The organism is Gryllotalpicola kribbensis, from assembly GCF_039538245.1.
GTDB classification, from domain to species: domain Bacteria; phylum Actinomycetota; class Actinomycetes; order Actinomycetales; family Microbacteriaceae; genus Gryllotalpicola; species Gryllotalpicola kribbensis.
Window position 1 is genome coordinate 1 of the sequence record NZ_BAABBX010000006.1, and the last position, 53,906, is coordinate 53,906.

The 53,906-nt window shown below is 72.4% G+C and carries 57 protein-coding genes and 1 tRNA gene (1 of these 58 running past the window's edge); 31 read left to right on the plus strand and 27 right to left on the minus strand.

Translation table 11 applies throughout. The features are described from left to right. Positions 1-190: 190 nt before the first annotated feature. Both ABD716_RS04665 and argS read right to left on the minus strand, forming a co-directional pair. Positions 191-946: an LmeA family phospholipid-binding protein gene (locus ABD716_RS04665; RefSeq protein WP_344774317.1), complete on the minus strand. Its 756-nt coding sequence runs from the start codon at positions 944-946 to the stop codon at positions 191-193. 16 nt (positions 947-962) lie between these two features. Then, on the minus strand, positions 963-2,633 hold the full coding sequence (gene argS / locus ABD716_RS04670; RefSeq protein ID WP_344774319.1) for an arginine--tRNA ligase: 1,671 nt from the start codon (positions 2,631-2,633) through the stop codon (positions 963-965). 124 nt (positions 2,634-2,757) lie between these two features. Between argS and ABD716_RS04675 the strand changes: the two genes are divergently transcribed. Beyond that, the gene (locus tag ABD716_RS04675) at positions 2,758-3,387 is read left to right on the plus strand and encodes a hypothetical protein (RefSeq protein WP_344774321.1); all 630 of its coding nucleotides are present in this window, start codon (positions 2,758-2,760) and stop codon (positions 3,385-3,387) included. A 1-nt stretch (position 3,388) separates the two neighbouring features. Here ABD716_RS04675 and ABD716_RS04680 read toward each other — a convergent pair whose 3' ends face one another. Beyond that, positions 3,389-4,213: an SDR family NAD(P)-dependent oxidoreductase gene (locus ABD716_RS04680; RefSeq protein ID WP_344774323.1), complete on the minus strand. Its 825-nt coding sequence runs from the start codon at positions 4,211-4,213 to the stop codon at positions 3,389-3,391. Positions 4,214-4,307: 94 nt separating this feature from the next. Here ABD716_RS04680 and ABD716_RS04685 point away from each other — a divergent pair, with 94 nt between their 5' ends. Then, positions 4,308-4,988 carry a PadR family transcriptional regulator gene (locus ABD716_RS04685; protein ID WP_344774325.1) on the plus strand — a complete coding sequence of 227 codons (681 nt, stop codon included), beginning with the start codon at positions 4,308-4,310 and terminating at the stop codon, positions 4,986-4,988. A gap of 21 nt (positions 4,989-5,009) precedes the next feature. On the opposite strand, the gene ABD716_RS04690 is transcribed toward ABD716_RS04685, so the two are convergent. The 3 genes from ABD716_RS04690 to ABD716_RS04700 all read right to left on the minus strand — a co-directional run bounded on the left by ABD716_RS04690 (position 5,010) and on the right by ABD716_RS04700 (position 9,498). Continuing rightward, on the minus strand, positions 5,010-6,191 hold the full coding sequence (locus ABD716_RS04690; protein ID WP_344774327.1) for an acyl-CoA dehydrogenase family protein: 1,182 nt from the start codon (positions 6,189-6,191) through the stop codon (positions 5,010-5,012). Between the two features lie 24 nt (positions 6,192-6,215). Beyond that, the gene (locus tag ABD716_RS04695; protein WP_344774329.1) at positions 6,216-6,482 is read right to left on the minus strand and encodes a hypothetical protein; all 267 of its coding nucleotides are present in this window, start codon (positions 6,480-6,482) and stop codon (positions 6,216-6,218) included. Between the two features lie 91 nt (positions 6,483-6,573). Beyond that, positions 6,574-9,498, minus strand: a complete 2,925-nt coding sequence (locus tag ABD716_RS04700) for a helix-turn-helix transcriptional regulator (protein WP_344774331.1) — start codon at positions 9,496-9,498, stop codon at positions 6,574-6,576. Between the two features lie 140 nt (positions 9,499-9,638). Here ABD716_RS04700 and ABD716_RS04705 point away from each other — a divergent pair, with 140 nt between their 5' ends. Together ABD716_RS04705 and ABD716_RS04710 are read left to right on the plus strand one after the other, a co-directional pair. Further along, on the plus strand, positions 9,639-10,721 hold the full coding sequence (locus ABD716_RS04705) for a phosphotransferase family protein (protein WP_344774333.1): 1,083 nt from the start codon (positions 9,639-9,641) through the stop codon (positions 10,719-10,721). Further along, entirely contained in the window at positions 10,721-11,575 is an 855-nt protein-coding gene (locus ABD716_RS04710; RefSeq protein ID WP_344774335.1) for a T3SS effector HopA1 family protein, read from the plus strand. The genes ABD716_RS04705 and ABD716_RS04710 overlap by 1 nt, the downstream gene beginning before the upstream one ends. 148 nt (positions 11,576-11,723) lie before the next feature. On the opposite strand, the gene ABD716_RS04715 is transcribed toward ABD716_RS04710, so the two are convergent. Then, on the minus strand, positions 11,724-12,350 hold the full coding sequence (locus ABD716_RS04715; protein ID WP_344774337.1) for a DedA family protein: 627 nt from the start codon (positions 12,348-12,350) through the stop codon (positions 11,724-11,726). 139 nt (positions 12,351-12,489) lie between these two features. On the opposite strand from ABD716_RS04715, the gene ABD716_RS04720 reads away from it, so the two are divergent. From ABD716_RS04720 to ABD716_RS04740, 5 genes are all read left to right on the plus strand, one after another. Continuing rightward, entirely contained in the window at positions 12,490-13,986 is a 1,497-nt protein-coding gene (locus ABD716_RS04720; RefSeq protein ID WP_344774339.1) for a sensor histidine kinase, read from the plus strand. Beyond that, on the plus strand, positions 13,983-14,696 hold the full coding sequence (locus ABD716_RS04725) for a response regulator (protein WP_344774341.1): 714 nt from the start codon (positions 13,983-13,985) through the stop codon (positions 14,694-14,696). The genes ABD716_RS04720 and ABD716_RS04725 overlap by 4 nt, the downstream gene beginning before the upstream one ends. A 95-nt stretch (positions 14,697-14,791) precedes the next feature. Continuing rightward, positions 14,792-16,516, plus strand: coding sequence for an HNH endonuclease signature motif containing protein (locus tag ABD716_RS04730; protein WP_344774343.1), 1,725 nt, complete (start codon positions 14,792-14,794; stop codon positions 16,514-16,516). A 153-nt stretch (positions 16,517-16,669) separates the two neighbouring features. Further along, a complete protein-coding gene (locus ABD716_RS04735) occupies positions 16,670-16,981 on the plus strand; it encodes a hypothetical protein (protein WP_344774344.1) in 312 nt (103 codons plus the stop codon). 418 nt (positions 16,982-17,399) lie between these two features. Further along, positions 17,400-18,146, plus strand: a complete 747-nt coding sequence (locus tag ABD716_RS04740) for a TMEM175 family protein (RefSeq protein WP_344774346.1) — start codon at positions 17,400-17,402, stop codon at positions 18,144-18,146. Between the two features lie 16 nt (positions 18,147-18,162). Here ABD716_RS04740 and ABD716_RS04745 read toward each other — a convergent pair whose 3' ends face one another. Genes ABD716_RS04745 through ABD716_RS04785 form a run of 9 tightly spaced genes read right to left on the minus strand, consistent with a single transcriptional unit; the run spans position 18,163 to position 25,521 of the window. Next, positions 18,163-19,308, minus strand: coding sequence for a baeRF2 domain-containing protein (locus ABD716_RS04745; RefSeq protein ID WP_344774348.1), 1,146 nt, complete (start codon positions 19,306-19,308; stop codon positions 18,163-18,165). Between the two features lie 45 nt (positions 19,309-19,353). Then, on the minus strand, positions 19,354-19,728 hold the full coding sequence (locus tag ABD716_RS04750) for a hypothetical protein (protein ID WP_344774350.1): 375 nt from the start codon (positions 19,726-19,728) through the stop codon (positions 19,354-19,356). 56 nt (positions 19,729-19,784) lie between these two features. Further along, positions 19,785-21,623: a thiamine pyrophosphate-requiring protein gene (locus tag ABD716_RS04755; protein ID WP_344774352.1), complete on the minus strand. Its 1,839-nt coding sequence runs from the start codon at positions 21,621-21,623 to the stop codon at positions 19,785-19,787. Positions 21,624-21,647: 24 nt separating this feature from the next. Further along, on the minus strand, positions 21,648-22,547 hold the full coding sequence (locus ABD716_RS04760; RefSeq protein ID WP_344774354.1) for a Rieske (2Fe-2S) protein: 900 nt from the start codon (positions 22,545-22,547) through the stop codon (positions 21,648-21,650). 58 nt (positions 22,548-22,605) lie between these two features. Then, positions 22,606-23,043, minus strand: coding sequence for a hypothetical protein (locus ABD716_RS04765; RefSeq protein WP_344774356.1), 438 nt, complete (start codon positions 23,041-23,043; stop codon positions 22,606-22,608). A 50-nt stretch (positions 23,044-23,093) separates the two neighbouring features. Further along, positions 23,094-23,441 (minus strand): PRC-barrel domain containing protein, encoded by a 348-nt coding sequence (locus ABD716_RS04770; RefSeq protein WP_344774358.1) that lies wholly within the window; start codon positions 23,439-23,441, stop codon positions 23,094-23,096. After that, the gene (locus ABD716_RS04775) at positions 23,428-23,817 is read right to left on the minus strand and encodes a hypothetical protein (RefSeq protein WP_344774360.1); all 390 of its coding nucleotides are present in this window, start codon (positions 23,815-23,817) and stop codon (positions 23,428-23,430) included. The genes ABD716_RS04770 and ABD716_RS04775 overlap by 14 nt, the downstream gene beginning before the upstream one ends. A gap of 1 nt (position 23,818) precedes the next feature. Further along, positions 23,819-25,045, minus strand: coding sequence for an Nramp family divalent metal transporter (locus tag ABD716_RS04780; RefSeq protein ID WP_344774362.1), 1,227 nt, complete (start codon positions 25,043-25,045; stop codon positions 23,819-23,821). Beyond that, entirely contained in the window at positions 25,042-25,521 is a 480-nt protein-coding gene (locus ABD716_RS04785; protein WP_344774364.1) for a hypothetical protein, read from the minus strand. The genes ABD716_RS04780 and ABD716_RS04785 overlap by 4 nt, the downstream gene beginning before the upstream one ends. Before the next feature lie 31 nt (positions 25,522-25,552). On the opposite strand from ABD716_RS04785, the gene ABD716_RS04790 reads away from it, so the two are divergent. From ABD716_RS04790 to ABD716_RS04805, 4 genes are all read left to right on the plus strand, one after another. After that, positions 25,553-26,506 carry a DNA topoisomerase IB gene (locus tag ABD716_RS04790; RefSeq protein WP_344774366.1) on the plus strand — a complete coding sequence of 318 codons (954 nt, stop codon included), beginning with the start codon at positions 25,553-25,555 and terminating at the stop codon, positions 26,504-26,506. A gap of 109 nt (positions 26,507-26,615) precedes the next feature. Then, the gene (locus ABD716_RS04795; RefSeq protein ID WP_344774368.1) at positions 26,616-27,002 is read left to right on the plus strand and encodes a ChaB family protein; all 387 of its coding nucleotides are present in this window, start codon (positions 26,616-26,618) and stop codon (positions 27,000-27,002) included. Between the two features lie 502 nt (positions 27,003-27,504). Continuing rightward, positions 27,505-27,969: a phage tail protein gene (locus ABD716_RS04800; RefSeq protein ID WP_344774370.1), complete on the plus strand. Its 465-nt coding sequence runs from the start codon at positions 27,505-27,507 to the stop codon at positions 27,967-27,969. Positions 27,970-28,167: 198 nt separating this feature from the next. Beyond that, positions 28,168-28,980: a sigma-70 family RNA polymerase sigma factor gene (locus ABD716_RS04805; RefSeq protein ID WP_344774372.1), complete on the plus strand. Its 813-nt coding sequence runs from the start codon at positions 28,168-28,170 to the stop codon at positions 28,978-28,980. Here ABD716_RS04805 and ABD716_RS04810 read toward each other — a convergent pair. Then, complete coding sequence (locus tag ABD716_RS04810; protein ID WP_344774374.1) at positions 28,880-29,920, minus strand: glycosyltransferase family 9 protein; 1,041 nt, start codon at positions 29,918-29,920, stop codon at positions 28,880-28,882. The genes ABD716_RS04805 and ABD716_RS04810 overlap by 101 nt on opposite strands. 60 nt (positions 29,921-29,980) lie before the next feature. On the opposite strand from ABD716_RS04810, the gene ABD716_RS04815 reads away from it, so the two are divergent. The 7 genes from ABD716_RS04815 to ABD716_RS04845 are packed head-to-tail and all read left to right on the plus strand — an operon-like array spanning position 29,981 to position 36,181. After that, positions 29,981-30,559 carry an HAD-IIIA family hydrolase gene (locus ABD716_RS04815; RefSeq protein ID WP_344774376.1) on the plus strand — a complete coding sequence of 193 codons (579 nt, stop codon included), beginning with the start codon at positions 29,981-29,983 and terminating at the stop codon, positions 30,557-30,559. Next, on the plus strand, positions 30,556-31,602 hold the full coding sequence (locus ABD716_RS04820; protein WP_344774378.1) for a glycosyltransferase family 9 protein: 1,047 nt from the start codon (positions 30,556-30,558) through the stop codon (positions 31,600-31,602). The genes ABD716_RS04815 and ABD716_RS04820 overlap by 4 nt, the downstream gene beginning before the upstream one ends. Beyond that, positions 31,602-32,699 carry a glycosyltransferase gene (locus ABD716_RS04825; RefSeq protein ID WP_344774380.1) on the plus strand — a complete coding sequence of 366 codons (1,098 nt, stop codon included), beginning with the start codon at positions 31,602-31,604 and terminating at the stop codon, positions 32,697-32,699. The genes ABD716_RS04820 and ABD716_RS04825 overlap by 1 nt, the downstream gene beginning before the upstream one ends. Beyond that, complete coding sequence (locus ABD716_RS04830; RefSeq protein WP_344774382.1) at positions 32,696-33,958, plus strand: glycosyltransferase; 1,263 nt, start codon at positions 32,696-32,698, stop codon at positions 33,956-33,958. Before ABD716_RS04825 ends, ABD716_RS04830 begins: the two co-directional genes overlap by 4 nt. 11 nt (positions 33,959-33,969) lie before the next feature. After that, positions 33,970-34,578 (plus strand): D-sedoheptulose-7-phosphate isomerase, encoded by a 609-nt coding sequence (locus ABD716_RS04835; RefSeq protein ID WP_425553385.1) that lies wholly within the window; start codon positions 33,970-33,972, stop codon positions 34,576-34,578. Continuing rightward, positions 34,575-35,486 carry a bifunctional heptose 7-phosphate kinase/heptose 1-phosphate adenyltransferase gene (locus tag ABD716_RS04840; protein ID WP_344774386.1) on the plus strand — a complete coding sequence of 304 codons (912 nt, stop codon included), beginning with the start codon at positions 34,575-34,577 and terminating at the stop codon, positions 35,484-35,486. Before ABD716_RS04835 ends, ABD716_RS04840 begins: the two co-directional genes overlap by 4 nt. Beyond that, positions 35,483-36,181, plus strand: coding sequence for an SDR family oxidoreductase (locus ABD716_RS04845; protein ID WP_344774388.1), 699 nt, complete (start codon positions 35,483-35,485; stop codon positions 36,179-36,181). Before ABD716_RS04840 ends, ABD716_RS04845 begins: the two co-directional genes overlap by 4 nt. 11 nt (positions 36,182-36,192) lie before the next feature. Here the strand turns inward: ABD716_RS04845 and ABD716_RS04850 are convergent, their stop codons facing one another. Further along, on the minus strand, positions 36,193-37,284 hold the full coding sequence (locus ABD716_RS04850) for a glycosyltransferase family 9 protein (RefSeq protein ID WP_344774390.1): 1,092 nt from the start codon (positions 37,282-37,284) through the stop codon (positions 36,193-36,195). Between the two features lie 35 nt (positions 37,285-37,319). Here ABD716_RS04850 and ABD716_RS04855 point away from each other — a divergent pair, with 35 nt between their 5' ends. Together ABD716_RS04855 and rfaE2 are read left to right on the plus strand one after the other, a co-directional pair. After that, the gene (locus ABD716_RS04855) at positions 37,320-38,735 is read left to right on the plus strand and encodes an aldehyde dehydrogenase family protein (RefSeq protein ID WP_344774391.1); all 1,416 of its coding nucleotides are present in this window, start codon (positions 37,320-37,322) and stop codon (positions 38,733-38,735) included. Further along, positions 38,728-41,358 carry a D-glycero-beta-D-manno-heptose 1-phosphate adenylyltransferase gene (rfaE2, locus tag ABD716_RS04860; protein ID WP_344774394.1) on the plus strand — a complete coding sequence of 877 codons (2,631 nt, stop codon included), beginning with the start codon at positions 38,728-38,730 and terminating at the stop codon, positions 41,356-41,358. The genes ABD716_RS04855 and rfaE2 overlap by 8 nt, the downstream gene beginning before the upstream one ends. 3 nt (positions 41,359-41,361) lie before the next feature. On the opposite strand, the gene ABD716_RS04865 is transcribed toward rfaE2, so the two are convergent. Both ABD716_RS04865 and ABD716_RS04870 read right to left on the minus strand, forming a co-directional pair. Further along, entirely contained in the window at positions 41,362-42,063 is a 702-nt protein-coding gene (locus ABD716_RS04865; RefSeq protein WP_344774397.1) for a GAF and ANTAR domain-containing protein, read from the minus strand. Between the two features lie 45 nt (positions 42,064-42,108). Next, positions 42,109-42,447 (minus strand): DUF7882 family protein, encoded by a 339-nt coding sequence (locus ABD716_RS04870; protein ID WP_344774399.1) that lies wholly within the window; start codon positions 42,445-42,447, stop codon positions 42,109-42,111. Positions 42,448-42,599: 152 nt separating this feature from the next. Here ABD716_RS04870 and ABD716_RS04875 point away from each other — a divergent pair, with 152 nt between their 5' ends. After that, complete coding sequence (locus ABD716_RS04875) at positions 42,600-44,177, plus strand: alpha-amylase family glycosyl hydrolase (protein ID WP_344774401.1); 1,578 nt, start codon at positions 42,600-42,602, stop codon at positions 44,175-44,177. Between the two features lie 26 nt (positions 44,178-44,203). On the opposite strand, the gene ABD716_RS04880 is transcribed toward ABD716_RS04875, so the two are convergent. Further along, the gene (locus ABD716_RS04880) at positions 44,204-45,250 is read right to left on the minus strand and encodes an SDR family oxidoreductase (protein WP_344774403.1); all 1,047 of its coding nucleotides are present in this window, start codon (positions 45,248-45,250) and stop codon (positions 44,204-44,206) included. Further along, positions 45,247-45,687 carry an SRPBCC family protein gene (locus tag ABD716_RS04885; RefSeq protein WP_344774405.1) on the minus strand — a complete coding sequence of 147 codons (441 nt, stop codon included), beginning with the start codon at positions 45,685-45,687 and terminating at the stop codon, positions 45,247-45,249. The genes ABD716_RS04880 and ABD716_RS04885 overlap by 4 nt, the downstream gene beginning before the upstream one ends. A 59-nt stretch (positions 45,688-45,746) precedes the next feature. Between ABD716_RS04885 and ABD716_RS04890 the strand changes: the two genes are divergently transcribed. The 4 genes from ABD716_RS04890 (at position 45,747) to ABD716_RS04905 (ending at position 48,904) form a co-directional block, all read left to right on the plus strand. Then, complete coding sequence (locus tag ABD716_RS04890) at positions 45,747-46,241, plus strand: YciE/YciF ferroxidase family protein (protein WP_344774407.1); 495 nt, start codon at positions 45,747-45,749, stop codon at positions 46,239-46,241. A 142-nt stretch (positions 46,242-46,383) separates the two neighbouring features. Beyond that, positions 46,384-46,818 (plus strand): MarR family winged helix-turn-helix transcriptional regulator, encoded by a 435-nt coding sequence (locus ABD716_RS04895; protein WP_344774409.1) that lies wholly within the window; start codon positions 46,384-46,386, stop codon positions 46,816-46,818. Between the two features lie 77 nt (positions 46,819-46,895). Continuing rightward, complete coding sequence (locus ABD716_RS04900; protein WP_344774411.1) at positions 46,896-48,296, plus strand: MFS transporter; 1,401 nt, start codon at positions 46,896-46,898, stop codon at positions 48,294-48,296. 50 nt (positions 48,297-48,346) lie between these two features. Continuing rightward, positions 48,347-48,904 carry an isochorismatase family protein gene (locus tag ABD716_RS04905; protein WP_344774413.1) on the plus strand — a complete coding sequence of 186 codons (558 nt, stop codon included), beginning with the start codon at positions 48,347-48,349 and terminating at the stop codon, positions 48,902-48,904. 56 nt (positions 48,905-48,960) lie between these two features. Here ABD716_RS04905 and ABD716_RS04910 read toward each other — a convergent pair whose 3' ends face one another. Together ABD716_RS04910 and ABD716_RS04915 are read right to left on the minus strand one after the other, a co-directional pair. Then, positions 48,961-49,185 carry a hypothetical protein gene (locus ABD716_RS04910; protein ID WP_344774415.1) on the minus strand — a complete coding sequence of 75 codons (225 nt, stop codon included), beginning with the start codon at positions 49,183-49,185 and terminating at the stop codon, positions 48,961-48,963. 13 nt (positions 49,186-49,198) lie between these two features. Next, positions 49,199-49,474 (minus strand): hypothetical protein, encoded by a 276-nt coding sequence (locus ABD716_RS04915; RefSeq protein ID WP_344774416.1) that lies wholly within the window; start codon positions 49,472-49,474, stop codon positions 49,199-49,201. Positions 49,475-49,600: 126 nt separating this feature from the next. On the opposite strand from ABD716_RS04915, the gene ABD716_RS04920 reads away from it, so the two are divergent. Next, complete coding sequence (locus tag ABD716_RS04920) at positions 49,601-49,792, plus strand: hypothetical protein (protein ID WP_344774418.1); 192 nt, start codon at positions 49,601-49,603, stop codon at positions 49,790-49,792. 45 nt (positions 49,793-49,837) lie between these two features. Here the strand turns inward: ABD716_RS04920 and ABD716_RS04925 are convergent. Both ABD716_RS04925 and ABD716_RS04930 read right to left on the minus strand, forming a co-directional pair. After that, a tRNA-Arg gene (locus tag ABD716_RS04925) sits at positions 49,838-49,910 on the minus strand. 72 nt (positions 49,911-49,982) lie between these two features. Continuing rightward, positions 49,983-50,642 carry an NAD(P)H-dependent oxidoreductase gene (locus ABD716_RS04930; protein ID WP_344774420.1) on the minus strand — a complete coding sequence of 220 codons (660 nt, stop codon included), beginning with the start codon at positions 50,640-50,642 and terminating at the stop codon, positions 49,983-49,985. Between the two features lie 161 nt (positions 50,643-50,803). On the opposite strand from ABD716_RS04930, the gene ABD716_RS04935 reads away from it, so the two are divergent. Next, positions 50,804-51,292: a MarR family winged helix-turn-helix transcriptional regulator gene (locus ABD716_RS04935; protein WP_344774422.1), complete on the plus strand. Its 489-nt coding sequence runs from the start codon at positions 50,804-50,806 to the stop codon at positions 51,290-51,292. On the opposite strand, the gene ABD716_RS04940 is transcribed toward ABD716_RS04935, so the two are convergent. Further along, positions 51,289-52,146: a DUF3097 domain-containing protein gene (locus ABD716_RS04940; protein ID WP_344774424.1), complete on the minus strand. Its 858-nt coding sequence runs from the start codon at positions 52,144-52,146 to the stop codon at positions 51,289-51,291. The genes ABD716_RS04935 and ABD716_RS04940 overlap by 4 nt on opposite strands. Positions 52,147-52,210: 64 nt before the next feature. Here ABD716_RS04940 and ABD716_RS04945 point away from each other — a divergent pair, with 64 nt between their 5' ends. Together ABD716_RS04945 and ABD716_RS04950 are read left to right on the plus strand one after the other, a co-directional pair. After that, the gene (locus ABD716_RS04945) at positions 52,211-53,206 is read left to right on the plus strand and encodes an SDR family oxidoreductase (protein WP_344774426.1); all 996 of its coding nucleotides are present in this window, start codon (positions 52,211-52,213) and stop codon (positions 53,204-53,206) included. Between the two features lie 265 nt (positions 53,207-53,471). Further along, on the plus strand, positions 53,472-53,906 hold the 5' portion of the coding sequence (locus ABD716_RS04950) for an arginase family protein (RefSeq protein ID WP_344774428.1). It continues 426 nt past the right edge of the window; the window shows 435 of its 861 coding nt (coding positions 1-435); the start codon lies at positions 53,472-53,474; its stop codon lies beyond the right edge, outside the window.

Here is a 53,906-nt window from a genome sequence, read left to right on the forward strand (position 1 = left end):
CATGCGACAACGCAACACTCCCCACGAATCAAGGTGTTGCACTCACCACCTGAAACCGCCCGCGGGATTCCCCCATCGGCGCACGTCTCGGCGGGCATGAGGAACGGCGGGGCGGGCGGGCGGAACGGAACCGCGGGCGCCGGGGACATTGGGCGCCGGGGACGACGGGCGCCTCGAACCGCGGGGGCGGCTAAGAAGCCGGGCAGGCGCTGTGGGTCTGGAACGTCTTCGGGTCGAGCGAGAAGTCCGTGGCGTGGAAGTCGATCGCCGCCTTGCTGCGCGCGATCTCGATGTCGCCGACGTTGAGCCCCGCCGGCAGGTAGGGCGCGATGCACACGTTGATCGGCTTGCCGTCGAAGACCCCGCCGAGCAGCGACTTCACGTCGAAGTGCACAGGCCCCGAGGTGACGTTGACCGACTTCGGGTAGAGCCGCACCGTCGCGCCGTCGGCCACCGGGCGCACGGCGGCCGAATAGCTCAGCGGCAAGCCGAGCACCTGCGTCGTCGCGCTGTAGGTGACGGTCTTCTCGCTCAGCGCGATCGCCGCCGTCGGGTCGGGCAGCGAGACCAGGCTGTTGACCGCCTGCTCGGAGACATGCAGGGTGCCGCTCGCCGAGCCGAGCACGGGCGCGGTGCGGAACGAGCGATCGATGCGCACGTCGGTGGCGAGAACGGATGCCGAGACCGAGCCGCGCGCGGTCGTGATGCTCGGGGCATCCACCTCGACCTCGTCGAAGCGCCCCGCGAGGTACTGGACGATGAACGAGAAGCCGCGCACGTCGACCGAGAGGCCCGGCGCGGTCACCCCCGCGGGCAGCGCCTCGGCGATCTCGGTCTGCATGCGCCGCTCGGCATATGACCGCAGCGCCGCGTCGGCGCCGAACGCCACTGCCGCCACCGCGAGTACGGCGACGATGATCCAGGTGAGTCGGCGGGCTCCGGTCATCGAACGTCCCCGATGGCTACATCTTCTCCGGAGCGGAGACCCCGAGCAGGTCGAGGCCGTTGCGGATCGTCTGGCCGACCGCGAGGTTCAGCGTGAGGCGCGTGCGGTGCACGTCCTCGACGGGTTCCTCGCCCTGCGGGATGACGCGGCAGTTGTCGTACCAGCGGTGGTAGAGCCCCGCGACCTCTTCGAGGTAGCGCGCGACGCGATGCGGCTCGCGCAGCTCGGCGGCGTGGGCGACGATGCGCGGGAACTCCTGCAGGGCGCCGAGCAGCGCCGACTCGGTCTCGTGCGTCAGCAGGCCCGGCTCGAACACGCTGGTGTCGACGCCGGCCGCCTGCGCGTTGCGGGTCACCGAGCTCGTGCGGGCATGCGCGTACTGCACGTAGAAGACGGGGTTGTCGTTCGAGCGGCTGCGCAGCTGGTCGGGGTCGAGCGCGAGCGGTGAGTCTGCGGGGTACCGCGCGAGCGAGTAGCGCAGCGCGTCGGTGCCGAGCCACTCGATCAGGTCATCCATCTCGATGATGTTGCCCGCGCGCTTCGACAGGCGCGCGCCGTTGACCGAGACGAGCTGCCCGATGAGCACCTCGATGTCCTTCTCGGGGTCGTCGCCCGCGGCACCCGCGAGCGCCTTGAGGCGGTGCACGTAGCCGTGGTGATCGGCGCCGAGCAGATAGATCTTGTGCGCGAAGCCGCGCTCGGACTTGCTCAGGTAGTACGCGGCGTCGGCGGCGAAGTACGTGTAGACGTCGTTGGAGCGGCGGATGACCCGGTCTTTGTCGTCGCCGAAGTCGGTCGTGCGCACCCACACCGCGTCGTCGGCGTCGAAGACGTGGCCGAGCTTGCGCAGGTCCTCCACGGCGTCGTCGATGCGGCTCGTGCCGGTCGCGGGGTCGACGGCGTGCAGCGTGCGCTCGGAGAAGTAGACGTCGAAGTGCACGTTGAAGTTCGCGAGCGACTGCTTGATCTCGGCGAGCTGGCGCGCATAGGCCGCCTCGCGCGCGGTCGCGAGCGCCTCATCGGCCGGCAGCTCGAGAAGGTTCGGCACCTGCTCGAGCACATGCTGCGCGAGGTCTGCGATGTACTGGCCGGGGTAGCCGCCTTCCGGCGTCGGCTCGCCCTTGGCAGCGGCGAGCACGCTGGCCCCGAACTTGTCCATCTGCGAGCCGGCGTCGTTGATGTAGTACTCGCGGGCGAGCTCGGCGCCGGAGGCCTTCAGCACGCGCGCGATCGAGTCGCCGAGGGCCGCCCAGCGGGTGTGGCCGATGTGCAGCGGGCCCGTCGGGTTCGCGCTGACAAACTCGAGGTTGATGGTGCGACCCGCCTGCGTGGAGTTGCTTCCCCAGGCATCCCCCGCGTCGACGATCGTCTTCGCGAGCAGACCCGCGGCCGCAGCGTCGAGGCGCAGGTTGATGAAGCCGGGGCCGGCGACCTCGGCGGATGCCACGCCGGGCAGCGTCGCGGCCGCGTCGGCGATCTCGGCCGCGAGCTCGCGCGGGCTCACCCCGATCGGCTTGGCGAGCTTCAGGGCGATGTTCGTCGCCCAGTCGCCGTGCTCGCGGTTCTTCGGCCGCTCGAGCGTGACATCGGCCGGCGTGATCTCGACGCCCTGGTTCTCGCCGCGGCGTCGCGCCACGATGGGCTCGACGAGGGCGAACAGGGCGGAGGAAAGCTCGGCAGGAGTCACAAATAACGATTCTATGGGAGCGGCCTTTCGCTCGGCCTGAGAGGGCTGGGCGGCTTGATAGGCTCGCCGCGATCGCGTGCCATCACCCAGTCCGGCACGGATGCTCGATACGAAAGTGCCTGCCATGCCGCTTGCCAGACGTTCCCTTCGCATCACGACCGCCCTGCTCGCGGGTGTCACCGCCACAGCCCTGTTCACGGGGTGCGCGAGCCAGGGCTCGAGCACCGCGAAGGACACGCCGAAGGCCGGCAGCTCGACGACGGCGCCCACCGACGGCTCTGCGACCGAGTCGGCCACCCCGACGCCGACGCCCACGCCGACCCCGACGCCGGTCACGCTGCAGCAGGGCCAGGTGTGGACCGCGCAGCAGGTCTACGACTTCAACCCGAACTTCTCCCCCGACCCCGACTACAAGGTGCAGGCCGGCAGCGCGGCCGAGCAGCTCGTGAAGCTCCAGGGCGCGAGCTTCGGCTGGGTCAACCAGACGAGCGGCCAGACGATCGAGATCGCGGTCGCGCACCCCTCGGCCGACAACGTCGACCAATTCAGCGGCCAGGTCGCGGGCAAGTCGCAGCAGGTGCCGATCGACGGCGCGCCGGCCGGGACCGTCAGCTACTTCAACGTCGCCGGCGGTGTCGGCACGCTGCAGGTGTTCACGAACAACGGCTACTGGATCGTCATCGACTCGAAGATGTTCCTCGAGCCCGGCGACAGCTACGAGGTCGCCAGCGACGTGATGGGCAACCTGCAGTAGCTCAGCGGCCCATGCGGGCGACGCGCTCGGCGATCGCGTCGGGCGTCAGCTTCGCCGCCGCGACGATGAGCTTGTAGCGCAGGCTCGGGATCGACACCGCGCGCCCCCGCGCCGTGTCGATGAGCGCTGCCCGCACGACGTCTGGCGCAGAGAGCCACAGGAAGTCGGGAACGGCCTTCTCGAGCCGCGCGGGCTCGAGCGACGCGCCCGCGGGCGCCGCGGCGTGGGCATCCGTGCTCAGCCTCGAGTGGAACTCGGTGCGCACGAAGCCGGGGGCGACCGCCGTGACGCGCACGCCGCGCCTCTTGTAGGCGAGGTTCGCCCAGCGGCTGAACGACAGCAACCACGCCTTCGCCGCGCTGTAGGTGCCGCGCGGGGTGAAGCCCGCGACCGACGCGATGTTGATGATCGTGCCGCCGCCCGCGGGCAGCATGTGCGCGAGAGCGGCGTGCGTGAGCCGCAGCGGCACCTCGACGAGCATCGAGAGCAGGTCGAGCTCGTCGTCGACGCTGTTCTGGTCGAAGTCCTTCGCGAGGCCGAAGCCCGCGTTGTTGACGAGCACGTCGATGCGATCGACGGATGCCCCGACCCGCGCCTCCGCCGCCTTGACGCCGGCCTTCGTCAGCAGATCGGCCGGCAGCACCTCGACCTCGACGTCGTGCGCGGAACGCAGCTCGTCGGCGAAGGCCTCAAGGCGCTGCGCGCTGCGGGCGACGAGCACCAGGTCGAGGCCGGCCGCGGCCAGCTGGCGGGCGAATTCGGCGCCGATGCCGCTCGAGGCGCCGGTGATCAGGGCTCGCGTTCCGATCGCTCGAAGTCGGGGCATGCCCTCACGATAATCCGCACTTGACATGCGCGATAAACGATATATCGTTAACGTGTCTTTGAAGGTCAAAGACCTGTTACAGAAAGGTCGACCGATGCGATACGACAACACTTCACATCACGACTTCCACGAGGGCCACGACGGTCACGGGCGCGGAGCGCGCCGCGGGCCGCGCGGCTTCCGCGGCCACGCCGACTTCGACGGCGCCCGCTTCCACCATGACGACCAGCCCTTCGGCGGCCCCTTCGGCGGGCGCGGCATGCGCGGGGGCTTCGGCGGTTTCGGCCCGAGCTTCGACCCCGCCGATTTCGCGCGAGGCGGCCGCGGCCGCCGCCGGGCGTCGCGCGGCGACATCCGCGCCGCCCTGCTCTCGCTGCTCGCCGAGGCGCCCGCCAGCGGCTACGCCCTCATCAAGGCGATCGGCGAGAAGACCGACGGCCTGTGGGTGCCGAGCCCCGGCTCGGTGTACCCCACGCTGCAGCAGCTCGTCGACGAGGACTTGATCGCCCCGTCGGGCGAGGGCCGCAAGACCGACTACACGTTGACCGACACCGGGCGCGCCTATGTCGACGAGCATGCCGAGGAGCTGGCCGCCGCGTGGCAGGCGGCGCCCTCGCGCTCGGGTGCCGACGCCGAGCTGTTCACCTCGGTGGGCAAGCTCATGGGCGCGCTGCACCAGCTGCGCTTCGTCGCCTCCGACGAGCAGCGCAAGCAGGCCGCGGGGAAGATCGACGAGCTGCGCAAGGCGCTCTACGAGATCCTCGCCGAGAGCTGAGCACAGCCTCGCGCGCGGGGCTCAGAAGGCCCCGAACCCGGTGATGGCCCGGCCGATCAGCAGCTCCTGAATCGACTCGGTGCCCTCGAAGGTGTGCAGCGCCTCGACGTCGGCGAAGTGGCGGGCCACCGCGTTCTCGAGCAGGATCCCGTTGCCCCCGAGCAGATCGCGCGCGTCCGCCGCGATCGCTCGGGCGGTGCGGGTTCCGGTGAGCTTCGCGATGGATGCCGCCTGCTCATCGAGCCGGCCCGCGTCGGCCTCGCGCGCGAGCTGCACCAGCAGCGTCTGCAGCTCGGTGAGCGCCGCGAGCTGGCGCGCGAGCCGGGCCTGCACCAACTGGGTGGCGGCGAGCAGCCGGCCGAACTGCAGGCGCTCGCGCGCGTAGCGAACGGATGCCTCATAGCAGGCGGCCGCGTGGCCGAGCGCCGCCCACCCGACGTGCAGCCGCGTCGCCCGCAGCACCTGCGCGACGTCGCGGAATGCGTGGGCGCCCGGCAGCACGGCTTCGGCCGGCACCCGCACGCCCTCGAGCCGGACGTGCGCCTGGTGGATCGCCCGCAGCGCGAGCTTGCCGGTGATCGGCCGGGCGTCGTATCCGGCGGCGGACTGCGGCACGAGGAATCCCCGCACCCGTCCGTCGCCCTCGCCGCCCGTGACGCGCGCCCACACGATGGTCACGTCGCCCGAGGCGCCGCCGCCTATCCACTTCTTCTCGCCGTCGAGCAGCCAGTCGTCGCCGTCGCGCCGGGCGCTCGTCTCCAGCCGGGCGGAATCCGAGCCGTGGGCGGGCTCGGTGAGCGCGAAGGCGCCGAGCCGCTCGCCGCGCGCAAGCGGGCCGAGCCACTCGGCCCGCTGCTCGGGCGAGCCGAACAGCGCGATCGAGCGCAGCACGAGCCCGCCCTGGATGCCGGCCAGGGCGGCGACCGAGCCGTCGCCGCGGTTCAGCTCGGCGGCCAGAAGGCCCGCGGCGAGCGCGGACTGCGCAGAGAGCCCCGGGACGTCGACGCCGTCGCGCAGGAGGTCGCGGGCGCCCAGGCGGGCGAGCAGGTGCGCCGGGTACTCCGCGCGTTCCCACCAGCCGTCGATGTGCGGCAGCACCTCATCGTGCAGGAGCACGCGGGCCGCATCGCGCCAGACGAACTCGTCGGGCGGGATGCCCCGCAGAACGCCCGCGGCGTCGGGGTCGAGCGCGTCGTCGTGCACGACCCCAGTCTGAACGCCCTGGCGTCAGACGGCGACTGGGCGATTGACGAACGCGGCCCAGCAGTCAGTGCAGATCACGAAGTTCGGCACGATCGAGGCGCCGAAGATGACCGAGGCGTCGCCGCAGAGGGACGTGGTGGGCGTGTTCGGCGCAGTGGAGCCTGTCAGCGCCGTGCTGATGTGAATCTTGCCGTCGCGCGTCGGCGTCGGGACGCACGGCTTGAACTTGGTCGGCAGTGCGCCGTTGAGCGCCGCGCTCAGTTGGGCGATCGACGTGGGTGTAGCTGTCATGAGGATTGCTCTACTCGCCGTCGCACTCGCCGTCTACCTCCACAATGAGGGCAGACAGAACGACAAGGTCGAGTCGACCGCGGCATGGACCCTATTCCGCGGCGGCGACTGCGCGAGCCGCTTCCGTGCGATTGCGCACACCGAGCTTGCCGAGGATGCGGCTCACATGCACGCCCACGGTGCGCTCGCTGATGAACAATCGGTGCGCGATGTCCCTGTTCGACATCCCCTCGGCGATCAGCTCGAGCACTTGCGCTTCACGATCGCTGAGTCCGCCGATGGGGGTGCGCCGCTCCACCGGCTCGGGTACCGCACTGAGTTTCACGCCGCCCGCCTGCACCGTGCCGAGAACTCGCTCTGAGAGAGGTCGGGCGCGCAGCTGCGCAGCGAGTTCGTGCGCCCGCGACAGCAGACCGGATGCCTCTCCCGACGAACGACGCGCCAGGGCGCACACACCCGCGCGGTAGCGTGCGTACGCCTCCTCGAAGGGGTGGGCCGACTCGCGAGACGCCTCTGCAATGGCTTTCCACTGCTCAGCGGTGTCGGCCCCGCGCAAGCGCGCATACTCGGCCTCGCATGTGCGCACCAGATTCGATCCGATCGACGAGAGCGACTCCTCGGAGGCGGTCGCGCGGACGAGGCCGATGAGCGCGTCGGCGATCGCGTCGGCTGCGGCATTGCGCACGCGCGGCAGTCGCGACTCGAACGCGTCTGCGTGAGCCTGGAGCGCCACGACCGCCGCCTGGAGCACCATGTCGGCATCGTCCTGACGCCGAAGCTCATCGAGGATGCCGGCGATCACTGCGAGCGCGGCGTCAGTGCGCCCACGCCACAACTCGAACGCGGCCTCATCGACCACGAACTGCAGTGCGTAGACGCCGTCGCCGAACTGGGTCCGCGCAAGCCTGATGTGCGCCTCGGCATCGTCCCACTCGCCGCGGAGAGTCTGGATCTCGATGATCTCGTCGTGAAGATAGATGCCCATGCTGGGCGAGACATGCTCTGACAGTGCCGCCCGCGCGACGGACAACGCTTCGTCCCACTCCCCCACAGCGACGAGGGACGATACGTAATTCGACACAACGCTGGATGCGATCGAAAGAATGGGGCCGTACCGCCCGCACTTCTCGAACGCCTCGCGGGACGCAGCGATGACATCGGCGTCACGCTCGGCGACCCCCAGCACGTAGGTCAGATTCCCGTAGGCGCGGATCGCCACCTCGAGGTCGTCGACCTCGAGGGCGAGCTCGGCGCACTCGCGCAGCTCGGCCTCGGCGTAGCCCGCAGCATCCGGTGCAGGCGCCGGCACCAGGGTGCCCGCGACCGCGCGGGTCACGCGCGCGTCGATCAGCGCGTGCTGCTCCCCCGCGGCGGCCGCTTCCGCCATCGCCTGCCCGGCCGTGCGCACGCTGGCCGTCATGTCGCCCTGGTTCATCAGGTCCCGGGCGAGCGCGGCGAGGGTGCGCGCCCGCAGGCCCGGCTGCGGCGCGCCCTGCGTGTCGCCGGCTTCGATGAGCTCGAGCACGGCGCGGAAGCTCGCCGCCGAGTCGCCGACGCGCCCCTCGGCCGAAAGCAGGCGGCCACGCTCGTAGGCGACCCGGGCGGCATCGGCGCCCGGCGACTCGGCGGCCTCGTCGAGCAGCTCGAGAGCGGTCGCGACGTCGCCCGACCAATGATAGGCGGGCACGGCCTCGAGCAGCAGGGCGGTGCGATCGGGCGCGGTGCCTGCGGCCGGGGCATCCCTCGTCTCGCCTGCGTCGCCGGGCAGCGCGAGCAGCTCGGCATACGCGTCGCGAGCGAGCGCGAACGACCGTGCCTCGAGCGCGTGCCGCGCGCCGTGCAGCAGCTGCACGCGGGCCTCAGCGAGCCGGCCGGCGCGGTGCAGGTGCCGACCGAGCTCGAGGGCGTGCTCGCCGTCGACCGGACCGTGCGCCATGAGCATGTCGGCCGCGGCCGCGTGCACGGCGCGACGCTGCTGGGGCGTGGCCGAGCCGCCGAGCACCTCGCCGTAGAGCGCGTGCCGCAGGCGCAGCTCGTCGCCGTCGCCGCCGTCGCTCAGGATGTCGCGCTCCAGCAGCTCGTCGACCGCGGCGGCCGCTTCCGCCAACGAGAGCACGTCGTCGAACGCCACCCGCCCTCCGACGGCCGAGACGACGGTCGCCACGTGCCGCGCCTCGGGCGAGATGCCGCGCAGCTCGAGGCGCAGCAGCTGCTCGAGATCGCTCGGCAGACCCGGCTTCGCACCGTGCCGGGCGAGACGCGCGGCGAAGAACGGGCTGCCGGCGGCGCGGGCCGTGAGTGCCGCGACCACGGGGCCCTCGAGCTCGGGCGACGTCTCGGCGATGATCTCGCCGATCGACGCGTCCGACAGCGGCTCGAGCTCGATCGTCTGGGCGACCTCGAGGCGCGTGAACTCGAAGACGAAGTCGGCGAGGGCGTCGTCGGGGCGGGGCGGGCGGCTCGTCGTGAGCAGCAGGATGTTCTGGTCGACGAGCTTGCGGGCGACGAAGCCGAGCAGGTCGAGGCTCGCGGCGTCGGCCCAGTGCAGGTCTTCGATGACGACGACGAGGGGGCGGGCGGCGGCCGCTGCGGCAAGCGTGGCGATGACGGCGGCGAAGAGGCGCGCGTGCGAGAGCGCCGGGTCGGCCGGCCCCACGGCGCCGGGGTCCGGCGCGCCGCTCCAGCCCGCCGCGATCGGCGCGAGGCCCGCCCACACCTCGTCGGTGACGGCGTCGCGCAGCTCGGGGTGCTGCTCGCGCAGGTCGCGCATCAGGTCGGCGATCGGGCCGAACGGCAGCCGCGTCGCGCTCGACGGCGTGCAGTTGCCGCGCACCACCGTGTGGTCGCGCGTGGCCGCGGTGCGGGCGACCTCGTCGACGAGGCGGGTCTTCCCGGTGCCCGCGTCGGCGGTGATGAGCACAGCCGTCGGAACACCCACCTCGCTCGCGTCGAGGTAGGCCAGGAGCCGCGCGTACTCGGGTTCGCGGCCGATCATCCGGGGGGTGGGTCGGGCCATGCTGCGATCAGGCTAACCCGTCGTCTAGGGGTAGAGACAGCGCTCACCGAGACCCGCGCGGACACAATACGTAGTCGGGCGGCCCCGGAATACGTATTTCGCCGGATTCGCCGCGCCCGCACCGCGAGCAGAGTCGACCCATGCTCCTCTCCGACCCGTTCGCGATCGACACGATGGCCCGCCTCGAAGCCCGCGGCTTCTTCGCCGGCACCGCGGTCAGCGCGGTCGAGCCGCTGCACCGGCGCAGCCTCTGCTACCGCGTGCGCCTCGCCGACGGCCGCTCGCTGTTCGTCAAACGCCGCTCGCGCTCCATGGCCGAGAGTCTCGCCGCCAGCTTCGCGTTCGAGCGCCGGCTGACCGAGGCGCTCGCCGAGCGGCGCGTGCGCATTCCCGCCGAGTTCCTCACCATCGCCGCCGACGATGACGACGAGATCCTCGTCACCGAGGACCTCGTCGGCTACGCCTCGCTCGCCGAGCGGCGCGCCGAGGCCGGTGGAACGAGCGAAGCGTGGGCGCACGAGGTCGGGCGCCGGCTGGCGATGCTGCACGAGGCGACCGCGGGCGAGGCATCCGCCGACCTCATCGACGGCGACGCCCGCGTCGTGACCCGCGCGCGCCTGCCCGAGCGCCTGCTCGCCGCGCTCAGCGTCGTGGCGCCGGGGCCCGCGACATCGTGCTCCGACGGCTGGGTCGAGCTGCTGGCGCTCGTGCGCCACGCCGGCCTGCTGCGCGGGCTCGAGACGGCGGTGGCGTGCTGGGAGCCGCGCTGCGTCATCCACGGCGACGTCGCCGAAGACAACGTGCAGTGCACAGAGAGCACCGAGGCGCGCGAGCCGGTCGTGCTCGTCGACTGGGAGTCCGCGGGCTACGGCGACCCCCGCTGGGACGTGGGATGCCTGGTCGGCGAGTTCCTCGGCACGTGGCTGCTCGGCCTCGACTTCCGCGACGGAACCGCGCTGACCGAGTGGATCGAGAACTCCGCGATTCCGTTCACCGACGTCCTCGGTGAGATCCGCGCGGGCCTCGCCGGCTACGAGTCCGTCATTCCCCAGACCCCCGAAGACCGCAGGCAGTCGGCGCGGTTCGCCGCGTTCAGCCTGCTGTCGAAGATCGCCGGCGTCGCAGCCGACGCCTCCGCCCTGCCCCCGCACGCCCTGGCCTACCTTCAGGCCGCCGAACAACTCGCGCTGCGACCCGACGCCGCGCTGGAACTGCTCTCATGATGACCCTCGATTTCTCCCCCTTCTCCCCCGCCTCCGTCAGTGCGACGCCACGCGTCAGCATGCGCTGGTACCCGCTGCTGCGGCGCATCGCCCGCGAGGTCGAGCCCGCCGCGGTGCCGAGCCACTCGGCCTACGAGCTCGATCTGCTCACGCGCCGCCTGTACGCCGCGTATTTCCACGGCCACGCGGATGCCGCGGCGTGGCCGCCTCGCGACGACCGCGGCACCCTGCACCCGATCGGCGACCCCGATGACGCCTTCGTCGAGCGGCTGCACGCCGAGTTCGGCGGCCGGCACCGCCTGCGCTCGCGCCTGCTCGGCTACCTCACCGTGCACGGGTCGCGACACGTGGGAGAGCCGGCGCCGCCGACCCTGCGCTGCTACCTGAACGTCAGGCCGGATGCCGCGCCCCGCGTGTTCCGCACGGTGGTCGGCGGGCTCGAGTCGGCCGGCGTCGTGTTCGCGGCGAAGCTGCTCGACAACCCGGCGAACTTCGGCCGCCCCGACGCCGCCGTCTTCTACACGACCCGGGCCGACGCCGCCGCGCTGGTGCGCTGCGCGACGGCCGCATGGAGCGCCGAGGCGTTCGGCGCAGAGGTGCCCGCGTTCACCCGCGAGGTGGCGCCGGGCATCGCGGTCGCGGACGACCCCGGCGACGGCGCGAGCTTCGGCTTCCACCGCTGCGGGCTGATCGCCCGCGGGCTCTCGGCCGCCTCGGCGCCCGACCCGCGCGTGCGGCTCGGCGCGATCATCGACGCCTTCCTGCAGGCGGGCATCGACCCTGCGCGCCCGCACCTCGGGCCGGGGCAGGCCGAGCTCGTGCTCGCGCCGGCGGGGGCGACCCGTTCGCCGTGACCGACAGACTCGGGAGCGCCGACAACCCCACCCCTTCTCCTTGTTCATGTCGGCGCCACCCGGCGGCCGCTCGCGGCCGGCACCGCGCAAGCCCCCGGCGATCCCAGTCCGCCGGGGGTTTGTGCGTGAGGTGCGCCTAGTCCACGTGTCAGGCGGCGGCGACCACGGGGCGGCGAAATCGGGCACGCACCACCCGCATCGCGAGGTCGATGAGCACGCCGGCCGCGAAGCCGACCGCGATCGAGACCGCGAGCGCGATCAGCGGGTTGCCGAGCAGCGCGAAGGCCGCCGACCCGACCACCGCGCCGAGCGCGACATGGAAGCCCGTGTAGAGCGTCACCGAGGCGACCGCGAGGGGGAAGTACCGGCGCATGGGCATCCGCCCCGCCCCCGCCGTCATCGACACGGCGACGCGCACGAAGGGCAGGAACTTCGCCGTCAGCAGGATCGACGCGGGGTTCAGCTCGAGCCGCCGCTGCGCGGAGCCGAAGGCGCGGGCGAGGCGCGGGCGCTTCGGGGTGACCCAGCGCTCGATGCCGAGGCGGCGGCCCAGGTGGTAGGCGATCAGGTCGCCGGCGAGCGCCGCGGGAGCGGCCACGGCGAGCACGAGCCACGGGCTTCCGCCCCCTGCAGCGGCTGCGGCGGCGGTCGCGACCACCAGCGTCTCGCCCGGCACGAAGGGGAAGAATCCGTCGATCACGAGAGCCAGCGCGACCAGGGCGAGTGCCCAGGGTGAGGCTGCGGCGAGGGTGACGAGGTGCCCGACGGTGTCCATGCCATCGAAATTACGGATGCCTCGGGCCGCCGTCGTCACCCTGGGGTTGGCGCGCACCCCCTACTGCGGTATCGCTTTTCGTGCCGCAACCGCGGTGCGCCCAGGCGGTGTGGCACCGTAGCGGTGAAAGGGGACGACCATGCCCGCCACGCCCGCCGAGCCGCGCCAGCGATGGCGCCTGCGCATGCGCCTGCTGCCGAGCGCGCGAAGCGCGCAGAGTGCGCCGAGCACGCCGAGCGGCTCGCGCACACCCCGCGCCCCGCGCCGGCCGCATCTGCCGCGCACGACGCGCGGGCGGCGCGTGCTCTTCTGGGTCGTGCTCGGGGCGATCGCCGCGGGGCTGTACGCCGTGCAGGTGCCGCTCGCCGTCGCGCTCTACGGGGTGCCGATCGAGGTCGTCTTCGTCATCGTCGCCGCGCACGTGGGGGCGCTGCCGCTCGCGGTGTGGCGGCCTCGCGAGGCATCCGGTCTGGCGGTCGCGGCGTTCTTCATCCTGGCGCTCATCTCGACGGGCGGATCGTCGACCGCGCCGTGGCCGTGGGCGGTCGTTCCGCTCATCGCACAGTCGCTCACGCTGGCGATCGTGGCGTGGAAGGACACGTGGTGGTGGGCGCTCACGGCGTGGGCGGGCAGCGTCGCGGCATCCGTCGTCGTCGCGCTCGTGCTGTGGGTGCGCATGCCGTTCGCCGACAGCCTCACCAACATCGTGGTGTTCGCGAACATCGCCCTGTTCACGCTCGCCGTCGCGATCGTGGTGCGCCAGCTGCAGCGCACGCGCGTGCAGCTCGCCGAGGAGCGCGAGACGAGCGAGAGCGAGCGCACCCGTCGGCAGGTCGCCGACGAGCGCACCCGGATCGCCCGCGAACTGCACGATGTCGTCGCGCACGGCATGTCGATTCTGAACGTGCAGGCGACGAGCGCGCCCTATCGCCACCCCGGGCTTCCCGATGACGTCGTCGCCGAGTTCGAGCAAATCGCCGCGCAGACGCGCACGACGCTCGCCGAGATGCGGCGGCTGCTCGGCGTGCTGCGTGCCGATGAGCCCGGGGATGCCGCGAGCGGCGGCGCGGCGGACGGGGGCGGCGGCGCGGGCGGGGTCGCGGGCGGGAGTGGCGGCGCGGGCGGCGGCGGCCAGGCATCCGCCGGCTCTACTGCGGAACTCGCCCCGCAACCCGGCCTCGCGCAGCTGCCGGCGCTCATCGAGCAGGCGCGGCAGGCGGGGGCCGAGATCCTCTTTCAGCCGGGCGGCGCGCTCGCACAGCGGGTCGACGACGTCGTCGGGCTCGCGGCGTATCGCATCGTGCAGGAGGCGCTCAGCAACGCGCTGCGGCACGCGCCCGGGGCGACGGTGACCGTGACCGCGACTCGCGACCCGCAGGTGCTCGAGCTCGTCGTGGTGAACGGGGCGGGGCGGGCCGCGGGCGGCGAGCGGCACGGTCTCTCGGGGCGGGCGCGGTCGGCTGGGCGCCCGGGCGCGGTGACCGCTCAGCTGGCGGGCGCCGGCTTCGGGCTGCGCGGCATGGGCGAGCGCGCGGGTGCGGTGGGCGGTACCGTCGAACACGGGCCGACGCCCGAGGGCGGCTGGCGCGTCTCGGCCGTTCTGCCCGTGCATTCCGAAGGAGGGTCGGCCACGTGACGCGGGTTGTGATCGCCGACGACCAGGCGATGGTGCGCGCCGGCTTCGCGGCACTGCTCGCGGCGCAGCCCGAGCTCGAGGTGGTGGGCCAGGCAGCCGACGGCGTCGAGGCCGTGCGCCTCGCTCTCGAGCTCGTGCCCGACGTCGTGCTGATGGACGTTCGCATGCCGGAGATGAACGGCATCGACGCGACGGCCGCGATCGCCGCGGCGGGCATCCCGACGCGCGTTCTGATGCTGACCACCTTCGACATCGACGATTACGTGTTCCAGGCGCTGCAGGCGGGTGCGAGCGGATTCCTGCTGAAGGACGCCCTGCCGCGCGACCTCGTCGAGGCGGTGCGGGTGGTCGCCGCTGGTGAAGGGCTGCTCTCGCCGCGGCTGACGCGGCTCGTGATCGAGCGGTTCGCTCGCGGGGGTGCGGGGGCTGGTGCGGGTGGTGCGGGCGGTGCTGGTGCTGGTGGCTTTGGCGGGGCTGGTGGCGGAGTGCCGGGCCGGGGAGAGCTCAGCGAGCTGACGCAGCGTGAGAACGAGATCCTCGTGCTGGTCGCGCAGGGCATGTCGAACGGCGAGATCGCCCGCGCGCTGTTCCTCGCCGAGCAGACGGTGAAGACCCATGTCTCGAGAATCTTCACCAAGCTCGGCCTGCGCGACCGGGCTCAGGCCGTGATCCTCGCGTATGAGACAGGGCTCGTGACGCCGGGCGCCTGACGAGTCTTTCCGCTCACAGGCGGCGCCCGGGCGAGTTGTACACAGATTCGAGGCTGATATGGCCGAATGTCGGTCGATCATCGTATCTTTATCGCATGAGTTCCGTGATCGACGCCTTGCGCTCCCTGGCACCTGTGGTGGCCGGGGCGCTGCCGTGCGCCGAGACCGTGGGGGTGCTCTCGCCTACAGAAGAGGTCGAGGCGGCGCGCCTGCTCGGGTCGATCCAGTCGAAGGTCGCCGAGTCGCTCGCGCTGCTGGCGGCTGACATCGAGCGCAGATCCGCGCGCGAGCTCGGCACCAGCGGGCTTGCCGCCAAGAACGGGTTCAAAGACGCGACGGGGTTCGTGCAAGACCTCGTGGGCGTGCGGCGCGACGAGGCCGCCCGCCTGATCAGGGTCGGCGGCCTGCTCGAGACCGCCGAGGCCGTTCCCCCGCTCGCGCCCCCGGCCGATGCCGGGCGTGGCGACGAGCCGCCGGTGCGCTCTCTCGGCGCCCTGCGCGGCGTCGCCGGCTCGTGGGACGCGCCACTTGGCGTGGCGCTGAAGCACAGGTGGTTGACAGCGGCGCAATCCGACGCGCTGCGCACAGGTCTGGGGAATCCGCGCGCCCTCGAGCTGCACGACGCGTGGCGGGCCGCCGTGCTCGAGCTCATCGACGACTGCTGGGCCGGGCACTGGAGCCCGGAAGACCTCGCGCGCGCCGCCAAGCGCATGCGCGCGAGCCTCGATTCGGCGCAGGCCGCGGCCGAGGCACGACGGCGATACGAGCTGCGCTCGTTCACGCGAACCGTCCGCTCGAGCGGCATGGCGCACTACGACATCGATCTCGACCCTGAGTCCGACGCGAGGTTCTACGGGCCGATCAGGCGCCTGCTGTCGCCCCGCTTCGGCGGCCCGCGGTTCACGAGTGAGGCCGACAAGGCGGCCGCCGAGCAGGTCGAGTCCGATCCGCGGTCGAACGCGCAGTTGCAGGTCGACACCCTGCTCGACCTCATCGACCGCGCGGTTTCGAACGATTCCGGGCAGCTGTTCAAGACCCGCGAGCCTCAGGTGACCGTCGCCGTCACTGCTGACGACCTCAGGAAGGCGCGCGGCGCAGAAGACGTGCTGCGACGACACCATGCCGGCGACCACACCGCCTGCCCTGCCGCAGGGCCGGGCGATCTCGGCAGCGCGAAGGCGGTCGCGGATGGCGCCGGCACGGCGGGCAGCAACGAGAACGTCGGCGACGCCGAGATGGCGGGCAGCGCCGACAATGCCGGCGGCACCGGGAACGCCGCCGACGCGCGCTCCGCCGGCAGCGCTGGTCGCGCGCGGAACTCACAGGGAGCTGCTGGCGCCGTGTTCGGCACCACTGCGTGCCCGGGGCCAGACACCGGCGTCGCGTTCGTCGAGGGTCGCGACGAGCCCATCGCGGCCACCGACGCACTGCGCATGATCTGCACTACCGGATTCACGCCTCTTCTCTTCGACCCGAGCGGCCAGACGATCGACCTGGGCAAAGACCAGCGCTTCTTCACGGCTCGCCAGAGGCGAGCGATCTCCGTGAGAGACGGCGGTTGCATGTACCCGGGCTGTGACCGGCCGCCGGGCGATTGCGAATATCACCACATCAACCCCTGGGCGCAGCACCCCAGTCATCGCACGTCGGAAGTCCGCGACGGAATCCTGCTCTGCCGCCGACATCACAAGATGGTTCACGACCACGGGGCGAAGATCGCCCGCAGCGAAGGCACCTACACCCTCATCTGGCCCGGCAAGGAAGCCGTCGTGCTGCACTCCAAGTCAGGCGCCCGGCTGCAGCTCCGACTGCGCGCGTGACGGCGGCTGCGTTAGCGGTGGCGGCGACGGCGACGCCGGCGAGGGTGACGGCAGCTTTTCGCATCTTGTGCCGCATGCTGTCAAGGCCTGTTTTCGCCGCGACCCGCTCAGTCACCCTCGTCCTGGGAGAGTTCATAGCCAAGGGGGAACATCATGAGCCTGGTCAGCACGACGCTTCACCGCCTTTCCAGAGCAGTCCACGTCGCACCCGCGGTCACGCTCGCCGACGTCGAGGTCGTTGCTGTCGGCGACGGCGACTGGCGCATCAGCCTTCCGGGCGGCAGCCCGTTCGCCCTGCTGGGCTTCGTCACCCTGAGCGACGGCCGCTACCGCGTGCAGTCGCTCACCCGTCCGTTCGCCGAGTTCGAGGCCGACTCCCTCGAGCACGCGATCGATGCTCTGCGCCCGCCCGCTGCGGATGCCTCGGCGATCCTCGCAGGCATTCGCCCGGCACGCGCCGCGTAGGGCTCGGGCCGGCACCCAGCGTCCGACCCGAGCAGGCGGGCGGATGCCTGAGCGTCGGTCGCAACGCGGAAGGGTCGCTCCATCACGCGAGCACCCTTCCGCGTTCGCGTGTCGCGGCGGCCGCAGGTTCGGGGCGAGATGGCCGCGGCGTTGCAGGCCGAGGGCTCATGGGCCACGGGCGCGCGGCCCAACGGCGCGTGGGGTAGCGCGTCGACAGCAGGTGCGTCGGCCACGAGGGTGCGAGCCGCGGGGCAGCGGGCGACCGAGCGCCGCGCAGCGTGCGGACTGGCCATCTTGCCGCGTCGAGAAAGCCGCCTGAACGCCGGGCAGCGTGCGGACTGGCCATCTTGCCGCGCCGAAAAAACAGCCTGGGCCCGCGGTGCTGGCGGCCGACGGCACGCACGCGCATTCTGACCCCATGAGCGACGACGACGACAGCGAACGGGACGCCGGCAGCACTAGCACCGGCACCGGCACCGGCACCGGCACCGACACCGGCACCGACCCTCAGCACGGGGTTCCCGAACACCCCGGCATGGGGCCGACGCGACGACTCGAGGCGCTGATAGACGGGGTGTTCGCCATCGTGATGACGATCATCGTGATCGAGATCGAGCTGCCCAAGCACGCCGCCGAGAGCCTGCTTGCCGAGCTGGGCGGCAACGTTCCCACCCTGCTCGGCTATGCCCTCGTCTTCGTGACGCTCGGCACCGTCTGGTTCGGCAACCGCACGCAGAGCGACTTCGCACGCTATGCCGACCACCCCTTCGTCTGGCTCAACCTGCTCATGCTGATGCTGGTGGCATTCGTGCCCTACACCGCGAACCTGCTCGCGCACTACCCCACCGAGCGCGTCGCCGTCGTGACCTACGGGGTGCATCTGACCGCGATCACCGTCGTGCACGGGTCCCTGTGGTGGTACCTCACGGCCCACCCCTGGCTGCTGCACGCAGGGCTCACGAAGCCGTACCGCTCGCGCTCCCGGTTCCCGGCCTTCACGCTCGCCGTCGGCTTCGCCGCGGCGACCCTGCTCGGGCTCGCCTGGCCGATCGCCGGACTCATCGGCTACCTGCTCGTGCCCGTTCCCTATGTCTCGGGCCTGTACTACCGATGGCTGACCTCGCTCGCGAAGTCAGAGACCGACCGGGAAGAGGCCGCCGAGTGACGAGCGGCCGACCGGCTCACGGCGCGTACGCCTGCGCGGGCCAGCGCAGCAGCGCCGCGACCGGTGCGTGCGCCGGCAACTCATCGGCCGGCACGACCATCACGGTGGCATCCGTCAGCACGGCGGCACGCACCAGCCCCACCGACGCGCGCACGCGCCCCACGATCTCGGCCTCGCCCGCGTCCTCAGGGGCGCTCGCGACCCAGGGCGCGCGATCCAGCACGTAGACGCGGCGGCCGTCGAGCTCGTCGTTCGCGTGCGCGTCCCCGGCGCCGTCGACGAGCAGCAGCAGCTCCACCTGCGACTGCTGCAGCGCATGCACCACCTCGCCGACGCCGAGCGCCTCGACCGGGCTCTCGCCCGCGGCGCGCGGCCGGATCAGCTCGTGCGCCCGCTCGCGCAGCGACGACAGCTCGTCATCGATCGCGGCCCCGATCTCGGTGTCGAGACGCTTGCTCGAGGCATCCGACGGCCGCGCATCGACGGGCACGCCGCGCGTGATCTCCCGCGTGCCGGCACTCAGCTTGCCGAGGAAGAGCGCGAGCCCCGCCTCTTCGCCCGCGGCGACGACGAACCTGGGGTGGCGCTCCGAGACCAGCGCGTCGACACGGGCGGCGACCTCGCCCTCGTTGTGCGTCCACACGTCGACGACGTGGCGCTGATAGTTCGCCTCGGACCAGCCGCCCGCGCGCACCTTCTGCAGCGTGTCGGCACGCCCCTGCACGTGCTCGCGGGCCTGCGGCTCCTCCGACCCGGTCGTGCACAGCAGCACATCGCCCGCATCGTGGCCGACCAGCACGACGAGGTACTCGAACGCGACCGGTCGGTGTCTCACGAGCGGCACGAGGTCGGGAAGGGGGCCGAACTCCGCGAACTCGCCGACGCGGACGGCGCCCGGAAGCCCGCGGTCGAAGCGCACCTCGCCACCCCGGGCGAGCACCAGGCGGGATGCCGGTGCCGACACACCCGTCGGCGCAGCCAGCGCCTCGACGATCGCGTCGATGTCGGCGCGCGGTGCGCCGGCCTGCTCAAGGGCGTGCGCGATGCTGTTGCGCTTCGACGCCGCCTGGCCACGCGGGTCGGCCGTGTCCCCGGATGCGTCGACGTACACCGACGCCCACGGGCCGGATTCCTCGTAGAGCTCGCGCATGCGGTCTGCCATTCGATCTGCCTCCTCGGTGAGTGAGCTGCGCGTTGAACAGCCGAGCTACGCGTCCTCGCGCTCGGGGTTCTCCAGCTGGAAGAAGTTGGACTGCGAGCCGTCTGACTTCGTCTCCTGATAGATGAAGTTGAGCTTCCGCTCGTCGAAGGTGCGGAACCAGTCGTCCCAATCGAGGTGCTCGAGTAGCTCGGAGTCGCCGCCGAAGTCGAAGCGCAGCACTCCGGCGCGGTCGCCGTGCTCGGTTCCGCTCACGGTCGCGGGCACGGCATTGCGCGCCTGCGCCCACTGCCTGATCACCTCGTGGTCGGTGGTGACGAGGCTGCGGCCGTCGCGCTCCGGCTTGTCGCCCGGCGACGTGATCTCCTGCGAGTACTTCAGCGAGTCCGACGAGTTGTCGCCGGTGTTGATCGTGGAGGCCATGAGGTCATCTCCTTCGCTTGTCGATTCCCCCGGGCCGTACCCGCCGTCTCGAGCCGCTATTCGCGCTGCCCGGCGTCGTCGCCGCCGAGGTGCAGAACGTTCTTGGCACGCTGCAGCGCTTCGGCTCCCAACGCCTCGGCCGAGTCGACCACCGCGCCGACGCGCAGCGGGTCGCCCTTGGCCAGAGCCGCGAGGGTGTTGTTGCGGTACTCCTTCGAGATCTTCGGGGGAAGCGGCGGTGCGTTGCGCGTGACGTAGGCGTCGATCAGCGTGACGCCGTCGTAGCGCAGCGCGTCGTCCCACGCGGCCGCCGCCTCGTCGTCGGAGCGCACCCGGATGCCGCGGAAGCCGAGCAGCTCGGCATAGCCCGCATAGTCGACCGACTCCACGTCCTGCGAGCCCGCCCAGACCGGATTCGCGTCCTCCGTGCGCATCTCCCACGAGACCTGCGCGAGGTCGTCGTTGTGCATCACCGCGACGATGAGCTGCTTGTTCGGCCAGCGCGAGAGGTACTTCTTCACCGTGATCAGCTCGTTCATGCCGAGCATCTGGAAGGCGCCGTCGCCGATCGTGCAGATCACGGGCCGGTCGGGGTACGCGAACTTCGCCGCGACGGCATACGGCATCGCGGCGAGCATGCTCGCGAGGCGGCCCGACAGGTCACCGCGCATGCCGCGCCGCAGGCGGATGTGGTGCGCGTACCAGTCCGCCGTCGTCCCGGCATCCGCCGTCACGATCGCGTTCTCGGGCAGGCGCTCGTTCAGCTCGAAGAAGACGCGTCGCGGGTTCACGCCGTCGGGGAAGTCGACCATCGCCTCTGCGCGCATCTCCTTCTCCCAGTTCTGGAAGCCCTCGGCGACGCCCTGCTGCCAGCTGAGGTCGCTCTTCTGCTCGATGAGCGGCAGCAGCGCGTCGAGCGTCGCCCCGACGTCGCCCCAGAGGTTCGCCTCGGTGGGGTAGCGCACGCCGAGCTGCTCGGGCTTGAGGTCGATCTGCACGGCACGGCACTGGCCGCTCGCGGGCAGGAACTCGCCGTAGGGGTAGTTCGTGCCGAGCAGCACGAGCGTGTCGCACTCCTTCATCTGCGCAAGGCTCGGCCGCGTGCCGAGCAGCCCCAGCTGCTGGGTGTGGAACGGGATGTCGGAGGGCACGACGTCCTTCCCGCGCAGCGCCGTGACGATGCCGGCGCCTGCCTTGTGCGCGAGCTCGATCACCTGGCTGGTCGCGCCGCGCGCGCCCGCGCCGACGAGCAGCGTCACCTTGCTGCCCGCATTGATGACGGATGCCGCAGCCGAGAGCGCCTCGGGGGCGGGGACGATCCGCGTCGTGGCGGGCGCCGAGCTCGAGCGCGACACCCAGTGAGCGGCGCCGGGCTCTGCGGCATCCATCGCCTGCACGTCGTGCGGCAGCACGATGACCGCCGGCTGCAGGCGGGCCTGGGCCGTGCGGAATGCGGTGTCGACGACGGCCTCCGCCTGCTGCGGCGACACGATCGTCTTCACGTAGCACGCGACATCGGCGAAGACCCGCTCGAGATTGCTCTCCTGCTGGGTGAACGTGCCGAGGGCGTCGAGGCCCTGCTGGCCGACGATCGCGACGACGGGGACGTTGTCCATCTGGGCGTCGTAGAGCCCGTTGATCAGGTGGAACGCTCCGGGGCTCGACGTCGCGACGCACACCCCCACCTCACCCGTGAACTTGGCGTGCGCCGTCGCCATGAAAGCGGCGATCTCCTCGTGGGTGGGGCGGATGTACTCGAGCCCGTCGCCCTTCATATCGAGCGTGCCGAGCGTGCCGTCGAAGGCGCCGATGCCGTCGCCCGGGTAGCCGAAGACGCGGGTGACGCCCCATTCCTTGACGCGGTCGATGATGAATTCGCTGACGGTCTTGGCCATGACGGGTCCGTACCCAGCTGCGAGTCAGGCCAACGCCACCTCGACGCGGCCGCCGGAGACGCGGGCACGGAACTGCGGCTGGGGCGCGGTGGCGGGGCCATGCACCACGGCCCCGTCTTCGAGGGCGAAGGTGCTGCCGTGCCACGGGCAGGTCACGCACGGCCCGAGGCCCGGCTCATCGTTCAGCTCGCCCTCGTGCAGCGGGCCGGAGAGATGCGAGCAGGCATCCGCCAGCGCGAGCACGCGCTCGCCGTCCCGATAGAGCAGCACCGGCACGTTGCCGACGAGCCGCTGCCGCAGCTGACGCTCGGGCAGCTCGCTGAGCAGCCCGAGATCGTGCCAACCCTCTGGTGCGAGATGGGGCACGGATTCGGTGTGATTGGCGCCCATCGCCTGGCGGTAGGCGAGATGGCCGCCCAGATAGCCGCCGACGGATGCCACGACCAGACCGGCGAGAGCGAGGCGCTTGCCCGCCGTGCGCTTGCCGCCGAGGCGCGCGAGGAAGGAGGCGCCGTAGAGGGCGACTGCGACGGTGTTCGACGCCCAGTGCACGACGCCGACGCGCTGCTGCTCGGGGTGCGCCGCGGCGAAGTCCACGGCCCCCGCGGCCGCGGCCGGGGCTGCGGCCGCCGTGCCCGCGCCGATGAGCGCGGTGGCGGGAACCCAACCGCCCGGCAGCAGATCGAGCACGTTCGCCGACATCCACGCGCCGAGCGGGAACTGCACGAGGAAGGGGTGGGCGGGGTGCCCGATCGGCACGCCGTGCAGCAGGTCGCGCACGGGGCCCGCGGGGATCAGCTTCTGCACGAGGCCCGAGAGCGGCTGGGCGACCGCGTCGAGGCGCTCCTGCCCCTCGATGGACTTGATCAGTCGGCCGACCGCGCGGCCGGCATCCGTCAGCGTCTTCGTCGTGAACTGCACCATGCGCACGACGGTAGGCACTGGCGGGGGCCTGCGCCAGCGGTTGACACGGCGCTCGCCGTTATGCGCCCGCCGCCTTCTTCACGAGCTCGACGATGCGCTTCTCGTCCTCCGCAGAGATCTCGGTGATCGCGAACGCGGTGGGCCACATGGTGCCGTCGTCGAGCTGCGCGGCGTCGAAGAACGCGAAGTTGCCGTAGCGCACCTTGAACTTCGCGCGCTCCTGATAGAAGCAGACCACCTTGCCGTCGGCCGTGGCGTAGGCGGGGCTGCCGTAGAAGGTGCGCGGCTTCAGCTGCGGGGCCACCTCGGTGATGATGGCGTGGATGCGCTCGGCGTTCGTCTTGTCGGGCTCGTCGAGGCTCGCGATCTTGTCGAGCACGGCCTGCAGCGCCAGCGCGTCCGATTCCTGCGCTTTCAGCTCCTTCGCGCGCTGGCGCATCGCCGCGCGCTCCTCGGCAGTGAACCCGGTCTTCTTCGTGCTCGTCGTCTCTGTCATGCGCATCATTGTGGTCGGCGAGCTGGCCCGCGCGCTTCTCGAGAACTGCTCTATCCGCCCGGCAGCGCCGGAGAGTACAGCGTCGCCCCCGGCCGCAGCGCCAGCTCGTCGCCCACACTCGCCACGTCGCGCCACAGCACGAGCACCGCGCGGCGCTGCCGCCAGGCGAGGAAGTGGGCGATGAGCCACGGCCGGTTCACCCCGGTGCGCTCGTAGCCGAGGAACGAGCTGCTGCGATGCGGGCTCACGATCAGCCCGTGCAGGCGCGCCTCGGCGAGCGCGCCGGTGCCGCTTCCCGACGGCGGCCCGTCGAGCACGAAGCGCACGTCGACGACGGCGCCGAGGTCGCCGCCCGCGCCGTCGCGCACGCGCAGCCCGAGCAGATCAGTCAGGAGCATGGCGTCCCCCTGGGATCCGGCCGATGACCTCTGACCGCGCCCACCGCTCGGGCCAGCTCGCCTCATACTCGTCGGCGGGCTTCGCGACGCGGATCACGACGTCGACGTCGGTCACGTCGCTCCACGGCTCCTCCTCGAGGTGGTGCCGGCGCGGCCGGCCGCCGAAGATCCGGGTCCACAGCGGCGCGCCCGAGAGCAGCGCGACGATGCGCGGCGATGCCCCGGGCTCGACGCCGTCGAGCTGCACGTCGTCGACGGTCGTGATCGGCACGTCGGAGGGGTCGACCACCTGCCGGTCGAGCAGGTGCAGGTGCGCGTCGATGACCTGCCCGCGCGGCGACTCGTCGACGGGCAGCTCGGGCCGTGCATCCGTCATCTCATGCCCCCATTCCCGAGACGATCATGAGCGGTATCGCCGCGATCGACGCGGCCAGGATGAGCACGAGATAGACGAGCCCGAGCGCATTCGTCCCCTTGCCGTTCACCGCGTCGCCCATGTACTGCGGGTCGTTCGCGACGATGAGGATCGGCAAGTAGGTCAGCGGCAGCGCGAGCGCAGAGAACACCACCGACGCCTCGGTGACCTGCACAGGGTCGACGCCCGTCGCGAGGATCCCGAGCCCGATGAGCAGCGACACGATCATCACGAGGTGGAATCGGGATGCCTGGGAAGGGCGGCGGAACTTGCCCCACGGCCAGCCGAAGTACTGCGCGAGCGTGTAGCCGCTCGACAGTGCCGTCTCGAGCGCCGCACCGAACGTCGCCGCCACCATGCCGAGGATCACGATGATGAGCAGCAGCGTGCCGCCCGCCTGCGCGACAGGCATGGCGACCTGCGAGAGCGACTCGACCTGGATGCCGCGCGGCAGCAGCACGAGCGTTGCGCACACGGCGATCGACAGCGACAGCAGGCCGCCGAGCGGGAATCCGATCAGCACGTTGGCGCGCGACTCGGCGAGGTCGCTCTTCGTCCACCCCTCCTCGCGGGCGCCCGATGAGAAGAAGAACACCTCGTACGGCGTCATCGCCGCGCCGAACAGCGCGACGGCGTAGTACCAGTAGGTCGACGGGTGCTCGCTGGACGGCATGAGGGGCACCGCCTTCTGGGCGAGCGCGCTCCAGTCCGGGTGCAGCAGGAACACCGCGACCGCGAAGGCGACGAGGCACAGCCCGAGCAGCCCCACGACGTTCTCCATGATCGAGAACTTCACCCGCCACAGCACGATCCACACCGCGACGGCCGCGACGGGCATCCACAGCAGGGGCTGGATGCCGCTCGCCAGCTGCAGGGCGAGCGCGATGCCGCCGACCTCTGCGGTGAGGGTGAGCAGATTGATGAGGAACGAGGCGCCCAGATTCGCGAGCCCCAGCCGCGGCCCGAGCCGCTCGCGGATGATCTCGAACGTGGCCCGGCCGCTGACCGCTGCGACGCGCCCCGACATCTGCGCGAACACGATGATGCCCACCACGCCGACCGGCAGGACCCAGGCCAGCGCGAGGCCGAAGCGCGAGCCGACCACGGCGTTCGTGACGAGGTCGCCGATGTCGACGAAGCCGCCGATCGCCGTGAGGATGCCGAGGAAGATGCCGAGCAGCTTGCTCACTCGGCCTCCCCCGCCTGGGCGATGATCTCGCGCTTCGTGTGCGTGATCGTGTCGCTCGCGTCCCGCAGTTCCCGGCGCGCCTGCGACCAGCGGATGCCCGCCTCTCCGTTCGCGGCCGAGCGGGCGTCCTTGAGCGCCGGGTCGAGCGACGAGATCGCGTCGTCGGCGCTGCGGCGCCAGCGGCGCTCGTCGGCGGTGCGCGGCTCGATGCTCGCAAGCTCGGTCTGCTGCTCGCCGAGCTTCGTGAGCGCGTCGTCGATCGCGGTGTGGGCGTGCTGCGGCGTCGTCTTCCCCTCGCTCAGCTGGCGCACGGCGAGCAGCGCGGTCTGCGCGCTGCTGTCTGCGGAGGAGAGCCCGCGTTCGAGCCGGCCGGGCACGCCGCCCGAGTCCGGAACGCAGCCGGTCAGTGCGGCGGCGAGGGCGGCGGCGAGGCATCCGCTGATGCAGCTGGCGGCGGTGCGCCGTCTCGTGGTCATGCCCGGGTGGTCCCCCGGGCATTGGGGAAGTATGCGCATTCGCCGCAGTGACCCCTCCGGGCCGGGCCTGACCCGGCTGCCCGGCGATGAGCCGCGCTACGTCGACCCCGACGGCCGGCCCGTGAGCGACGCCGAGGTGCTCGCGCGCATCGAGTCGCTCGTCATCCCGCCGGCATGGCTCGACGTCTGGATCTCGCCGTACCCCGACGGCCACATCCAGGCCGTCGGCACCGACGCAGCCGGCCGGCGTCAGTACCTGTATCACGAGGAGTGGCGGCGGAAGCGCGATGCCGTGAAGTTCGAGCGCATGCTCGAGCTGGCCGAGGCGCTGCCGAGCGCGCGCCGCTCGGTGACGCGCGATCTGCGGCTTCCAGGGATGCCGCGCGAGCGCACCCTCGCCGCGGCGTTCCGCATGGTCGACCGCGCCGCGCTGCGCATCGGCGAGGAGCGCTACCGCCGCGCCTACGGCACCCGCGGCCTCACCACCCTGCTGTGCCGCGACGTGACGATCGACGGCCCCGAGATCGAGCTGCGCTTCCCGTCGAAGAGCGGCCAGGGCTGGGACTCCTGGGTCCACGACCCCGAGCTCGCGGAATACCTCGGGTCGCTGGTGGAGCGGCGCCGCCCCGGCGCGCGCCTGCTGGCCTGGCGCGATCAGCGCTGGCACGCCCTGCGGCCGGCGGACGTCAACGAGGACATCCGGCTGCGCACGGGGGTCGAGGCGACTGCGAAGGACTTTCGCACGCTGCGCGGCACGATCGTCGCCGCGGACACGCTGGCGCGTGCCGGCCGGGCAGAGACCCGGCGGGCACGGGATGCCGCCGAGCGCGAGGCGGTGAAGCGCGCGGCATCCGCCCTCGGGAACACGCCGGCCGTCGCCCGCGCGAGCTACATCGACCCGCGCGTGTTCGACAGATACCGGAACGGGGAACTACTCGACGTGAAGCGCTCGCCAGAGGCGGCGCTCGTGAAATTGCTGACATGAGATTGCTCACATGACGCCGGCCGCCACCCGCGGGTCGACTCGGCGAAGCCGACCGCAACGCGGGTCGACTCGGCGAAGCCGAATGGAGACCAGGAAGAAGGAGAACACAATGCCCGGAGCGAAGGACCTGCCCAGCACGCTGGAGCGCTCGCCGAAGCACGCCCAGGAGATCTGGGTGAAGGCGCACGATTCCGCGCTCAAGGAATACGGCCACGGGCGCCGTGCGCAGCAGACGGCGTACGCCGCTCTCAAGCACGAGTACGAGAAGGTCGGCGACCACTGGGTCGAGAAGGGCCGCAAGGGGCCATCGGATGCCGGTGCCGCACAGCGGGGGAAGAAGACCGAGGGCGGCGTCGACGCGAACGCCTCGAAGGCGCATCTGATGGACGTCGCGAAGAAGCTCGACATCACCGGCCGCTCGTCGATGACGAAGGACCAGCTGGTCGACGCGATCAAGAAGGCCAACGGCGCCGCCACGCGGAAGGCGCGCAGCTAGCGGACACGCCGCAGGCGGAAGAGTGAAGAGTTCTTGCGACCGGCGCGGGGTCCGCGGTTCGTGCGGCGACACCAGATGCCGTTTCGCTCCGGCCGCCCTTCGCGCCGACGACACTAGATGCCGTTTCACCCCGGCCACTCTTCCCGCCGACGACACTAGATGCCGCTCTGACCGTCTGGGAGCTGCATCTACTGTCGCCGCACGGAGTTCGTAACGGCAGGTACTGTCGCCGCACGGAGTTCGTGCCGCCGCACCGAGGTCGTAACAGCAGCTACTGTCGCCGCACGGAGTCCGTAACGGCAGCTACTGTCGCCGCACGGAGTTCGTGCATCTACTGTCGCCGCGGGGAGTTCGTAAGAGCATCTACTGTCGCCGCACCGAGGTCGTAACGGCAGCTATCGTCGCCGCACGCGCGCCCCTGGGCATCAGGTGCGTCCGCTCCTCGGGCGGCGACCGAGACCGAGCGGGTCGCCGGCACCGCGGCCGCCGCTACGGTGGGCTCATGCCGTACACCGTCGACTTCGTCAACGTCAGCACCACGGGTCTCGAATCGTCGCCCGTCGCCGAGGCGCTCGCGGGCCTGCGCGCCAACGAGGCGCGCTATTTCAAGAACAAGTACGACCACGACTTCACCGTGGTGCCCGCGGCCGAGGCATCCGACGACCTCGCCCGCGTCGAGAAGGTGCTCGCCGACGAGCGCGACATCGTGATCGCCTCCCCCGCCCTCGAGGTGAGCCGCTTCCGCGTCGCAGACATCGACTGGACCTACGTCTTCTATCAGTCGGGCCTCTCGATCAACGTGCTCTACACGCTCGGCGACGCGGGCAAGCGCGCCGTCGGCTTCAAGCTGTCGCAGGGCATGGATGTCCCGGCCGAGCTCGCCGACAGGTTCAAGTTCGCCCGCCAGCGCTCGAAGCTCGCCGGCGAGATCCGGGGGTCGTTCTTCGTGATCAAGGGCGAGTACTGACCCGGCTTCGCGCAGGGCAAGGCAGAAAGAGCAGAAGAAGCAGAAAAGGCAGAAAAAGGCGGGGTTTCGCCCACCAAAAGCAGAACCGCCGTGCTTCCGCAAGGGGGTTTCACCCTTCTTCGCGGCTTGGTCTGATCGAAGGCAAGTAGTCGAACAGCGCGCTACGCCACTCGTTTCAGAAGTACGGAGTGACAGCACATGAACGGCAACACCACGAACAGTGTGGCAACCCTCGAGGCCCGCCGTCGTCGCAGCGAAGAGACCACCGCGGCATTCGACCAGGTGCGCACCTGCACCCCGCGGGAGCGGATGCGGATCGAGAACCAGGTCGTCGTCGCGCACATCCCGCTCGCAGAGTCGCTCGCCCGCCGCTACTGGCGCGGCGACGACGACTACGGCGACCTGCGCCAGGTGGCGCTTCTCGGCCTCGTGAAGGCGGCCCGCCACTACGACCCCGAGCGCGGCACGCCCTTCGTGCCCTACGCGGTGCCGACCATCGACGGCGAGCTCAAGCGCCACATCCGCGACCACGGCTGGCTCGTGCGGCCCGGCCGCCGCATGCAGGAGCTGTGCTCGGCCCTGATGCGCGCCCGGCCGCGCCTCGCCCAGCAGTTGGGGCGCGAGGCATCCGATCAGGAACTGGCAGACGAGCTCAACGTGACTGAACAGGACGTCCGTGCCGCTCGCGCCTGCCTCGACGCGCAGTCGCCCGTCACGGTCACCTCGGCCGGCGACGACGAGGACACGCCGTCGCTGATCCCGTCTTATATCGATCCCGATTTCGATCGCGCCGAGCTGCGGGCCATGCTGCAGCGTGCCCTGCTGCGGCTGAACCCGCGCGAGGCGCTCATTCTCGAGCGCCGCTTCGCCGAGGAGAAGACGCAGGCCGAGATCGGCGAGGAGCTCGGCGTCAGCCAGATGCAGGTCTCGCGCCTGCTGGCGAAGATCCTCGATCGGCTGCGCCACGAGCTGGGCGCGACCTTCCCGCAGGGTCTGCAGGACGCGGCCTGACGAGCGCCAGCGCCGCAGCGAGCATCTCATCGGCCGACACCGCGAGCAGCGCCGGGTCGGGCACGTCTGAGAAGACGTCGCCCCGCCTGGCGCTCTCGTCTGTCAGCACGCGGTGCGGCCCGGGCGGCGGGCCCCACTCGCTGGGCGGCGCCGGGCCGAAGACGATGACCGAGGGCACGCCGTAGGCCGAGGCGAGGTGCGCGACGCCCGTGTCGACGCTCACCAGCACGGCCGCGTCGGCGACGAGGGCCGCGAGCGCGTCGAGCGGCAGCGCGCTCTCGCCCGCGAAGACCAGGGCCGAGCGGATGCCTGCGAGCCGCGCCACCTCGCGCGCGCGCTCCCCCTCGGCCGGCCCCGCGGTGACGACCACCTCGAGTCCGCTCGCGGCGAGCCCGCGCGCGACGGCGGCGAAGCGCTCTGGGGGCCAGCGACGGGCACCGTAGAAGGCGCCGACGTGCACGACTCCGGCGCCGGGCACCGCGGGCGGGGCGTCCGGAACCCCGATCGCCACGTCGTCGGCGCTCGCCGGGAACCCATGCCAGCGCACGAGCCGCGCCCAGCGCTCGCGCTCGAGCAGGCCGTCGACCCATTCGGGGCCGGTCCACGGCACCCCGTCGGCGCCCGGGCCCGCGTGCCCCAGCCGCCTGGCGGGCGCCAGCGCCTCGAGCAGCGCCGTGCTCTCCGGGCCCCGCCCGTGCAGGTTGACCGCGACGTCGACCGAGCCGTGCCACTCGAGCGGCGCGTCGAGCCCGGGCGTCGGCAGCAGCTCGATCGCCGGGTCGACGAGGCGCACCACCGGCTCGAGCCAGCCGGGCGCCGCGAGCACGAAGCGGTGCGCCGGGTGGCCGCGCCGCAGCGCCTTCAGCGCGGGCACCGCGACGAGCAGGTCGCCGAGCTTGAGAGCGCGCAGGGCGAGCAGGACGGGTCGGTCATCGGCCATGGCCTGCCGGTACCCGGGTGAGCTCGTTTGAGAAGCGCTTCGCTCGGGAACTGGCCCGGCATGGCTCAGGGCACCCCGCCGCAGCTGCGCGGCATCCTCTTCGATCGCGACGGAACGCTCGTCGTCGATGTGCCCATGAACGACGACCCGACGCGGGTGCAGCCGCTGCCGACGGCCGCCGACGCGGTGCGCCGGGCGCGCGCGGCCGGTCTCTTCGTCGGCGTCGCGAGCAACCAGCCCGGCATCGCCACCGGCGAGCTCAGCCGCGACGGCCTCGATCGGGTGAACGGCCGCATCGAGGCGCTGCTCGGCCCGTTCGACGGCTGGTTCGTGTGCACGCACGCGAAAGACGCCGGCTGCCTCTGCCGCAAGCCTCAGCCGGGCCTCGTCACCCAGGCGGCGCGCGCCTGGGCCGTCGCCCCGTCCGAGCTCGCGCTCATCGGCGACACAGCCGCCGACGTCGGCGCCGCCGCGAATGCGGGCGCGCTCGGCGTGCTCGTGCCGAACCCCAGGACCCGTCGTGAGGAGGTCACTGCCGCGCCGACCGTCGCCACGACGGCGATCGAGGCCGTCGAGCGGCTGCTGGCGCACGAGCCGCACGCCGCACCCGCCGTCGACCCGGTCGGGGTGCATTCGTGACCAGGGTGCTCGTCGCCCGCCTCGACTCCGCGGGCGACGTGCTGCTCGCGGGCCCCGCCGTGCGCGCGGTCGCGGCGAGCGGTGCTGAAGTGTGGATGCTGGCGGGGCCCGCCGGCGCGGATGCCGCGCGCCTGCTGCCCGGAGTCACGGGCGTGCTCGTCGCGGCGGTGCCGTGGGTCGGCGACGCCACCCCGTTCGACGCCGCGGCCCTCGACGAGCTGGTCGGGCGGCTGCGCGCAGCGGAGTTCGACGAGGCCGTCATCCTCACCTCCTTCCACCAGTCGCCGCTGCCGCTCGCCTACACGCTGCGGCGCGCCGGCGTGCGCACGATCACGGGGGCGTCGACGGATGCCGCAGGCGATCTGCTCGACCGCCGGCTGATTCCCGGCGAGGACTTCGACGAGGACCGGCCCGAGCCGCTGCGCGACCTGCGCATCGCATCGGCCGCCGGCTATCAGCCCGCCGACGACGACGATCTGCTGCTCGAGGTGCGGCCGCGGCCCGACGTGACGGCGCACCTCGCCGAGCTCGGCGAGCTCGGCCAGTTCGTCGCCGTGCACCCCGGGGCCGCGGTTCCGGCGCGCACGTGGCCCGCCGAGCACCATGCCGAGCTGGTGCGGCAGCTGGTCGAGCGCGGCCATCGCGTCGTCGTCACGGGCGGCCCCGGCGAGCGCGAGCTGACAGCCTGCGTCGCGGGCGACCGGGCGCTCGACCTCGGCGGCCGGCTCGCGTTCGCGGAGCTCGCGGGGGTGCTCGAACGCGCCGCCGTCACCGTGGTCGGCAACACGGGGCCCGCGCACCTCTCGGCCGCGGTCGGAACCCCCGTGGTCAGCCTCTTCTCCCCCGTCGTCCCGTCGATCCGGTGGCGGCCGTACGGCGTTCCGATCGTGCTGCTCGGCGATCAGCAGGCCGCCTGCCGGCTGAGCCGTGCACGCGAGTGCCCCGTGCCCGGGCATCCGTGCCTCACCTCGGTCACGCCGGGCCACGTCGTGGCCGCCGTCGAGCAGCTGCTGCCCGCGGCCGCCGGGGTCAGGGGGCGCTGATGCGGGTTCTGCTCTGGCACGTGCACGGCGGCTGGATGGACGCCTTCGTGCAGGGCGGCCACGACTACCTGCTGCCCGCGACCCCCGCGGGCGGGCCCTGGGGGCTCGGGCGCGGCGGCCGCGACTGGCCCCCGAACGCCGTCGAGGTGGCTCCGCAGGAGCTGCGGGCGGCCGACGTCGACGTCGTCGTGCTGCAGCGGCCGGAGGAGCTCGGCGTCGCGGAGCGCCTGCTGGGCGGCCACCTCGGCCGCGACATCCCCGCCGTCTATCTCGAGCACAACACGCCGCGGCGCCAGGTGCCCGACACCGTGCACCCGATGGCCGGGCGGGGCATCCCCCTCGTGCACGTGACCCGCTTCAACGCGCTCGTGTGGGACAACCGCGACGCACCCGTGCGCGTGATCGACCACGGCGTGCCCGACCCCGGCTACCGCTACACGGGCGAGCGGGCGCGGCTCGCGAGCTGCGCCAACGAGGGCGTTCGGCGGCGACGGGTGCTCGGCACCGATCTGCTGCTCGACTTCGCGGCGGCGGGCCCCGTCGATGTGTTCGGCATCGGCGCGGACGAGGTGCCGCAGGCGCTCGGCGCGACCGCCGCGCGCCTGCCGCTCGCCTCGGGCGGCGACCTGCCGCCTGCGCGGCTGCGCGAGGCGCTCGCCACGCGCCGCGCCTATGTGCACCCGGCGCGCTGGACGTCGCTGGGGCTCTCGCTCATCGAGGCGATGATGCTCGGGATGCCCGCCCTGGTGCTCGCGACGACGCAGGCGGCCGAGTCGATCCCGCCCGAGGCCGGCGCCGTCTCGCTCGACGTGCCGCGGCTCGTGGCATCCGCCCGCCGCTATCTCGACGACCCCGACCGCGCGCGCCGTGACGGGCTCGCGGCCCGCACGGCGGCGCTCGAGCGCTTCCCGCTCGACCGCTTCCTGCGCGCCTGGGACGAGGCGCTCGACGACGCGGTGGGCCGCGTGCGCCGCCGCGAGCGACGCGCCGGGACCGCTGCGCGCACGAGCAGCACTATCAGCACGACCGGCCCAGCCAGCACGACCGGCACGACCGGCACAGCCAGCACGATCACCACGACGAGAGGCACGACATGAAGATCTCGATGATCTCGGAGCACGCGAGCCCGCTCGCCGTGCTCGGGGGTGCGGACGCCGGCGGGCAGAACGTGCACGTCGCCGAACTGGCCCTCGCGCTCGGGCGGCGCGGCGACGAGGTGACCGTCTACACGCGGCGCGACGCCGCCGAGCTCGACGACCGGGTGCCCCTCGGCCCCGGCGTCGAGGTCGTCAACGTGACGGCCGGCCCCGCCGAGCCCGTCGAGCGCGATCGCATGCTTCCGCACATGGTGGCGCTCGCGGAGGGCGTCGCCGCAGACTGGGCGGAGCGCGGTGCGCCTGAGCTCGTGCACTCGCACTTCTGGATGTCGGGCCTGGCCGCACTCGACGCGGTCGCCCGCACCGAGGCGCGCACGGGTGCGCGCGTGCCGACCGTGCACACCTTCCATGCCCTCGGCTCGGTCAAGCGCCGGCACCAGGGCGCCGCCGACACGAGCCCCGCCGAGCGGGTCTGGCTCGAGCCGCGCGTGGGGCGCGAGGCCGACGCGATCATCGCCACCTGCACCGACGAGGTGAACGAGCTCTCGGCGCTCGGCATCGACGGCGCCAAGACGACCGTCATCCCGTGCGGCGTCGACCTCGACCGCTTTGCGGCGCGCGGGCAGCGCGCCCTGCGGTTCGTGCGCCCGACGGTCGCCGTCGTCGGCCGCATCGTGCCGAGGAAGGGCACCGATCTCGTCATCTCCGCGCTGGCCGAGCTGGCCGACCGGGGTGTGGACGACGTCGACCTGATCGTGGTCGGCGGCCCCGATGCGGCGGGCTCCGGCCTGCTTGCGGACGCCGAGATCGCGCGGCTCGCCGAGATCGCCTGCGCGCTCGGCGTCGGCGACCGGGTCCGCTTCCTCGGGCGGGTTCCGCAGCAGGAGCTGCCCGCGGTGCTGCGCAGCGTGGACGCCGTCGTGTGCACCCCCTGGTACGAGCCCTTCGGCATCGTGCCGCTCGAGGCGATGGCCTGCGGCGTGCCCGTCGTGGCCGCGGCGGTCGGCGGCCTGCAGGACACGGTCGTCGACGGCGTCACCGGCCTGCACGTGCCGCCGCGCGACCCCGCAGCGATCGCCGATGCGCTGGGCCGGCTGCTGCCCGATGCGCGGCGCCGCGCGGCGCTCGGGCGCGCGGGCCGGGCGCGCGTCGAGAGCGAGTACACGTGGACGAGCGTCGCCGACCGCACCGCCGCCGTCTATCGCCGGCTGATCGAGAACGTCGCCCGGCCGCTCGCCGGCGCCGGCCGGGGGCGGTGAGCGCCGTGACGATCGAGACCCGGCGCACCGCGCGGGCGCGCGACGGCGTCGGCGAGCACTTCGCCGACCTGGCGGTTCTCGAGGCCGAGCTCGGCCGCAACGCCGACCGCATCGGCCGCTGGGGCGTCGACCTCGCCCGCCGGCTGCTGCGCGGGCAGCGCCTGCTCGTCGCGGGCAACGGCGGGTCGGCGGCCGAGGCCCAGCATCTCGCGGCCGAGCTGGTCGGCCGCTTCCAGGGCGAGCGCCGCGCCTTCTCGGCGATCGCCCTCACGGCCGAGACCTCGAGCCTCACCGCGATCGGCAACGACTACGGCTTCGAGCAGCTCTTCGCCCGGCAGGTCGAGGCCCACGGACGAGCTGGCGACGTGCTCATGCTGCTCTCGACGAGCGGCCAGAGCCCGAACCTCCTCGAGGCGGCCGCCGCGGCGCGCCGCGGGCGCGTCACCGTGTGGTGCATGACCGGCCCCGGGCCGAATCCGCTCACCGAGGCGAGCGACGACGCGGTCGCGCTGGCCACGAGCTCACCGCACGCGCAGGAGGGCCATCTGATCGCCGTGCATGCGCTCTGCCGCGCCTTCGACGCGGCCGTCGCCGCCTGGCACGCGGGGGATGCCCCATGAGCGCCGCCCGCATCGTCGTGGTCGGCGACCTGCTGCTCGACGTCGACCTCTGGGGGCCGAGTCAGCGCGCCGCGCCCGACGGCGGCAACCCGATCGTCGACGTGACGAGCGAGAGCGCGCGTGCCGGCGGGGCCGGGCTCGTCGCGACCCTCTTGCGCGCGGACGGTCACGAGGTGCGCCTCGTGGCCGCGATGGGGGCGGATGCCTCGGCGGACCGCCTGCGCGCACTCATCGGCGACCTCGACCTGATCGCCGCGCCCTCCGGCGCCCCGACGCCCGTGAAGACGCGCCTGCGCGCCGGCGACACGACGGTCGCCCGCATCGACACGGGCTGCGCGGCCCCGCCGCCGCCGACCGTGACGGCCGATCAGCTCGCGGCGCTCGAGGATGCGGACGCCATCGTGGTGGCGGACTACGGGCGCGGGATGACCGCCGATGCGGGCATCCGCTCGGCCCTCGCCGCGCGCGTCGAGCAGCTGCCCATCGTGTGGGATCCGCACCCGCGCGGCACGGCGCCCGTGCGCGGGGTGGCGATCGCGACGCCGAATCGCTCTGAGGCGACCGGCTTCACCGGCACCGCCGACGTGGTGCGGGCCGCCCGCGCGCTGCTCGACGAGTGGGAGCCGCAGGCCGTCGCGATCACCCTCGGCGCCGACGGCGTGCTGCTGCACGACGAATCCGCCCACCGGCTCCCGACGCGCGCCGTCGACGTCGCCGACGGCTGCGGCGCGGGCGACCGCTTCGCCTCGGCCCTCGCCGCGGCTCTCGCGGCGGGCGCCCCTGTGAAGGCCGCGGTCGGCCGCGCCATGGAGGCGACGGGTGAGTTCCTCGCCGCGGGCGGCGTCTCGGCGCTCCGCTCCCCCTCGCCGCAGTCCGACCCGAACACCTCGAGAAAGGAACGTCTATGACTCCCACTCCCGCCGACGGCCGCGTCATCGTCACCGGGGGCGCCTCGGGTCTGGGGGCCGCCGTCGTGGCGGCCCTGCAGGCGCGCGGCGCGACCCCCGTGGTGCTCGACCGGGCCCCCAGCGAACGGGCGGACGTGGCCCAGCGCCAGGTCGATGTCTCCGACTCCGCCGCCGTCGAGCAGGCGGTCGCCGACGTGCGCGCGGAGCTCGGCGGAATCGACGCCGTCGTGACCGCGGCGGGCATCGACCGGCCGGGCAGGCTCGCCGACATCCCGACCGACGAGTGGGAGCGGGTCGTCCGCATCAACCTGCTCGGCACGGCGGCGGTCGTGCGAGCCGCGGTGCCCGCGCTCATCGAGTCGCACGGCCGGGTCGTCACCGTCGCGTCGACGCTTGCACTCAAGGGGGTGAGCGACGCGACCGCCTACTGCGCCGCGAAGTTCGGCGTGGTCGGGTTCAGCCAGGCGCTGGCCGCCGAGCTCGCGGGGCAGGTCGGGGTGACCACCCTGATCCCCGGCGGCATGAGCACGCACTTCTTCGACGGGCGCGACGCGCAGTACGCGCCGGGTGACGACGCGCAGCTGAACGACCCGGCCAATACGGCCAGCGCGGTGATCTTCGCGCTGTCGCAACCGCGCGGCTGCGAGGTGCGCGAGCTGCTCATCGCGCACGAGTCCGAGCCGTCCTGGCCCTAGCCGGCCGCTGCTCAGCTCGCCGCGAGCAGCGCCCGCGCGTCCTCGAGCACGTCCTCGGCGCGCACCTCCGCCACGAAGGAGGCGTCGTGCCCGCAGTGCGGTGCCGTCCACCCGACCTGGAACTGGTCGGCGCCGCACACGGGGCACGCCGTGCGCGCCGCGATGCGCAGCCGGTGCCGCCCGCGAGTGAGCGGCGCGGCCGTGATGACGTTCCCGACCCAGAACACCGACGCCGTCGCGGCGCCGAGCGCCTGGGCCAGATGCCGCGGGCCGCTGTCGTTCCCGACGAGCAGCGCGGCGCGGGCGAGCAGGCCGACGAGGGCGGGCAGGCCGAGCGCGCCCGCCAGGTCGATGACACGATCGGATGCCGCGAGCGCGCACACCTCGCGCGCGAGCCCGCGCTCCCCCTCGTCCCCCACCACGGCCACCCGCGCGCCGTCGGCCGCGAGCCGGGCGGCCACCCGGCCGAACCCCTCCGCCGGCCAGCGCCGCCGCGGGTCGGTCGCCCCGGGGTGCAGCACCACGAGTCTCTCGCCCGGCTGCGCAGGCAGGGCATCCGCCGCCGCCTCGTGGTCGCCCGGCAGCGCGCGCAGGGCGGGCTCCAGGATCACGGGCGCCGCCCCGGCGAGCGCGGCCGCCTCGAGCCCGCGCACGAACTCGTGCTGGAAGTACTCGTAGCCGAAGCCGCGCTCGAGCGCCGGCGCGTCCGGGGTGCGCGCCCCGACCGTGTGCCGCGCGCCGAGCGCGAGCAGGAACGGGTTCGAGTTGCGGCCGCCGCCGTGCAGCTGCACCGCGAGGTCGTACTGCCTGCCGCGCTGCGCGGCGAGGAATCCGGCGACGTCGTCGTTCGTGCCCGCGTCGTGCACCCCGGCGACGCGCGGCAGCTCGCACACCTCGACCGGAAACGGCAGCCGGCCGGGAAGCAGCGCGCCCTGCCTGCTGCTCAGCACCGCGAGCTGCGCCGCGGGGTACGCCGCATGCAGCGCATGCAGGGCGGGCACGGCGAAGAGCACATCGCCGAGGCCGCCTCCGCGCAGCACGGCGATGCGGCGGACGTCGGGGAAGAGGGGGTGCGGCTCCATGCTGGGGAACGTGCCCGGCACGTGTGCCTGCTATGCCCCTGGGGTACCCGGCTGGCATGGCGACTCTGGCATTCCCCGACTTCGGCCGACGCGGCGACGGGGTCGAAGAACTGACCATCACCGACCCGCGCACCGGCGAGCTGGTCGGCACCCTGCGGTGCGCGACCGACGGCGAGCTGCGGCAGGCGATCGACGGCGCGCGCATCGCGCAGGCGCTGTGGGCGCAGACGCCGGCCGAGACGCGCGGGCGGCTGCTGCGCGAGGCGGCGGAGGTGCTCGCCGAGCACGTCGACGAGCTCGCCGAGCTCAACTGCCGCGAGACCGGCCGCAACGAGACCGACGCGCGAGCGGGTGTGCTCGCGGGCGTCGACACGCTGCGCCAGTACGCCGAGCTGGGGCCCGTGCACCGCGGGCACAGCCTCGCCGGCGTGAGCACGGCGAGCGACTACACGCGCTTCGAGCCGCGCGGGGTCGCGATCGTCGTCACGCCGTGGAACGACCCGGTCGCGGTCGCGTGCGGGCTCATCGGCGCGGCGATCGTGACCGGCAACGCCGTCGTCCACAAGCCGAGCGAGCGCTGCCCGCACCTCGGCCAGCGGCTCGGCAGCCTGCTCACCTCGGTGCTTCCCGCCGACGTCATCCAGACCGTGACCGGCGGCCCCGAGGTCGGGGCGCGGCTCGTCGGCGACCCGCTCGTCGACGTCGTCGCCCACGTCGGCTCCTCGAGCTCGGGCCGCGCGATCGCGCGGCTCGCGGGCCTCAGTGGGGCGCACGTGGTGCGTGAGAACGGCGGCAACGACGCGCTGCTCATCGATTCCGGCCTCGACCCCGCCTGGTGCGCCCGCGAGGCGGCCCGCGGGGCGTTCACGAACAGCGGCCAGCTGTGCACGGCGGTCGAGCGCGTGTATGTGCACCGCGAGCTCGCCGACGAGTTCATCGCCGAGCTCAGCGCGATCGCCGCGAAGCTCAACGACGACCACGAGCTCGCGCCGCTCGTCGACGAGCGCATGCGCGCGCAGGTGGACGAGCAGGTGCAGGATGCCCTCGAGCACGGCGCCCGCGCCCTCGTCGGCGGCGAGCCCGACCGCCGCCCCGGCTGCTACTACCCGGCGACCGTGCTCGTCGGCTGCACGCCGGAGATGGCGATCATGCGCGAAGAGACCTTCGGGCCGGTCGCCCCGATCCAGGTCGTCGAGGACTTCGACGAGGGGCTCATCGCCGCCGGCGATGACCGCTACGGCCTGTCGGCCACCGTGCTCACGCCTCAGATAGCCCATGCCGAGCTCGCCATCGCCGAGCTGCCCGTCGGCACGATCAAGATCAACAACGTCTTCGGTGGCGCCCCCGGCGGCTCCGCGCACCCCCGGCGCGACAGCGGCGCCGGCTACGGCTACGGCCCCGAGCTGCTCGACGAGATGAGCATCGCGAAGGTCGTGCACCTCGCCGCCCCGGGCGGGCGGGCCGATGGCTGAGCGCGAGTACGAGCTCGCGCACCGCATCGCCGCGGCGCGCCCGACGGTCGTCGTCATCGGCGATCTCATCCTCGACGACTGGTGGCAGGGCGCCGCCGAGCGGCTGAGCCGCGAGGCGCCCGTCGCGGTCCTCGACGCCGGCGAGCACCACCTCGCCGCGGGCGGCGCCGCGAACACCGCGGTCAATCTGGCCGGCCTCGGCGCCGAGGTGCGCATGGTGGGCGCCCTGGGGCGCGACGAGGCGGGCGATCGGCTGCTCGAGCTGCTCGCCGACGCGGGGGTGGACACCGCCTTCGTCGTGCGCGACGCGGGGGTGCGCACCCCGCGCAAGACGCGGCTCGTCGCGCACGACTCCGTCCTGCTGCGTGTCGACGAGGGCGCCGCGGCGGCCGAGGGCGGCCCCGTGCCCGGAGTCGCCGCCGCGTTCGCGCGGGCGTGCGAGCACGCGGCGGCGATCGTCGTGTGCGACTACGGCATGGGCACGGCGGATGCCGCGCACGCGGCGCTCTCGCAGGGCGAGCACCCCGCGCTGCTGGTCGTGGACGCCCATGACCTGGCGGCGTGGCAGCCGGTATCCCCCGACCTCGTCACCCCCGACTTCGCCGAGGCCGAGCGCCTGCTCGGCACCCGCTGGGCGCCGGGCGGCGAGCCCCGCCGCGCCTGGATCGCCGCGCGCCGCGACGACCTCATCGCCCGTTCGGGCGCCCGCCGCGCCGCGGTCGTGACCCTCGACCGCGACGGCGCGAGCGCGCTTCCCGTCGGCTCTGAGCCGCCCGTCGACACCTATGCCGTTCCCGGCCCCGCGCACCAGGCCTCAGGTGCGGGCGACACCTTCACGGCGGCCCTCACCGCCGCGGTCGCCGTCGGCACCGGGCTCGACGAGGCGACGCGCTTCGCCCAGTGCGCGGCCGAGCTTGTCGTCTCGAGCCCCGGCACCAGCTGCTGCACCGGCGAGGACCTGGCGCTCGCGTGCACCGGCGTGATCGCCGATCACGAGCGGCTTCGCGAGGTCGTCGCCGCCCACCGCCGGCGCGGCCGCCGCATCGTCTTCACGAACGGAGTCTTCGACATCCTGCACCGCGGGCACGCGAGCTATCTCGCCGAGGCGCGCGCCGCGGGCGACCTGCTCGTCGTCGCCGTCAACGCCGACGCCTCGGTGCGCCGGCTGAAGGGCCCCGAGCGGCCGATCAACCCCGAGCGCGACCGGGCGGAGGTGCTGGCCGAGCTCGCATCCGTCGACCTCGTCACGATCTTCGACGACGCGACGCCCGCCGCGCTCATCGAGTCGCTGCGACCCGACGTCTACGTCAAGGGCGGCGACTACACCGAGGCGATGCTCGCCGAGGCCGAGATCGTGCGCGGCTACGGCGGCGAGGTGCGCCTGCTCGGCTATGTGCGCGACCACTCCACGACCGAGCTCGTCGAGAAGATCAAGAGCGCGCCGAGCGCGGCCCGCGCATCCGGTGCCGGCGGCGCCCGCGGTGCCGGCGGCGCCCGCGGTGCCGGCGGCAGCGACGTCCCCGCCGCCCCGACGCGCGCGCGACGCGGCAGCGAGCGCTGGGCCTCTGGCGAGCCGGCGTCGGGCGGCACGCTCGACGTGCTGATCCCGACCCGCGACCGCCCGGCCGAGCTGGCGGTCACGCTCGCGGGGCTGGCTGCGCAGGACGACCCCGCGTTCCGAGTCGTCGTGAGCGATCAGAGCGACGGCGCGCCCGACTGGGAGCACCCCGCGGCCGCTGCGATGCTGCGGGTGCTCGAGGCACAGGGGCACCCCGTCGACCGCCTGCGCAGCCTGCCCCGCCGCGGACTCGCCGAGCACCGCGAGCGGCTTCTCGAGCATTCGCTGCGCACCGCGCCGGGCGTGACCGAGGTGCTCTTCCTCGACGACGACGTCTGGCTCGAGCCCGGCCAGCTCGCACGGCTCGTCGAGGCGCGCCGGAAACTCGGCAGCGGCTTCGTCGGCGAGGCGGTGCAGGGCCTCAGTTTCCTGGGCGACGAGCGGCCGGACGAGACCGCGGCGTTCGAGCCGTGGCCCGGGCCGGCAGAGCCCGAGCGCGTGCGCTCGGGCGCGCCGCAGTACGAGCGCTGGCCGCTGCACAACGCCGCGAACCTCGCTCACGTCGCGCAGGGGCTGAAGCTCGCGCCGCCCGACTGGGTGCCCTACAAGGTCGCCTGGGTGGGCGGCTGCGTGCTCTACGAGCGCGCGGCTCTCGTCGAGGCGGGCGGATTCCGGTTCTGGCGCTCGCTCGACGAGGAGCACTCGGGCGAGGACGTCGTCGCGCAGTGGCGGGTGATGGAGCGACGCGGCGGGGCGGGCATCGTGCCCTCGGGCGCGGTGCACCTCGAGGCGCCGACGACCGTGCCCGAGCGCGGCCACGACGCGAAGGAAAGGATCGACACGATGAGCGACACCCCGAGCCCCGACGAGGCCCTCCAGTACGTGGCCGGGCAGATCTACCCGGCCAACCTCTCTGCGCTGCTCGACCGTGCGCGCGAGCGCGGTGCCGACGACGCCGCCCTCGAGCTGCTGAGCCGGATGCCGGAGCAGGACTACAACGGCCCGACGGCCGTGCGCCGCGCGCTGATCGAGCTCACGGGCGGTGAGGACGGGCCGCAGGGCTAGCCGCTACGACGCCGCCGCCGTGAGATCGAGCCCCGGCAGCTCTCGGGTGCGCACGACGCGCTCGGCGACGTCGTGCAGCTTGAGATTGCCCTGCTGCGAGTAGCGGCGCAGCACCGAGAACGCGGTGTCGGCGTCGAGGCCGAAGCGCTCCATCAGGATGCCCTCGGCCTGGCCGATCACGGTGCGGGAATCCACCGCCCGCTTGAGGTGCTCGGTGCGCGTCACGGCGGCCAGCGCGACCGCCGAGCGGCGTGCGAGCAGACTCGCGAGCGAGACGCGGCCGGCGTCGAACGCCCCGGGGCGCTCCGAGTACAGGTGCAGCACCGCGAACACCCGGCCGCGCTCGTGCAGCGGCACGGCGAGGCTGCTGGCGAGGCCCATCTCGGCGACCGCATTCGACCACATCGGCCAGCGGTCCTCTGCGCCGAGATCGTCGCTCCCCTCAGGAACGCAGCTGCGCACCGCCGTGCGCCCCGGCCCCTCGCCCAGTGCGCTCTGCAGCTCGACGGCCCGGAACGCCTCGCGTGAGGTGCCGGCGGCCGGCTGCAGCCGCTGGCCTGAGGTCACGATGCTGACCGCGGCCGTGTCGCAGCCGACGGCCTCGCGCCCGATCCGGGCGATGGCATCGGCGACCCGGGACGCGTCGCCCAGGGCATAGAGCTCATCGGCCACGTCTGCGAAGTTGTCGTCGTCGAGGGTAAGCACGACGTCAGAGTACGGACGTCGCAGCGATCGGGATAAGGGGCTTGACTACGGCGCCACGGCCGCGCCGGCGGCGTTCAGGTAGTCGGAGACCTCGTTCTCGTGCAGCAGCACCATGCCGCGGATTCCGTGCGAAGAGCGCTCGAGCGCCTCGAGCCACGGCCGGCTCAGCTCGGGCGGCTTCGGCGCCGAGAAGATGAACTGCAGCGGAATCGCCGGCGAGAGCCAGATGCTCACGCGACCCGAGCCCTGGTCGGCAGGGACGGTCCAGTTGAGCAGGAAGCTCTCCTGTCGGCGCAGCTTCGTCGTGATGGCGATCTTGACGTGCGCGAGCGTGCGGTCGTCGATCTCGAACCGGCCCGAATCGCCGTAAATGAGTGTTCCCATGCAAAAACTCCCCAACCGGCCCACGAGGGGGTGGGGCGCCGAAGCGGCGCCGACGAGGCCGATGCTCAGAAATTAGCACGCGGAAAACGATTCGCTTGATGCACGGCGATTGGCGACCGCGAGCGCCCGGGTAACGCCCCTGTGTGAGCCATGTGACCGCACGTCCCAGAAGTCGCGCCTGGCCGCCGCAGGGCCTGGTCTACGGTGTCGATCCCTCGCGTTTCCAGGATTCCGACGACGACGGCATCGGCGACCTGCCCGGCATCACGGGGCGGCTCGATCACATCGCCGCCCTCGGCGCTGACTGGCTGTGGCTGCTGCCGATCTACCCGAGCCTGCGCCGCGACAACGGCTACGACGTCGACGACCACGAGGGCATCGACGCGCGCTTCGGCACGCTGGAGGATTTCGCGAAGCTGGTCGAGGGATGCCACGCCCGCGGCATCCGCGTCATGCTCGACCTCGTCCTGCACCACACCTCGGAGCGCCACCCGTGGTTCCAGGCCGCGCGACGCGATCGGCACTCGCGCACCGGCGCCTACTACATCTGGGCGGACGAGCCGCTCGACGCCCCCGGCGACGGGCCCGTCTTCCCCGGCGAGGAGGACAGCGTCTGGGCCTTCGACGACGAGGCCGGCGCCTGGTACCACCACCAGTTCTACGGGTTCCAGCCCGACCTCAACCGCGCGAACGACGACGTCTTCGACGAGCTCGTGCGGGTCGCGACGGTATGGCTGCGGCGCGGCGTCGACGGGTTCCGCCTCGACGCCGCGATGCCGGCCATGCGGTCGAAGCCGACGGAGGGCACGGGCGCGGACCCCGCCCGGTTCTACGACCGGCTGCGCGAGCGGCTCAGCGAGGTGCGCAGCGATGTGGCGCTGGTCGCCGAGGCCGACGTCGGCGCCGACGAGCTCGCCGTGCTCGCCGACCATCGGCGGGTCGACGCCGTGCTCGACTTCTCGCTGAACAACGCGATGTTCCTCGCGCTCGCCCGCGAGCAGGCGGCGCCGCTGCACGGGGCGCTCGACGAGCTCGACCGCGCCGTTGCGGCATCCGCCCGCCTCAACTTCGTGCGCAACGTCGATGAGCTCGACCTCGATCAGCTCACCGACAGCGAGCGCCAGGAGGTGTTCGCGGTCTTCGGCGGCGGCCCCGACGCGTTCCTGTACGGGCGCGGCCTGCGCCGCGGCTGGGCTCCGATGATGGGCGACGAGCGCCGCTTCCGCATGACGCTCAGCCTGCTGTTCGCGCTGCCCGGCGCGCCCCTTCTGATGTACGGGCAGGAGCTCGGCATCGGCGACGACCTGAGCGTCGACGGGCGCGATGCATGCCGCCCCGTGATGCAGTGGTCTGCGGCGCGCACCGGGGGCTTCACGCGGGCCCCGGATGCCCCGCTGATCCTGCCGGCGCAGCACAGCGGCCCCTACGACTTCCGCCGGGTCAACGCCCGGGCGCAGGCGGCGGACCCGGGCTCACCCCTCGCGCTCACGCGCAGCCTCGCGCAGCTGCGGCGCCGCATCGGGCTCGCGACGCTGCCGATGAAGCGGCACCCGCTGCCGAACTCCCCCTCGGTGCTCGCGCTCAGCGCCGACGGCTACCTGACCGTGCACAACCTCGGCAGCACCCCGGCCGAGGTGTTCGAGGCCTACGGCGCCGAGCCCGTGCTCGCCGAGCGCTGGAACGGCCACCGCCTCGGGCCGTACGGCTTCGCCTGGCTGCGGCGTTCATAGCTGCCGACGGGCCGCCCGGCCAGGAGCTATGAGCGGCGGGCGACCGCGGCGATCACCGCGGCCGCCCCCGCGGCCACGGCGGCCGCCGCGGCCCCGGCCAGGGTGCGCTCGTGCCGCAGCGCCCACAGCTGCGGCGAGTCGGCGATCGAGCGGTCGTCGAACACCCCGTGCGCCCCGTGATCGCCGGGCACCGGCTCATAGAGGTTGCTCGGCAGACCGGGCCGGCTGCCCTTGTCCGGAGCCTGCTGCCCCGCGTAGCCGGTGCGCGCGAGGTAGGCGTCGGCGACGCGGCTCGCCGCCCGGCTGCCCAGCACGGTGAGCACCGTCGGGCCGCCGGCCCAGGTGCGCCGCTTGGGGCGCTCGGCCACATCCGCGACGACCCGGGCGCCGGCTTCCGGCTGGTAGACGGGCGGCACCGGCTGCGGGTGCTCGGGCAGCGACGACTTCACCCAGTCGAACTGGATCGTGTTGAGCGCCGGCATGTCGACCTGCGACAGCTTCACGTGCGAGCGATCGTGCAGCAGCTCCACCAGCACGGACTCGGTGAAGCCGGTGATGGCGTGCTTCGCGCCGCAGTACGCGGCCTGCAACGGGATGCCCCGGTGCGCGAGCGCCGACCCGATCTGGATGATGTGGCCGCGATCACGCGGCTTCATGCGGCTGAGGGCGGCGCGGGTACCGTTCACCGTGCCCAGGTACACGACGCGCGTGACGCGCTCGTAGTCCTCGGGCAATGCGTCGAGGAACTCGCCGAACACCCCCGTCATGGCGTTGTTCACCCACAGTTCGATGGGCCCGAGCTCGCTCTCGACGCGGGCGGCGGCCGCCTCGACCTGACCCCACTCGGCGACGTCGGTCTCCACGGCGAGCGCACGGCGCCCGGCCAGTTCGACGTCGTGGGCGGCCCCGGCGAGCCCGTCGAGGCCGCGCGCGAGCACGGCCACGTCCCAGCCGCGCGCGGCGAGCTCTCGCACGATGGCGCGGCCGAGGCCGGCCGAGCCGCCGGTGACGACGGCGACGCCGCGCGGATTCCTGCTCTGCGATCTGCGCAGAGGGGTCCGGGCCCCGCTCACGGCCGATCCTTCTTCTCGGCGAGGAAGGCCAGTCGTTTGAGCGCCTCGACGGTGCGGGGGAAGCCGAGCACGTCGCGGGCGGGTTTCGGCACCAGCATCCCCGGCCCCGAGATCGCGTCCTCGTACATGCGCACCACGCAGCCCGCGGCTCGCGGCTTCACGTCGAATTGCACGACCGCCTTGCCGAGGAAGCTGCCGTGGGCCTCCAGCACGGCGTGCCGCGGGGCATCCCACTCGCGCACGGTCGTCAGGTCGTCGATGACGGCGGGCCAGAGCCCGAAGGAGTGGTGCAGGGCGGCGCCCGGCGCCGGCCACTCCCCCTCGACGGCGCGGGCGCGCGAGGCTCCGACGACCCACGACGGGTAGGTCCAGGGGTCTTCGAGCACGCCGAACACGGCCTCGGGCGTGGCGTGCACCAAACGGTAGGCGACGGTCATGCCCTTCCGAATACCCAGGTGGGCCGGTGGGCACCGATACCGCAACGGAAGGAGCGAACATGTTCGAGCACTTCAGCACACCGCGGGACCTCTTCGAGTACCAGCTCGGCTCGGCCCTGACCATGGAAGACGACTCGCTCACGATGCTGCGCGAGCTCGAGGTGGCGGCCCAGGGCGTCGAGGTGAAGCAGCAGCTGCTGCACCACCAGCAGGAGACGCAGCAGCAGATCGCCAACCTCGAGCAGGCGTTCCAGCTGATCGGCAAAGAGCCCGACCGCTCACCGTCGCCGACGACGAAGGGGCTCATGAAAGAGGGCACGGCGCTCGTCGCCAAGACCGACAAGCGGCTCGTCGACAGCGTCGTGCTCTCGGCCGCCCTCAGCACCGAGCACTACGAGATCGCGGCGTACCAGAGCCTGTGCATCGCCGCGGAGTCGCTCGGCCTGACGGGCGTCGTCGAGCTGCTGAAGCAGAACCTCGAGGAAGAGCAGCACACCAGCGAGGAGCTGACGCAGGCGGCGCGGAAGCTCGCGACGGCCTTGGCTGCGGCCTGAGGCGCATACGGAAGAGGAGGGGCGGCGCAGCCGCCCCTCCTCTTCTGCCGTCTGGCGCTCGCGGCACCGCTCTCGACCCGCCGACGCGCATTTAGGAAGGTAAATCTTGCAAGATATGCCTTGCAAGTGTAGTCTTCTGAATATGCGGGATGAGATCGACGTGGAAGCGACCGCAGCCGAGCTTCGTCGGGCGGTGAGCCAGGTGAAGCGGCGTATGCGCAACAACCGCTCCACCGATCTGAGTGCGCCGGAGTCATCTGTGCTTTCGCGCCTCGACCGCAACGGCCCCGACAGCATCGCAGGTCTCGCCCGGTGGGACCAGGTCACGCCGCAGACGATGGGCTCGACCGTCGCGTCGCTGGAAGCCCGCGGCTTCATCGAGCGCCGCCCCGACCCTGAAGACGGGCGCCGCTTCGTGCTGTCGTTGACGGCAGCCGGTGCGCGTCAGCTGCACGACATCCGGGATGCCGCGACCAGCAGCATCGCCGCGGCCCTGCGCGATCATCTCACTCCCGCCGAGATCCGCCTCATCCACGACGCGGCGCCGCTCATCGAGCGCGTCGCCCAGTACCTCTAGCCGATTCTTCCTTCATCAACGGGCGCCGCATGGCCGTCCGCTACCGAGCGCGCCCTCGTGACGCCCAGGAGTGCTTTATGTCTGACGCAATGACCGCCTCGCCGCCTCTCGCGAGCAAGCCGTTCAACTGGCGGTTCACCACCCCGCTGTACATCGGCTCGGCGCTGAACCCGATCAACAGCTCTCTGATCGCGACGGCCTTGGTGCCGATCGCGGCCGGAGTGCACGTCTCGATCGGCCAGACGGCCGCGCTCGTCTCGGCGCTCTACCTCGCCAGCGCGATCGCACAGCCCACCGCCGGCAAGGCGGCCGAGGTGTTCGGGCCGCGGCGCGTGTTCCTCACGGGCATCCTGCTCGTGCTGGCCGGTGGCGTCGTCGGCGGGGTCGCTCCCGGTCTGCTCGGACTGATCGTCAGTCGCGTCCTGATCGGCCTCGGCACGTCCTGCGCGTACCCGACGGCGATGGTCCTGATCCGCCGCCGTGCCCGCGCGGCGGGGCTGGAGAAGCCGCCAGGCGGCGTGCTCGGCGGCCTCATGATCGCCGGCGTCGCCACTGCCTCGCTCGGACTCCCCATCGGGGGCGTCCTCGTGCAGTTCCTCGGTTGGCGCTCCGTCTTTCTCGTCAACGTCCCCGTCGCCCTGATCGCTCTCATCGCGACCCTCATGTGGGTGCCCCGCGATGCGGCCATCGAGCAACGCTCTGCACGACGCATCGCGTCCGATCTCGATGTGACGGGAATCATCGGGTTCGCACTGTCGATGACGAGCCTCCTGCTCTTCCTCTCCAGCCTTCCGAAGCCGAACTGGGCGCTGCTCGCGGCCACGATCGTGCTCTGGGCGCTGGAGATCTGGTGGGAGCTGCGCGCGAGGTCCCCGTTCTTCGATGTCCGGCTGCTGGGCCGCAACGGGGCTCTCACCCGCACCCTCGTCAGGTTCGGTCTGGTCATGCTCTGCGGTTACGTGGTCCTCTACGGCATCACGCAATGGCTCGAGGCATCCCAGGGGATGTCGGAGCTGGGCGCGGGCCTCCTCTTGATCCCGATGACCGTCATCTCCGGCGTCGTGGTCGTGCCGTTCTCGCGCCGCAACCTCGTCCGCGGTCCGATCATCGGCGCGGCCGTCGCGTGCATCGCCGCCGCCATCAGCGCGCTCTTCCTGCCCACCCCGGCCTGGCTGGTGATGACGCTCGCCGTCACCATCCTGCTCGGCTTCGCGCAGGGCGCGGCGAGCAGCAACCAGCTCGCCCTCTACAGCCAGGCCACCGCCGAGCAGCTCGGCACCGCATCCGGTCTCATGCGCTCCTTCGGCTACCTGGGCTCCATCGCCTCCTCCGCTGTGACGGGCATCGTCTACCGCACCTCGGTGAGCGACAGCGGCGTCACGACCATCGCCTGGATCATGGTCGGCTGCAGCCTCGTCCTCCTCGGCATCTCGATCTTCGACCGCACGCTCGGGCGCACCGCCGCTGCGGCCGCGTGACCCTCACGACAAACGCCTGTGCCCCTCACCACTCACGTACGGAGACAACCATGACCATCACCGCAATCGACGCGAGCGCCACCCTCATCGTCCTCGATCTCCAAGCGGCAGCGGCCGCCGCTCCGGCCATCGAGCCGGTCCCCGCCGTCGCCGCGCGGGTGGCGGAACTCGCCGACGCCTTCCGCGCCCACGCACGCCCCGTCGTCCTCGTGCGCGTCGCCGGCACCGCCCCCGGGCGCACGGACGCCGGCGACCCGGCAGGCCTCACGCTCCCCGACGAGTACACGCAGTTCCTGCCCGAGCTGCGCGCCGCCGAAAGCGACCACACGGTCACGAAGAACAGCTGGGGGGCTCTCGGCCGCACCGGCCTGCTCGACGACCTCGACGAACGCGGCATCACCCAGATCGTGCTCACCGGCGTCTCGACCAGCCAAGCCGTCGAGTCCACCGCCCGCGCCGCCTATGACCACGGCTTCCACGTCACGATCGCGACCGACGGCATCACCGACGTCGACGAGGCTGCGCACCACCACGCGCTTGCTCACACCTTCCCGCGCATTGCCGAAACCGGCACGATCGCGGAGATCATCGCCGCGCTGGACGCCTGACCGGCGATCGCAGACCGCAGACCGCCCCGCGGGGCGTCAACAGGCCGGCCAGACCGCTACCGTGACGCCTGCTCCTCGAGATCCTCGGCGATCGACTCGATCGCCTCGCTGCGCAAGCGGATGCCGACGGCCTCCAGCCGCTCGCCGATGAGCGTCGCCGTGTCGCCGCGCACGCGTCCGTGCTCGATCTCGTCGAGAACGTCGGCCGCGATGCGCTCGATCGTCTCCTCATCGGAGTGCTCGGCGCCGTCGTCGGCGATGTCCCTGGGGATGTCCGTCATGGCCGCCTGCCCGTCACAGGCCCGCGGGGCCGCCCTCGCCGAGAGCGGGCTCGTCACCGCCGTCGAGATCCTGCGGCGCGTCGTTCTCGTCCTCATGGGCGTCATGCTCGTGATACGCCGGCTCGGCCTCGCGCGGCGAGCCGCCCGTCGGCCCGTCGTTCCCGTCGCCCGCGCCCGGCTCGACCGTCTCGCCGGCCACGGCGTCGTTCGTGGTCACGGTGTTGCGCTCGACCCACTCGAGCAGCTCGTCGTCGCTCTTCCCGCCGGGCGTCTGGTTCTCGTCAGTCATGCCGGACCGGTACCCGGCTTCGCCCCGCGCATTCCGCGCACAGACCCCACGGCGCGCCGAGGGCCGGCGGCCTCTTGCGGCGCGGCCCGCCCGCCTCGAAGCTGTGGTGCGACACAGGAGGGCACCATGAGCGGCAGACGAGGACGGGCATCCGACGGCGGGTGGGGGCTGATCTTCCTGATGGCCTACATCGGCGCCGCGATCTACTTCATCTCGCATTCGGGCGGCGGATTCTGGCCCGTGATCCTCGGGCTGCTGCAGGCGGCGGTCTGGCCGGTCTACGTGATGTACCACGTGCTGACGCTGCTGCACGCGTGAGCCCCGCCGGAAGGACGGGGCACCGGCAAGAGAAGGGGAGAAGTGTGCCCCATGTTGGATTCGAACCAACGGCCTTCTGCTCCGGAGGCAGACGCTCTATCCCCTGAGCTAATGGGGCCAGGGCATGCTCAGGCTATCAGAGCGCAGGGGGCGGATGCCTCGCCGAGGCATCCGCCCGCCCTGTCGCTGCTTACGCCGCGATCTTCGCGGCGACGGCCTTGCCGTGGCTCTCGGCCGCCGCGTGCGCGTCGGCGAGGTTCTTGCGGGCCAGGTCGACCAGCTCGGCCATGGCCGGCGTGGTCTCGGCGAGCGTGAGCTCGGCCTCGATGACGGTCACCTCGTAGCCCCAGACGTCCTGCAGGACGCGCTTCAGCCACGCCGAGGCGTGGTCCCAGCCGTAGCGCGGGGTGCCCTCGCCGTAGCCGCCGCCGCGCGCGATCACGAGGAATGCGGACTTGCCGGTGCCGGCCTTCGTCTCGGCGCCCGGGCCGAAGCGGCCGTCGGTCAGCACGAGGTCGAACCAGGTCTTGAGGTGCTGGGTGACGCCCCAGTTGTAGAACGGCGCCGCGATGATCACGGCGTCGGCCGCCGCCAGCTCGTCGGCCAGCTCGGTCGCGAGGGCGACGGCGGCGTTCTGCTGCTCGTTGCGCTGCTCGGCAGGGACGTAGCCGGCGAAGGCCGCGGTGGCCCACGCGTCGGACGGCAGGGGGTTGAGGCCGATGGAGCGGCTGGTGGTGGTCACCGCGTCGCCGAGCTCGGCGACGATCGCGTTCTCGAGGGTTTCGGAGACGGCGCGGGTGACGGAGCCCTCGGGCTTGATGCTCGCGTCCAGTCGGAAGACGGTGCTCATGGGAATGCTCTCCTTGACGGCTTGGTTGTTGTGCAAGACAGCGTTATTCACAGCAGATGTTCTGTGACTCAGACGATCATAAGCACAGACATTCTGAGAGTGGCAACAGAGTGCGGCGCAGAACCACGAAGAACGGAACCCAGGCGGATAAAGTGAGCGACATGGCAGGCACACAGGAGCGACAGGCCGACCTCGGCTGGTCTCTCGGCACCCTGCTGCGCGGCTATCTGAAGCTCTCGACCGAGGCGCTCGACGGGCTCCCCGGCGGCACCCGCGGCTTCCAGGTGCTCTCGGTCGCCGCGTCGAACTCCTGCGGCAACCAGGCGCAGATCGCCGAGTCGACGGGCCTCGACCGCACCGTGCTGACCTACCTCATCGACGACCTCGAGAAGGCCGGGCTCGTGACCCGCACCCCCGACCCCCACGACCGCCGCTCCCGCCGCGTGACCCTGACCGACGTCGGCACCGAGCGCCTGCGGCAGCTGACCGCGCGCATGAACCAGGTCGAGGAGCGGCTTCTCGCCGGGCTCCCCGCCGGCGACGCCGCCGCTCTGCGCGAGATCGTGGTGCGCGCGGCGCACTCGCTCGACGCCGACCCCGAAGAGGTCTGCAGCACCGTCGACGAGGTCGCCGCAGAGGTATCGGCTTAGGCCGTCACGAAATCGATCAGCTGCTCGACCCGGCCGAGCAGCGCCGGCTCGAGGTCGGCGTAGGTGCGCACCCTACCGAGGATCCGCTGCCACAGGCGCGCGATGTCCTCTTGATTCTCATGCGGCTGCCGCAGCGCCTGCGCGATGCCCTTCTTCCACTGGATGCTGCGCGGAATCTCGGGCCACTTCTGAAGGCCCACGCGTTCAGGCTTGACGGCCTGCCAGATGTCGACGAACGGATGCCCCACGACGAGCACGTCGCGACCATAGGGCCCCCTCGCCACCGCCTCGGCGATGCGGCTCTCCTTCGACCCCTTCACGAGGTGGTCGACGAGAACCCCGACCCGGCGGCTCGGCTCTGGCCGGAACTCGGCGAGCAGCTCTTCGAGGTTGTCGACGCCCTCGAGGTACTCGACGACGACGCCCTCGACGCGCAGGTCGTGGCCCCACACCTTCTCGACGAGCTCGGCGTCGTGCCGCCCCTCGACGAAGATGCGGCTGCCGCGGGCGACGCGCGCCTTGACGTCGCCCGCGTGGAAGGACCCCGAGGCGCTTCGGGCCCGGCCGGCGACGCCGCTCGGCGCCGCCTTGGGCTCCGGCTTGGTCAGCACGACGGGGCGGCCGTCGACGAGGAATCCGTGCCCCAGCGGGAACACGCGCACCTTGCCGCGCCGATCCTCGAGCTGCACCAGGCCGCCCTCTGCGATGCCCACGACGGCTCCGACGAAGCCGCCGTCGACGACCTCGACGACGAGATCGCGCTCGGCCGGGGTGGGCACCGGCTGCACCACGCCGCGGCGGCGCCAGTTCTTGTCGGCGAGCACGTCAGAGCCGTACGGATCGTCCCAGGTCACCCGATCGAGGCTAAATGTCGAATCGATACGACCCGCCGCGCGACGCGCGACTAACGTGAGCCGTATGGCGACGAAGAAGTTCCTTTTCATCGGTGGCACCGGAACGATCTCGGCGAGCAGCGTGCGGCTCGCGGTCGAGCGCGGTCATGACGTCACGGTGCTGAACCGCGGGCGCGAGTCGAGCCGGGCGCTGCCCCCTGAGGTCGAGAGCCTCGTTGCGGACATCCGCGACCCCCAGTCCGTGCGCGAAGCCCTCGGAAACCGCGAGTTCGACGCGGTCGCCGAGTTCCTCGCCTTCACCCCCGAGCACCTGCAGACCGACCTCAGCCTGTTCGGCGGCCGCACCGGGCAGTACGTGTTCATCAGCTCGGCTTCGGCGTATCAGACGCCGCCGTCGCGCATTCCGGTCACCGAGTCGACGCCGCTCGTGAACCCGTTCTGGAAGTACTCGCAGGACAAGATCGCCTGCGAGGACCTGCTCGTCGCCGCCGTGCGCGAGCGGGGGCTGCCCATCACGATCGTGCGGCCGTCGCACACCTATGACGAGACGCGGCTGCCGACCACCGGCGGCTGGACCGACGTCGCCCGCATGCGCGCCGGGAAGCCCGTCGTCGTGCACGGCGACGGCACCTCGCTGTGGACGATCACCCACGCCCGCGACTTCGCCGTCGCCTTCGTCGGGCTGCTCGGCAATCCCCTGGCGATCGGCGACACCTTCCACATCACGGGCGACCACCACCCCACCTGGGACCAGATCTACACCTGGATCGGCCAGGCCGCGGGCGTCGCCGAGCCCGAGCTGGTGCACGTCGCGAGCGAGACGATCGGCCGGGTGCTGCCCGAGCAGCTGCCGGGCCTCATCGGCGACAAGGCTCACTCGATGGTGTTCGACAACGCGAAGGTGAAGGCCCTCGTGCCCGAGTTCGCGACCACCGTGCCGTACTGGCAGGGCGCGGCCGAGACGATCGCCTGGTTCGACGCGCACCCCGAAGCGCGGCAGACGGATGCCGCGCTCGACGCGGCCTTCGACAAGCTGGTGGCGCACGCGCGTTCGCTCTGAGCGGTGCGGCGACGCCGCGGGGCGGGTGACCGCATCGAGGCGTGCCGAAACGGTGCTCTGGCGCAAAAGCCCCTTTTGGCACTCTTCGATGCGGCTGTGGGCCGCGTCGAGGCGGCTGTGGGCCGCGTCGAGGCGACTGTGGGCCGCGTCGAGGCGACTGTGGGCCGCGTCGAGGCGGCTGTGGGCCGCGCGCGTTCGCTCCGGGGGAAGCCACCCGCGCCGCACGGCTCTGCCGCAAGCGCACGCCGGTCGATAGTGTGGCGACATGCCCGCGCGCTTCCTCGTCGTGCCCCAGTGGCAGGGTTCCGGGTCGTCCCGAGCGATGCGGCTCGCCGACGGCGCGAACGCCATTGCGGGCGACCTGCCCTCAGCCGCCACGACGCCCGTCGAGGTGCGGGTCGAAGCGGGTGAGTCGCTCGGCACCGGGGTGCAGCGCTATTCCTCGATCCGTGCCGTCGCCGACCAGGTGCGCTCGGCTCTCGACACCTTCGCGGCAGACGAGACCGTCTTCCTGATCGGCGGCGACTGCGGCGCCGACCTCGCCACGGCCGCCCGCGCCGCGGAGCAGCACGAGGGGCTGCTGATGGTCTGGTTCGACGCGCACGGCGATCTGAACACACCGGATTCCTCCCCCACCGGCACCTTCAGCGGAATGGTGCTGCGCACCCTGCTCGGCGACGGCGCCGAGGGGCTCGCGCCC

Excerpts from the sequence above, each read along its gene's own strand:
- ABD716_RS04665 (WP_344774317.1), bottom strand. The coding sequence starts at position 946 with ATGACCGGAGCCCGCCGACTCACCTGGATCATCGTCGCCGTACTCGCG.
- ABD716_RS04675 (WP_344774321.1), top strand. The coding sequence starts at position 2,758 with ATGCCGCTTGCCAGACGTTCCCTTCGCATCACGACCGCCCTGCTCGCG.
- ABD716_RS04680 (WP_344774323.1), bottom strand. The coding sequence starts at position 4,213 with ATGCCCCGACTTCGAGCGATCGGAACGCGAGCCCTGATCACCGGCGCC.
- ABD716_RS04685 (WP_344774325.1), top strand. The coding sequence starts at position 4,308 with ATGCGATACGACAACACTTCACATCACGACTTCCACGAGGGCCACGAC.
- ABD716_RS04695 (WP_344774329.1), bottom strand. The coding sequence starts at position 6,482 with ATGACAGCTACACCCACGTCGATCGCCCAACTGAGCGCGGCGCTCAAC.
- ABD716_RS04700 (WP_344774331.1), bottom strand. The coding sequence starts at position 9,498 with ATGGCCCGACCCACCCCCCGGATGATCGGCCGCGAACCCGAGTACGCG.
- ABD716_RS04705 (WP_344774333.1), top strand. The coding sequence starts at position 9,639 with ATGCTCCTCTCCGACCCGTTCGCGATCGACACGATGGCCCGCCTCGAA.
- ABD716_RS04710 (WP_344774335.1), top strand. The coding sequence starts at position 10,721 with ATGACCCTCGATTTCTCCCCCTTCTCCCCCGCCTCCGTCAGTGCGACG.
- ABD716_RS04715 (WP_344774337.1), bottom strand. The coding sequence starts at position 12,350 with ATGGACACCGTCGGGCACCTCGTCACCCTCGCCGCAGCCTCACCCTGG.
- ABD716_RS04720 (WP_344774339.1), top strand. The coding sequence starts at position 12,490 with ATGCCCGCCACGCCCGCCGAGCCGCGCCAGCGATGGCGCCTGCGCATG.
- ABD716_RS04730 (WP_344774343.1), top strand. The coding sequence starts at position 14,792 with ATGAGTTCCGTGATCGACGCCTTGCGCTCCCTGGCACCTGTGGTGGCC.
- ABD716_RS04735 (WP_344774344.1), top strand. The coding sequence starts at position 16,670 with ATGAGCCTGGTCAGCACGACGCTTCACCGCCTTTCCAGAGCAGTCCAC.
- ABD716_RS04740 (WP_344774346.1), top strand. The coding sequence starts at position 17,400 with ATGAGCGACGACGACGACAGCGAACGGGACGCCGGCAGCACTAGCACC.
- ABD716_RS04745 (WP_344774348.1), bottom strand. The coding sequence starts at position 19,308 with ATGGCAGACCGCATGCGCGAGCTCTACGAGGAATCCGGCCCGTGGGCG.
- ABD716_RS04750 (WP_344774350.1), bottom strand. The coding sequence starts at position 19,728 with ATGGCCTCCACGATCAACACCGGCGACAACTCGTCGGACTCGCTGAAG.
- ABD716_RS04755 (WP_344774352.1), bottom strand. The coding sequence starts at position 21,623 with ATGGCCAAGACCGTCAGCGAATTCATCATCGACCGCGTCAAGGAATGG.
- ABD716_RS04760 (WP_344774354.1), bottom strand. The coding sequence starts at position 22,547 with ATGGTGCAGTTCACGACGAAGACGCTGACGGATGCCGGCCGCGCGGTC.
- ABD716_RS04765 (WP_344774356.1), bottom strand. The coding sequence starts at position 23,043 with ATGACAGAGACGACGAGCACGAAGAAGACCGGGTTCACTGCCGAGGAG.
- ABD716_RS04770 (WP_344774358.1), bottom strand. The coding sequence starts at position 23,441 with ATGCTCCTGACTGATCTGCTCGGGCTGCGCGTGCGCGACGGCGCGGGC.
- ABD716_RS04775 (WP_344774360.1), bottom strand. The coding sequence starts at position 23,817 with ATGACGGATGCACGGCCCGAGCTGCCCGTCGACGAGTCGCCGCGCGGG.
- ABD716_RS04785 (WP_344774364.1), bottom strand. The coding sequence starts at position 25,521 with ATGACCACGAGACGGCGCACCGCCGCCAGCTGCATCAGCGGATGCCTC.
- ABD716_RS04790 (WP_344774366.1), top strand. The coding sequence starts at position 25,553 with ATGCGCATTCGCCGCAGTGACCCCTCCGGGCCGGGCCTGACCCGGCTG.
- ABD716_RS04795 (WP_344774368.1), top strand. The coding sequence starts at position 26,616 with ATGCCCGGAGCGAAGGACCTGCCCAGCACGCTGGAGCGCTCGCCGAAG.
- ABD716_RS04800 (WP_344774370.1), top strand. The coding sequence starts at position 27,505 with ATGCCGTACACCGTCGACTTCGTCAACGTCAGCACCACGGGTCTCGAA.
- ABD716_RS04805 (WP_344774372.1), top strand. The coding sequence starts at position 28,168 with ATGAACGGCAACACCACGAACAGTGTGGCAACCCTCGAGGCCCGCCGT.
- ABD716_RS04810 (WP_344774374.1), bottom strand. The coding sequence starts at position 29,920 with ATGGCCGATGACCGACCCGTCCTGCTCGCCCTGCGCGCTCTCAAGCTC.
- ABD716_RS04815 (WP_344774376.1), top strand. The coding sequence starts at position 29,981 with ATGGCTCAGGGCACCCCGCCGCAGCTGCGCGGCATCCTCTTCGATCGC.
- ABD716_RS04825 (WP_344774380.1), top strand. The coding sequence starts at position 31,602 with ATGCGGGTTCTGCTCTGGCACGTGCACGGCGGCTGGATGGACGCCTTC.
- ABD716_RS04830 (WP_344774382.1), top strand. The coding sequence starts at position 32,696 with ATGAAGATCTCGATGATCTCGGAGCACGCGAGCCCGCTCGCCGTGCTC.
- ABD716_RS04840 (WP_344774386.1), top strand. The coding sequence starts at position 34,575 with ATGAGCGCCGCCCGCATCGTCGTGGTCGGCGACCTGCTGCTCGACGTC.
- ABD716_RS04845 (WP_344774388.1), top strand. The coding sequence starts at position 35,483 with ATGACTCCCACTCCCGCCGACGGCCGCGTCATCGTCACCGGGGGCGCC.
- ABD716_RS04855 (WP_344774391.1), top strand. The coding sequence starts at position 37,320 with ATGGCGACTCTGGCATTCCCCGACTTCGGCCGACGCGGCGACGGGGTC.
- rfaE2 (WP_344774394.1), top strand. The coding sequence starts at position 38,728 with ATGGCTGAGCGCGAGTACGAGCTCGCGCACCGCATCGCCGCGGCGCGC.
- ABD716_RS04870 (WP_344774399.1), bottom strand. The coding sequence starts at position 42,447 with ATGGGAACACTCATTTACGGCGATTCGGGCCGGTTCGAGATCGACGAC.
- ABD716_RS04885 (WP_344774405.1), bottom strand. The coding sequence starts at position 45,687 with ATGACCGTCGCCTACCGTTTGGTGCACGCCACGCCCGAGGCCGTGTTC.
- ABD716_RS04890 (WP_344774407.1), top strand. The coding sequence starts at position 45,747 with ATGTTCGAGCACTTCAGCACACCGCGGGACCTCTTCGAGTACCAGCTC.
- ABD716_RS04895 (WP_344774409.1), top strand. The coding sequence starts at position 46,384 with ATGCGGGATGAGATCGACGTGGAAGCGACCGCAGCCGAGCTTCGTCGG.
- ABD716_RS04900 (WP_344774411.1), top strand. The coding sequence starts at position 46,896 with ATGTCTGACGCAATGACCGCCTCGCCGCCTCTCGCGAGCAAGCCGTTC.
- ABD716_RS04905 (WP_344774413.1), top strand. The coding sequence starts at position 48,347 with ATGACCATCACCGCAATCGACGCGAGCGCCACCCTCATCGTCCTCGAT.
- ABD716_RS04910 (WP_344774415.1), bottom strand. The coding sequence starts at position 49,185 with ATGACGGACATCCCCAGGGACATCGCCGACGACGGCGCCGAGCACTCC.
- ABD716_RS04915 (WP_344774416.1), bottom strand. The coding sequence starts at position 49,474 with ATGACTGACGAGAACCAGACGCCCGGCGGGAAGAGCGACGACGAGCTG.
- ABD716_RS04920 (WP_344774418.1), top strand. The coding sequence starts at position 49,601 with ATGAGCGGCAGACGAGGACGGGCATCCGACGGCGGGTGGGGGCTGATC.
- ABD716_RS04930 (WP_344774420.1), bottom strand. The coding sequence starts at position 50,642 with ATGAGCACCGTCTTCCGACTGGACGCGAGCATCAAGCCCGAGGGCTCC.
- ABD716_RS04935 (WP_344774422.1), top strand. The coding sequence starts at position 50,804 with ATGGCAGGCACACAGGAGCGACAGGCCGACCTCGGCTGGTCTCTCGGC.
- ABD716_RS04945 (WP_344774426.1), top strand. The coding sequence starts at position 52,211 with ATGGCGACGAAGAAGTTCCTTTTCATCGGTGGCACCGGAACGATCTCG.